This window comes from Brachybacterium sp. GCM10030267 (assembly GCF_042666875.1).
Lineage (GTDB): Bacteria > Actinomycetota > Actinomycetes > Actinomycetales > Dermabacteraceae > Brachybacterium.
This window is the reverse complement of sequence record NZ_JBHTCX010000011.1, coordinates 168,831-225,789: the sequence shown is the minus strand read 5'-3', so window position 1 is coordinate 225,789 and position 56,959 is coordinate 168,831. Positions and strand designations below refer to the sequence as shown.

The following is a 56,959-nucleotide window of genomic DNA, read 5'->3' as shown; positions in this document are numbered from 1 at the left end:
TCCCCGCCGCCGCGTCCTGACCGGCGCTCTGCTCGCCGCACCGCTGGCCGGCCTGGCCACCACCGCCGCCTGGGCCGAGGATCCCTCCCCGGATCCGGCGGGCTCCTTCTCCCCGGGCGAGCCGTGGCAGGACACCGATGGCGAGATCATCCAGGCTCACGGTGGCCAGGTGCTGGTCACCGCGGACGCCGAGGGACCCTTGTACTACTGGTACGGCGAGGACCGCTCGAACGGGTACCACGACAGTCCCGGCATCCACGTGTACTCCTCTCGCGACCTGTACTCCTGGGAGGACGAAGGGCTGGCGCTGCGCGCCCTCGACCACGCCGACCAGCTCGAGAGCGACCCGTACTTCACCGCGCTGTACGGGGACTACACCGACGACGAGAAGGCCGCGGTGATCCGCGACCTGGTCACGGTCAACGATCCCGACACCGAGGCGAACCCCGCGATCCTCGAGCGACCCAAGGTCCTGCGCAACGAGGTTCGGGGGACGTGGGTGATGTGGGTTCACGCCGACGGGCCGTCCGAGACGTCCAACGCGCAGTACGCCAAGGCGCGGGCGGGTGTGGCCGTGGCCGACTCCCCCACCGGGCCGTTCCGGTGGATCGACAGCTACCGTCTGCACGTCGCTCCCGAGGGCGAGGAGAACTACCAGCCGGACAACCCGGGGATGGCGCGGGACATGAACCTGTTCCTCGACGACGACGGCACGGCGTACATCATCTACTCCAGCGAGGAGAACTACTCGCTGTTCATCTCCCGGCTCGACGAGGAGTTCACGTACCTGGCCACCGGCCCGGAGGACGCGGTCAAGGGCGTGGACTTCACCCGGCCCTACATCGGCGCCCACCGCGAGGCGCCCGCCCTGTTCAAGCGCGCGGGCACGTACTACCTGATCACGTCGGGCGCGACGGGCTGGGACCCGAACCCGGCCCAGTACGCCACGGCCACGGAGATCCTCGGCGAGTGGACCGATCACGGCAGCCCCATCAGCGGTGAGGGAGCGTCGGACACGTACGGCTCGCAGAGCACCTGCGTCATCCCTGTCGACCCCGAGCGCGGCGTCTATATCTACATGGGCGACCGCTGGACGCCCTCCGACCTCGCCGGCTCCCCCTACGTGTGGCTGCCCATGCGCTTCGGCGAGGGCACCGAGACCTCGATCCTCTGGGAGGAGAGCTGGAGCTGGGAGGATCAGCCTGCCCAGCCCGTCTACACCGTCGAGGCGCGAATGCCGGCCTCCGTCCGCTTCGGCCAGACCGAGCGCCTGCCGCGCACCGCACGACTGCACATTGACGGGAGCGCTGCGGAGACGCGCCACGTGAGCTGGCAGGCCGAGCTCGACCGCCCCGGGCAGGTCGAAGTCACCGGCACCCTGGCGGGGCCCGAGGGCCTGACGCTGCGCCGGCTGGTGCTGGTTGCTCCCCACCACATCGCCTACCTGGTCAACGCCGGCGGGGCGGAGACCAGCGACTACCTCGCACTGCGCCAGGAGGCGTCGGGCCGACCGCTGCGGAACTCGGCGGCGGATCAGCCCTTCGGCACGGATCCCGGCACCGGCGCCCGGTGGGGCTATGAGGGTCGCTCGCAGTCCTCGGGCAGCGCGACGGACTCGATGGACCGCTCACTGCGCTACGGGACCGATCACGATGACCTCACCTACCGGTTCGGAAACCTCGACGAGGCGAGCTATGCGGTCCACGTCGGCTACTACGACCCCTGGCCGTGGGCGAACCGAGCCGCCGAGGTGCGCGTCAACGGCGAGGTCACCGAGACGCAGCGGTTGTTCACCGGCACCGCGGAGGCGGCGGCGTACACCGGGATCCGGCCCGACGCCTCCGGAGCGATCACGCTGACCCTGCATCCGACACGGTCACCGGACATCCAGGTCAGCTGGGTGGCTGTGATCCGGGAGTGAGAGCGAGCGGCCCCGCCGCACTCAGAGTTCGCCAAGCAGCTTCGCCATCGTGTCCATCGAGGCGAAGGCCTGCGGCAGGCCCACCTTGTTCAGATGCCCGTGGGAGACGCCGCGACAGACGACGTACTCGACGTCGACCCCGGCCTCGCGCAGCTGCTCGGCATAGCGGCGGGCGCTGAGGCGCAGGTCGTCGAACTCGTCGGCCTCGAGGTAAGTGCGGGGCAGCACGGCCAGCTGCTCGCGGCTCGCCAGTCCTGGGAACTCGTACGGGCTCGCCTCCGGCAGCGGCCCGCCGAGATAGTTCTCGGACATCTCCCGCATCCGCTCGGGCGGGAACCTGAGCATCTCCGGCGTGGCGGCGAGCGCCTCGGCCTCCTCGGGGGTCGCCTCCGGCATCAGCGGATGCGCCACCGGGTACATCAGCAGGGACGCCGCCGGTGGTGCGCCCTCCTCGGCCAGCCGAAGCGACCCGGCCGCGGCCAGGGCACCGCCCGCGCTGGCACCGCCGATCGCGATCCGGGCCGGGTCGATGCCGAGGCTCTCCGCGTTCTTCCGCACCCACGCCATGGCCGCGCACGCATCGTCCAGGGGGATCGGGGCATGGACGTGGCCGGGACCGTCGGGGAACCCTCGCGCGGGCGTGCCGTCGGGCTGATCGCACAGGCGGTAGTCGACGGAGACCACGACCGCGTCGGCCCGGCCCGCGACGCCGCGCGCCACGTGGTCGCCCTCGGGCATGTCGAGGTCACCGTGGACGAAGGCACCGCCGTGCAGCCACACCAGGCAGGGGCGTGGGCCGGTGGCCGGGGCCTGCGGGGTGTACAGCCGCACCGGCACCCGACCGTGCGGCCCGGGCAGCAGGCGGTCCTCCACGGTGAGCGGCCACTGCTCGGCGGGCCCGTACGGGGCCTCCCAGGCGCGCTGGGCGTCCTGCCCGGCCTCGTCCCAGGTGGCGTGGCCGCGCAGCGTGCTGAGTCGCGCGACCATGGCCGTCTCCGCGGTAGCGGTCTCCGCGGTGGCGGCCTCCGAGGTGGCGGCCTCCGAGGTGGCGGTCTCCGCGGCGGGAGCCGATTCCTCGGACCTCGCGCGGCGCCGTGGCGTGCTGCGCAGGGCGATCTCGCAGTCGTAGTCCTGTGAGGAGCGCATGTCGCCGCGGAACCACAGCAGACGCGTGGTCTCCGGGTCGCCGGGGGCGATGATCGGGCGCAGGTTGTCGACCTCGGAGTCCTGGGTGAGCGGGGTCCATCGCCAGCTGCGGCCCTCGTCCTCGGTGCGTCCCTCGAACAGCTCGCGCCGGGCGAGGCGGGCGTCATCGCGCGGGTCGATGGGCGTGGAGATGACGACGGTATCGACGTCGTAGGGATCGATCGCGGCCAGGCCGGTGTAGTCCTGCTCGTGAGGCAGCAGTCCGGGGCCTGCCTTGGCCAGCGGCGAGGTGCCCCAGGTCCCGTCGGCCCCGAGGCGGGCGTAGACGAACCGCAGGTCGGGGACCTCGACGTTGCGGCCGAGATCCGAGCCGTCGGGCGCTGCCACGTGGTCGGCGCGGGCCGTCATCACGGCCGCGAGCGTCCCGTCGGCCTCGCGGAGGTCTGTGGTCCACGCGTGGCCGAGGCGTGCGCCGCCGAGCTCGGTGCCGGCCTCCAGGACCGTGGTCAGCAGCGCCTGATCCGGTGCGGGCTCGCTCAGCAGCGGGGACTCCAGCGCGCGGCCCCGGCTGTCGTGGAGCCGGCCGCCGGAGAGATAGCCGTGGTAGATCGAGTTGTCGTGGTCGCGCGGGTGGTGGTCGGTGACCAGGAGGTGCAGGCCGCGCTGGCCGTCCGCGTAGCGGGCGTAGCCGTTGACGTAGCCGATCTTGGGGCGGCCGACGAGCCGGCCCGCGTACTGCCAGCTCTCTCCGTGGTCGGTGGAGACCAGGGCGCAGGGATCGTCGTTCACGGCCCGGGCGAAGCAGTACAGGCGGCCGTCGACCTCGCGCAAGTTGGAGTACGTGACGCCGCCGCCCGCGGTGTGCTCGCTCCAGTCGAAGGTCCGCTCCTCACCCCACGTGGTGGGGTCGCCCGGGGCGCTCACCCGCCAGCGGGTGAAGGGGTCGCTCTTGTGCCGGGTGTAGACGGCGAGCCAGCGACCGTCGGGCCGGTGGAACAGCGCGGGGGCGTTGTGGTCATCGGCCTCCAGGCCGGGGTGCAGAGTGACGACGTCGGCCCGCCCGGAGGCCAGGTCCACGACTGTCAGATCCACGTCTCCCTTGCGCCGGTGGCCGTGCTCGCCGCCGCCGGAGGCGACCGAGCCGACGACCAGGACCCCCTTCTCGGCATCGACCAGGGCGCGTTCGTCCTGGAACCAGCACCAGGCTCCGTTGCGGTTGATGACCTGCGTCGACGTGGTGTTCACAGTCGCTGTCTCCTCTCGGCGGGACGCTGCGCGGCCCGCGCCTCACTGGGCATTCTCATGGCTGGACCCGCGCTCCGTAGCGTTCTTCCTCGATCTGCTCGAGGCTCTTGCCGCGCGTGTCCGGCGCCCCGATCACCCCGATCAGCAGCGAGCCGACCAGCAGCACGATCATGATCGTGCCGACGAATGCCACGCCCTGCAGCGCCAGCAGCGTCGGGAAGAAGTAGCTCAGCAGTCCCACGGCGATGCGGGCGATGAAGAACAGCACGCCCTGGGCGCTGGCGCGGTAGGGCGTCGCGAACATCTCGGCCGTCCACAGGGCATAGAACGCCTGGGCGCCGATGCCGGCGGAGACGCCCCAGATCACGGCGAACATGATCAGCAAAGGCATCGTGACGTGGGTGAAGACCAGCAGAACCCAGGCGATGATCCCCAGCGCGGCGCCGATGCCGTACAGCAGGCGCCGGTCGATCCTGTCCCCCAGCAGCATGAACCCGAAGTAGGTGGCCACGACCGTCATGGTCCACAGCAGCACCTGCAGCAGGTTCTGGTTCGCGGGGTTCTCGACGCCGGCCGACTGATACACCCGGGGCATGAAGATGCCCATCTGGCCGGCCACGGTGTTCCACAGGGTGTAGACGCCGATGAGGAACAGCAGCGCCTTGACGTTGCGGGGGTGGGAGAGGAGCTCGCGCAGCCCCCGGTGCCGCACGGTCTCGCCCCGCGAGGTGGCCGCGTCGCGATCGTCCTTCTGCGCCGTCCAGATCGTCGATTCCGCCAGGCCGCGCCGCACCCACCAGGTGACCAGGGCGATCACGAAGAGGTGGGCGAAGACGATCCGGGTTCCGAGCACACCGAGGGGGACCAGCGCGGTGGCGATCGCGAACACCACCGCAGGGCCCAGCGACCAGGCGAGCTGGGCGGTGCCCACGTGCCGTGCGCGCCGCAGCCGGGGCGCCTGCTCGGCGATGTAGGTCCAGGCGACGGGGACCCCGGCGCCGACGGCGATGCCGGTCAGGACCACGCCCACCACGAGCATCCATGCCTGGGTGGCGAACACGACCAGCAGGGTGCCGACCATGTAGAGCACCAGGTCATAGGTGTAGATGAACTTCCGGCCGTAGCGGTCACCGAGCGGACCACCGATCGCGGCACCGATCGCGGCGCCGAACGCGTTGGCCGACAGCGCGGCGACCAGGCCGACGGTCCAGTCGGAGAAGCCGAAGAACTCCTGCCACAGGGTGAGGCTGGTGGCCAGGGCGATGATGGAACCGGCTTCGATGTAGTTCGACATCGCCACGGCGATCGTCGCCTTCCAGCCGTGGACGGTTCCGGGCCGGGGCCCGGCGACGTCCGTCGCGGCTCGGTCGTCATCCGGCATGTCTCTCCTTCGAGTGCTCGGGGCGGGAGCCCGGGTCTTCGGGCCGGGATCCCAGGGGGTCGCGGGTGGTCGCCGCGGCGCCTGCGACAGGCGTCAGGGCAGGTAGAAGTACTGCGGGAGGACCTGCTTGTCGCCGCCGCCGGGGGCGAAGTACTCCCTCATCGTCTCCTCCCAGCGGGCGGCCACGTCGGTGCGGGCGATGGCGTCCTGGGCGGCGTCGACGTCGTCGGCCTCGAAGTATCCGACGACCATGCCGTCCTCCGGCCGCAGGAACAGGGAGTAGTTGCGCCACCCGGCCGCGGTGAGAGCCTCGCGCATCTCCTCCCACACCCGCTGGTGGACCTCGACGTACTCGGCCAGCCGCTCGGGGCGCACGTGGAGCAGGAAGCAGCAGCGGGAGGGGCTGCGGGCGTCCGTGGTGGTCAGCAGGGTGTCGAGGTCGGGTCGGACCGGTTCCGCAGCAGCGGGCATCAAGACTCCTTCGTCGCAGGCCCATGAATTCTGAATCGTTCCATGCGGAGTGTCAACCGCTTTCCTCTGACGTATGGTCCAGGCATGCAGCCGAGCAACCCGTCGTCCACCGGCCCTGCCCGGCCGATCGACCGTCGCGCCGTCGTCGGCCGCCACGACGTCGTGCTCACCGAGCTCGACCCCGCCGCACCGCTGACCGTCGGGAACGGCGACTTCGCCGTCACGGTCGATGTGACCGGGCTGCAGTCCCTCCCCGGGGCGTACCCCGTGGCGCCGCGCGAATCGTCGGGCCCACCGGGGACGTTGCTGGGCACGCAGTCGACCTGGGGGTGGCACAGCATGCCCGAGGCCGCGAGGTACTCGTGGCGCGATGCTCTGACCGCCTATGACGCCCCGCACGGATCCGTGCCGTACGTGGACCTGCAGGGCGGGCACCACGACGGGGAGAGCGACCGGGACCGGTTGCTGCGCGGGAATCCGCATCGGCTCGATCTGGGCAGGATCGGGTTCCTGCTGGACGGCAAGCCTCTCCACGACGCTGACGTCCGCACGGTCCGTCAGCAGCTATCCCTGCTGACCGGGAGCATCCACAGTCTGGTGGAGATCGCCGGTATCCCCGTGGAGGTGGAGACACTCTGCGATCCTCACTGCGACCTGCTGGCGCTGCGGATCCGGTCCGCGGGCCTCGGGAACCGCCTCGCCGTCGGCCTCGCCTTCAGCTACGGGAGCCAGGACTGGCACAACGCCCAGGACTGGACCGCCCCGGAGCGGCACCGCACCACCTGCACCCCGGTGGGCCAGGGTGACTGGGTGCTGGCTCGTGAGCTCGACGCGACCACGTATCAGGCCAGGCTCCGGGCCGACGAGCCTCACGACGAACGCGGCCAGGACGGGCGCCCCGAGGACACCGGAGGGGAGCACGCCCGTCCCGAGTCCGGCGCCCGTCTCGACGCTGCCGGTGACCACGAATTCCGCCTCACGGCGCAGGGCCCGGTCGCCGAGATCGTCGTGGAGTTCTCCCCCGGCGCCTCCGCGCCGACCCAGCCGCTGCCGGATGTCGAGACCGTCCGCCGCCGCAGCACCGCGCACTGGCGCACGTTCTGGGATTCGGGAGCAGCGCTCGACCTGGGAGATGTCGATGACCCTCGCGCCCACGAGCTCGAACGGCGAGTGGTGCTGTCCCAGTACCTGACCGCGGTCAACTGCTCCGGGCGGATGCCGCCGCAGGAGACCGGTCTGGTGTGCAACTCGTGGCGCGGGAAGTCGCACCTGGAGATGCACTGGTGGCACGCCGCGCACTTCCCGATGTGGGGCAGGCCGGAGCTGCTGCACCGGAGCATGGGGTGGTACCGCTCGATCCTGCCTCGAGCCCGCGAGATGGCCGCCCTGCAGGGATACGACGGGGCACGATGGCCGAAGCAGGTCGGCCCGGAGGGGGAGGAGACGCCCAGCGGGATCGGCCCCTTCCTGATCTGGCAGCAGCCCCACCCGATCTACCTGGCCGAGCTCCTGCGCCGGGCCGGCGGAGTGCCGGACGTGCTCACCGAGCTCCACGAGATCGTCACGGAGACGGCCGACTTCATGGCCTCCTATCCGGAGCGCACCGAGCGCGGCTACGAGCTCCCCTCCCCGCTCATCCCCGCGCAGGAGAGCTACGCCGATGTGCGCCGCGCCGTGCGCAACCCGGCGTTCGAGCTCGTCTACTGGCACTGGGCGCTCGACGTCGCCTGCGCCTGGAACGCCCGGCTCGGCGTGGAGGTGCCGCGGGCCTGGATCGAGGTCCGAGACGGCATCATCGCGCCGGTGGTCCGCGACGGACTGTATCCGGCGATCGAGGGCGACCCGTGGACGATCTACGAGGACCACCCCTCGATGCTCTGCGCGCTCGGCGTGCTGCCGGAGACGTCGCGAGTGGATCCGCACGTCATGCGGGCGACGCTCCAGGATGTGCTGGCGCGATGGGATCTGGGCAGCACCTGGGGCTGGGACTACCCCGTGCTCGCCATGACCGCGGCCCGCCTGGGAATGCCCGACGATGCCGTGGACTTCCTCCTCACCCGGACCACGAAGAACCAGGTGCTGGTCAACGGGCACAACCGGCAGTCGGACTCGCTGCCGCTGTACCTGCCCGGCAACGGTGGCCTGCTCGCTGCCGTCGCCCTCATGGCCGGGGGCTGGGACGACGGCCCGCAGCGCCCGCATCCCGGGTTTCCGCCGCATTGGGCGGTGCGTGCGGAGGGTTTCGTTCCTGCCCCGTAGGGTCCCGGTCCGCTCCTGCGGACGCACGACGCCTCCGGGTGCGACACTGACGCCCATGGACCTCCTCAGCGCGCCGCGGCCATGCCGAATGCTCTCCGGCGCTGGAATCTCCGGCCCCCGCCATCTCGCGAGCGGTGATCGCGCATGAGCACCACACCCCGAGCCACCGTGGTCATCGCCTGCTACGAGGCGGGGTCCCAGCTGCAGCCCACGCTGGAGTCCGTCCTCGCCCAGACCGTGGAGGAGATCGAGATCCTCCTGATCGACGACGGGTCGCGTCGGGATCCGGTGCCCGACGCCTCCGAGCTTCCCGATGACCCACGAATCGTCGTGGACCGCCGGCCGGCCAACGGAGGCTACGCCCGGGTCACCAATCACGCTCTCGACCGTGCCCGGGGCGAGTGGATCACCTTCGTCGACGCCGACGACATCGTGGAGCCGAGCTACCTCGAGGCGCTCCTGGCCGAGGGCGAGGACGCGGAGGCCGACGTGGTGATGCTTCCGCTGATGGCGGTGCGCGGCGGCAAGGAGCTGGGGCCGCTGCCCTTCGACCCGCCGGCGGGACTCTCGACGGGGACCGAGGCGCTGGCCGCCCTCATCCACAACCGGATCGTGGGCAGTCAGCACATGCTGTGGCGCACCGCCCTCGGCCGGACCGAGCGCGACGGGACCCGGCCGGGCCACGGCGACCCGGAACCCCTCCGGGCCCCGGACGGCGAGACCTACTCGGATTTCGTGCTCGTCGCCCGGCTGTTCGCCCGCGCCCGCACCGTGGCCTACCTGTCCGAGCCGCTGTACCGGTACACGATCAGCCCGGACTCCACCTCGGGGGGACTGAGCGAGTCGGTGTGGGACCTGGTCGGAGTACCGGCCATCGTCCGCCCCACGCTGCAGCAGACCTTCCCCGCGGCGGAGGCCGAGGAGCTGTACCAGGAGCTCGAGCGCCACAACGTCACCCACATCCTGCACAAGGCGGCCCGGCAGCAGCAGGATTCCGCGCTGCGGCGCGAGGTGACGGACTGGGCGCGCAGCCGCATCACGCTCGGCGGTCTTCTCGCACTCCTGCGGGGCGGCCACCGCGCCGAGGCCGGGTCCTGGGCGCTGGTGAAGCTCTCACCGGCGGCACACCGGCGCGCGCTTCACTGGCGCGATGCCCGGAAGGGCTGAGCATCGCCGTCGATCTCGCGAGGCGGGGTCGTCTCCTCGATCAGCACCGGTGGCGGCATGGGCCTCTGGGGCGGCAGCAGTTCCCGGGCGTGAGCGGCGAGGTCGACGACCGTGCGGGCCAGCCGGCGGTGGCCACCGGAGCGTCCTGCCCGCAGCAGGTTCCACGGCAGGGAGAGGGCCTCGCGCAGCACGGCTCCGCGTCCCAGCCGCCCAGGGAAGACCTCCGGATGCCGACGCCACACGTCGACGTCCGACCGGCCGCTGGCGTAGATCTTGCGGGTGAACTTCCACTGATCCTCGACGAGGCGGTAGTAGTTCAGCATGTCGGGGTCACGGCCGAATCGGGCACCCTGGGCGCGCAATCGCACTCCGAACTCGTAGTCCTCGCGTCCGTAGCGGCGCCAGGCCTCCTCGAAGCCCCCGGCCGCCAGGTAGATGTCGCGCCGGATCGCGATGTTGCTGCCCACCATCTCCCCGTCGGAGACGGAGTCGAAGCCCAGCAGTTCGGAGTCCGGGTCGAAGGGTTCGGTGAGTCGTCGGATCGGTCCGCCGACCACGTCGTGCTCCTGCAGCCCGCGGTGGGCCCCGGCCAGCCAGTTGGGCCCGACCACGTCATCGGCATCGCAGAACGCGACCGCTGCGCCACGGGCGGCGAGCACGCCGGCGTTGCGCGGATGGGCGACCCCCTTCCGCGCCCCGGCGTCGAGAACCCGCAGCGGCGCCGGGAACCTCGCGCGCCGCGCGAGCACCACTTCCCGCGTCCGGTCGCGGGACCCGTTGTCGGCGATCAGCAATTCCCAGGGCAGGTCGAAGGGCTGGGCGGCGAGCGCGTCGAGCTGCGCATCTATCGTCGCCTCCCCGTTGAACACCGGGATGATCACGCTGATCACCGGCACAGCAGTGCGATCTGACATGGCCCCGCCGCCTCTCCCCGTGCACCGATCGCGAGCGTCGGGCTCACGAGCCGTCGGTGCGCTGTGAGGCCGAGAGTACACGCGGATTCGCCGCCCTTCGAGGGTCCTCCGCCTCCCACCGGATCGCCGCCCTGACGGGTGAGGGGACTTCTCCCCATGGCCGAGAACTCCTCAGCACCACAGAATGACTGGATGAGCGATGACGAGCAGAATGCGCGTGAGGACACCGCTGCGGCGGCATCCGAGATCGATGCCGCCACGTCGCCCCGCTCGTCGCGGCCGGTCCGCCTCGCCGGCGGCCTGACCCTCGCCGTGCTGCTCGTGGTCGCCGGCGTGTGGACCGGGGTGGCGCGCCCCTGGGACACCGCTCCGCGCAGCGAGCCGGGCGAGATCATCGCCCGCGGCCTCTCGCTGGACGAGGAACTCGGCGACCCCATCGACGTCGTCTACCCCACCGGCGGGCTCACGGTGCGGTTCGGCGAACCGACCCGCGAGACGCCGGTCCTGACCATGGACGAGGCCCCCTTCCCCAAGGCCCCGCGCGGCGGCCATTACCTGCCGGTCGAACTGGAGACCGTCGTGCCCGACGGACTCCGTGCGATGCGCCTGCCGGACTCGCAGATGCCCCCGCCGCAGGTCACCGTGGCCGTCGGTGACCAGGCCTATGATCTCGGGCCGTACATCGCCGATCTGTTCTGGGACGACGGACGGATGCAACTGACCAGGGTCGGATTCCTCCTGGCCGTGGACCGCGGGCCGGTGGAACCGGTGATGACCGTCAGCTTCGATGGAGAGGATCAGGTCATCACACCGGACGGTGTCACCGACGCCGGCACGTTCGCCGCCCTCCCCACCTCCGGGTCCACTCCGTCCGGGGAGTGCGACGCGGAGGTCCTGCCGTCGGGGTGGGCCTCCCACGGCGATCCGACGTCGTGCACCCTCGCCGGCCCCGACGAACTGCCCTGGGTGGGTGGCCTCGGGTGGGCGCCGGAGGGACAGGTCTGGCAGGTCAGCACACTGGACCTCGAGATCCCCGCGGTCATCGAGTTCACGACGCCGGCAGAGGAGCAGCAGAGAGCGAGCGTGCAGAACTCCGCGGAGCTGACTCCCGTGGTCTCCGCGGACGACGCTGAGCCCGCCGCCATGTTTCCCACGACGGAGGCGACCAACGCGCTGACGCTGTCACCGCCGGGGACGTGGACGGTGATCTCCGGACCGGTTCCCCCAGGCACCACGACGGAGCTGGGGATCACGGTGCAGGTGCTGGTCGAACCCGTGAGCGATGAGGAGCCCGGCCCCGAGGAGAGCGAACTGGAGCTGCAGTTCTCGGCCCACGCCGCGTGATCTCGGCAGCGTCCGCGCTCTGGCGCATTCCGAGACCCCCGTGCTACGGTTGTTGAGTCGTTTCAACCTGCGCCGGGCGCTGGATACCGTGCAGTCACCCTGCTCGGCACGACGTCTCCGGACGCACAGGATCCGGCCCGTCAGCGTCGACGACCCACGAAGCCCGACCACGAAGGAGCTCCTCATGGCCCCCGCTCCCCTGCCCGCCTTACCCGAGAACGTCGCGCGCGACCTGCGCCAATTCACCATCGAGGTGCCCAGCTGGGGCTACGGCAACTCCGGAACGCGTTTCAAGGTGTTCGGCACTCCGGGCACTCCCCGGGACCCGTTCGAGAAGATCGCCGACGCCGCCCAGACCCATGCGTACACCGGTGCCGCACCGCGGGTCTCCCTGCACTACCCCTGGGACAAGGTGGAGGACTTCGCAGCGCTGCGTTCCTTCGCCGAGGAGCAGGGCGTGCGGATCGGGATGATCAACTCCAACACCTTCCAGGACGACGAGTACAAGTTCGGCTCGCTCACCCACACCGATGCCGCCGTGCGGCGCCGCGCGATCGATCATCATCTCGAATGCCTCGAGGTCATGCGCGCCACCGGCTCGCACGAGCTGAAGATCTGGCTGGCCGACGGCACCAACTACGCCGGTCAGGACTCGATCCGCCGCCGCCAGGACCACCTCGCCGAGTCGCTGAGGGAGATCTACGCGGCTCTCCACGACGGCGAGCGCATGGTGCTCGAGTACAAGTTCTTCGAGCCGGCGTTCTACCACACGGACGTTCCCGACTGGGGCACCAGCCTGCTGCACTGCCTCGCCCTCGGCGAGCAGGCCATGGTGGTGCTCGATACCGGCCACCACGCCCCCGGCACCAACATCGAGTTCATCGTCGCCCAGCTGCTGCGCCAGAACCGACTCGGTGCGTTCGACTTCAACTCCCGCAACTACGCCGACGACGACCTCATCGTCGGCTCCGCGGACCCGTTCCAGCTGTTCCGCATCCTGTTCGAGATCGTCCAGCAGGATGCCCACCGGCCCGCATCGGGCGTGAACTTCATGCTGGACCAGTGCCACAACCTGGAGTCGAAGATCCAGGGCCAGATCCGATCCGTGCTGAACGTGCAGGAGACCCTGGCCAAGGCGCTGCTGGTGGATCGCGAGGCGCTCGATGACGCGCAGCAGCGCCACGACGTGCTCGAGGCGCACGGGATCCTGATGGACGCGTTCTGGACCGATGTGCGCCCGGCGCTGGCGGCGCTGCGCGAGGAGCAGGGACTGCCGACGGACCCGTTCACCGCGTTCCGCTCCAGCGGCTACGAGGAGAAGGTCGCCGCCGAGCGCGTCGGCGGGAACCAGATGGGATGGGGAGCCTGAGTATGAACGAGCACAGCACCACTGCCGGCGCCGCGGGCGGCACGGGCCGTACCGCCGGTGGCACGGCCACCGAGACCGTCGGCGCCCTGATCGCCCGCTCGAACGAGCTGGGCGCGGATCCGCGCAACACCAACTACGCCGGCGGCAACACCTCGGCCAAGGGCACCGACGTCGACCCCGTCACCGCTGAGGAGATCGAGCTGCTGTGGGTCAAGGGCTCCGGCGGCGATCTCGGCACCCTGACCGAGAAGGGCCTGGCGGTGCTGCGACTGGACCGCGTGCGGGCCCTGCAGGACGTGTACCCGGGCGTGGAGCGCGAGGACGAGATGGTCGCGGCCTTCGACTACTGCCTGCACGGCAAGGGCGGTGCCGCCCCGTCGATCGACACCGCGATGCACGCCCTGGTCGACGCGCCCCATGTCGATCACCTCCACCCCGATGCCGGGATCGCCCTGGCGACGGCGGCCGACGGGGAGAGACTGACCCACGAGTGCTTCGGCGAGGCCGTGGTGTGGGTGCCCTGGCGCCGCCCCGGCTTCCAGCTGGGCCTGGACATCGCCGCGATCAAGAGGCAGAACCCGCAGGCGATCGGCTGCATCCTGGGAGGTCACGGCATCACCGCCTGGGGCGAGACGTCCGAGCAGGCTCAGCAGAACTCGCTGCGGATCATCCGCGAGGCCACCGAGTTCATCGAGGCCACCGGCGCCGCAGAGCCGTTCGGCGCCCACGACCCCGCCCGGGCGGCTCTGCCCGAGGCCGAGCGTCGGGCGAAGGCCTCGGCTCTGTTCCCCGTCGTCCGCGGGCTGGCCTCGACGGACGCTCCCATGGTCGGGCACTGGACGGACACCGACGCCGTCCACGAGTTCCTGGCAAGCGAGAAACTGGCGTCGCTGGCGGAGCTGGGCACCTCCTGCCCCGACCACTTCCTGCGCACCAAGGTCAAGCCCCTGGTCCTGGACCTCCCGGCCGATGCCCCGATCGAGGACGCCGTCGCCCGGCTGCGGGAGCTGCACGAGGCCTACCGCGCCGACTACACCTCCTACTACGAGCGCCACGCCGACGCGGACTCCCCCGCCATGCGCGGCGCGGACCCGGCGATCGTGCTGGTCCCCGGGGTGGGCATGTTCTCCTTCGGCAAGGACAAGCAGACCGCCCGCGTGGCCGGCGAGTTCTACGTCAATGCGATCAATGTGATGCGTGGGGCGGAAGCGATCTCGACCTACTCCCCCATCGACGAGTCCGAGAAGTTCCGCATCGAGTACTGGGCTCTCGAGGAGGCGAAGCTGCAGCGCCGTCCGACGCCCAAGCCCCTGGCCACCCGCGTCGCCCTGGTCACCGGCGGCGGCTCCGGCATCGGCAAGGCCACCGCCACCCGGCTGGTTGCCGAGGGCGCGTGCGTCGTGATCGCCGATCTGAACCTCGAGAACGCCGAAGCGGTCGCCGAGGAGCTCGGCGGGCCGGATGTGGCGGTGGCTCTGAAGGCGGACGTCTCCGATGAGCAGGCCGTGGTCGAGATGGTCCGCGAGGCCGTGCTGCCCTTCGGCGGGCTCGACCTGATCGTCAACAACGCCGGGCTCTCGCTGTCCAAGCCGCTGCTGGAGACCACCGCGAAGGACTGGGACCTCCAGCACGACGTGATGGCCCGCGGCTCCTTCCTGGTCTCCCGCGAGACGGCCAGGGTGATGATCGACCAAGCCATGGGCGGGGACATCATCTACATCTCCTCGAAGAACTCCGTGTTCGCCGGGCCCAACAACATCGCCTACTCCGCCACCAAGGCCGATCAGGCGCACCAGGTGCGACTGCTCGCAGCGGAGCTGGGCGGGGACCAGATCCGCGTCAACGGCATCAACCCCGACGGCGTGGTGCGCGGCTCCGGCATCTTCGCCGGCGGCTGGGGCGCCTCGCGGGCGAAGGTCTACGGCGTCGAGGAGGAGAAGCTCGGCGAGTTCTATGCCCAGCGCACCCTGCTGAAGCGCGAGGTGCTGCCGGAGAACGTCGCGAACGCCGTGTACGCGCTGACGGCCGGGGACCTCTCGCACACCACGGGCCTGCACATCCCGGTCGACGCCGGCGTCGCCGCCGCGTTCCTGCGCTGAGGGGACGGGACGGCATGGCGCACGACGAGGTGCAGGGCTCCGCGCAGGCCGCGGCGGTGCCACCCGTGGCGATCGCCGCGGTCGATCTCGGCGCGACGTCCGGCCGGGTGATGCTCGGCGTGGTCTCCGCCGCGGGCATCGAGCTGACCGAGGCACGGCGCTTCGCCCACGAGCTGCGTGACCGGGACGGTCACCTCACCTGGGACATCGACGAGCTATGGGCCCAGATCCAGGAGGGCCTGCGCGAGGCGGCCGCTCTCGCGCGCGAGCGCGGGCTGGAGCTGGCCTCGATCGGCATCGACTCGTGGGCGGTGGACTACGTGCTCGTCGGGCCCGACGGGTCCCGGATCGGGAACGCGATCTCCTATCGCGACTCCCGCACCGACGGGGTGGCCGACGAGGTCGCCGAACGCGCCAGCCGCGAGCGGCAGTTCGAGATCACCGGCATCGCCCAGCAGCCGTTCAACACGATCTACCAGTTCGCCGCCGACGAGCGCCTGCGGGACCTGCCCGAGGGCTCCCACGCCCTGATGCTGCCGGACTACCTCGCCTTCCTGCTGACGGGGCAGCGGCGCACGGAGGTCACCAACGCCTCCACCACGGGACTGTTCGATGTGCGCGGGCGCGCCTTCTCTCCCGAACTGTTGGCAGCGGTCGGGGTGGAGCTTGCGATCTTCGCCCCACTGATCGAGCCGGGTGAGCGCATCGGGGAGGTGCGGGAGGAAATCGCCGTAGAACTGGGCCTGCACCGGGTGGCGGTGACCGCCGTCGGCTCGCACGACACCGCCTCGGCGGTGCTTGCGGTTCCGTCCGCAACGAGCGTCGAGTCCACGACCGACGGCCCCATCGCCTACATCTCCTCGGGCACCTGGTCTCTGGTGGGGCTGGAGCTGCGCGAACCGATCCCCACCGAGGCCGCCCGACGGGCCGGGTTCACCAACGAGGGCGGCGTCGGCGGCACGACCCGCTTCCTGCAGAACGTCATGGGCCTGTGGCTGGTCTCGGAGTGCATGCGCCAGTGGTCCGAGGAGGGCCGCGAGACCGAGCTCGAGGAGCTTCTGGAGGCGGCCGCCGCCGAGCCCGGCGGACGATTCGTCATCGACGCCACCGACTCCCAGTTCCTGCCGCCCGGGGCGATGGCCGACCGGGTGGCCCGGGCCGCACGCCCGGGACCGGCAGCACACGGCGAGCACGACGTCCCGCGGACGAGTGCCGAGATCGTGCGCTGCCTTCTCGACTCCCTGGCCATCGCCTACCGCGACGCCGTGACCACGGCCTGTGAGCTGGCCGGGACGGGGACGCCGGCGAGAGTCCACGTCGTCGGTGGCGGCAGTCAGGGCGCCCTGCTGAATCAGCTGACGGCCGACGCCCTGGGCGTCGAGGTGGTGGCCGGCCCCGTGGAGGCCACCGCCCTGGGGAACGTTGCCGTCCAAGCGGCGGCTGTCGGCGCGATCGAGGACAGCGCGGAGGCGATGCGCGCGCGCATCCGCGCCGGGGCCGAGCTGAGCAGATTCGCACCGTCCTGAGCGGTGTCGGTTCCGTACCGGGTGCGACGCTGACCGGACAGTTTTGCGAACCCGTACGGTGAACCGCCTCGAAACTGCACGGTGAGTGCCTGCGGATCTGTACGGTGGAGCGTTGCGAAATTGTACGGCAGAAGCCTGCGAATCTGTACGGAAGTGCGCTGCACCCGGGAGATCCTCGCGTCCGGCTTTCCCGGGATGCGACTGGCCGCGGAGAGCGCGCGGAACGACCTGCTGGACTCCTACCTCTCCTTCGCGGTCGAGCGGGAGATGCCCGCTCTCGGCACGGTCGTCCGGCGCCCCCAGGCACTCACGGCCTGGCTCCGCGCCTACGCAGCCGCCTCCTCGACCACCGCCAGCTTCGAAGCGATAGCGGACGCCGTCTCACGAGACGCCCGCCCGCGCCGAGCGACGATCGCCGACCATCGGGAAGCTCTCGGCCAGCTCTACCTGCTGGACGAGGTGCCGGCCTGGGCCCCGTTCGGCAAGGAGCTCAGCCGCCTGGGCGGTGCCCCGAAGCACCAGCTCGCCGATCCCGCTCTGGCGGCGCGCCTCCTGCGCGTCGGACCGGATGCCCTGATATCCGCGTCCGGGATCGCCGACACCTCGCCGTCGTTCCGCGCACTGCGGCGCGGTCCGCTCCTGGGGTCGCTCTTCGAATCGTTGGCGACTCTCTGCGTGCGGGTGTATGCACAGCCCCACCGCGCGAACGTCGTCCACCTGCGCACTCACGGTGGGGACCACGAGATCGACATGATCCTCGAGCGGGAGGACGGGCGGATTCTCGCCATCGAGGTGAAACTGTCGTCCTCCATCGATGACGAGGATGTGCGTCATCTGCACTGGCTGGAGGACAAGCTGGGCGAGGACGTCGTCGACCGCATCGTCCTGACGACCGGCCGCACGGCCTACCGACGGGCCGACGGCACGGCGGTCGTCCCACTCGCGCTGCTCGGCCCGTGAGCGCCCACCTCAGCCCGTCGTCGACTCCCGCTCGACCAGCTCCGGCCGGAAGCTGACGTGGCGGTGCGGGGCATCGCGATCCGCGATCTCCTCCTCCAGCAGGGCGAGTGCGGTGCGGCCCATGAGGTCGGAGGGCTGGGAGACGGAGGTCAGCGGCACCACGGTGCTGCTGGCGAAGGCGATGTCGTCGTAGCCGACCAGGGCGATCTCCTCCGGCACCGCGACCTGGTGACGGAATGCGAAGGCCTGCAGCACCCCGACCGCGAGCAGGTCGTTGACGCAGAAGACGGCGTCCGGGCGCTCGGCGCGGGACCGCTCCACGACCTTCTCGCCGACGTGGCGCCCGGCGAGCACCGTGAGGTCCTCGGCCTCGAGCACCTCGATCTCGATCCCGGCATCGGCCGCGGCCCGCCGGGCTCCGCGCAGGCGGTCGGCGACCTGGCGGAGGTCCTGGCGGGCTGCGACCACGCCGATCCGGCGCCGGCCGAGGGAGGCCAGGTGGCGCACCGCGATCTCGCCGCCGGCGATGTCGTCGACGCTGACAGAGGAGCCGTCCGCTGCATTGCGCTCGCTCTCGACCAGCACCACCGGGGTGCCGCGGCGGCGGATCGAGTCGATCAGCTCGGCGGTTCCGCCCGTGGAGGCCAGCAGGATGCCGCGCACCCGCTGCTCCTCGAACAGGGAAAGGTACAGGCGCTCGCGCTGCTCACGGTTGTTGGTGCCGCCGGCGATCACGGCGAGGCCGGACGCCTCGGCGGCCGCCTCGATCCCGCCCACCAGCTGGGTGTAGAAGGGATTGCCGGAGTCCAGGACGATGGCGCCGACGGTGCGGGAGTGGCCGACCTTCAGCTGCCTCGCGGCGTCGTTGCGCACGTACCCGAGCTCGCGGATCGCCTGCTCGACGCGTTCACGCCGGTCGGCCGAGACGATGTCGCGACGGTTCAGGACGTTCGAGACGGTGCCCACCGAGACGCCGGCGTGCCGGGCGACGTCCTTCATGCTCACCGGGCGGCTGGCGGCCACTGCGCACGCTCCTCTCGCAGACGGGTGATCCCGGGCCCATCAGCCCGGGATCACGATGCCGCGACTTTACCGTGCCCGCCTCATTCCAGCAGAGCAGGCGCCTCCTCGACCACGGACGCCGCGGCCGCGGCCGGATCCGCACGCTCGAAGAGCACGTCCTCCATGTAGCGAGAGATCAGGTCGCCGACGGAGCTGCCTCCCGGCGGGGTGATCGGGGGCGGGTCACCGAGCTCCTCGGCGATCGCCTCGATGAAGTCGATGGTCTTGAGGTCGGAGTCGGCCAGCTGCGGGGTGATGGCCTCGCGCACGTCGAGATTGGCGGGCACTCCGCGCTCGGCGAGCAGGGTCCTGCCGGCGTCGAGATCGTTGACGAGCCAGTCGACGAAGGCGACCGCCTCCTCCTGCTTCGCGGTGCCGGCCGCCACGGAGAAGTACATCGAAGCCTTGTACCAGAGCTGCGCATCGGCCGCTGCGCCGGTCCTGGAGGGCATCCGCAGGATCTTCACTGCGCCGTCCAGTGCGCTGTCGAGGGTGACGACCTGGTTCGACCACTGGGACTGCAGACCGCATCTCCCCTTGGCGAACAGCGCCTGGTCCACCGTCTGGCCGACCTCCTCGACCGCCACCGAGGCAGACGGGGCAGCGGCCGAGGCCTGCAGCTGGAGTGCGAAGTCCATCCAGTCCTGGAGCTGTTCGGCGGTGAAGCCGATTCCGTCGTCGCTGAACCGTTCGGCGCCCAGCTGGCGGAGGTAGACCGACAGCGTCGGGTCACCGGCCGCACCGAACTGCTGCGTGCCGTAGGTGCCCTCGGGTGTGTTCTCGGTGATCGCGGTGGCGATCTCGACCAGGTCGTCCCAGGTCCACGTGGTGTCGTCGGGCATCTCTACCCCGGCGGCTTCGAACACGGCGGGGTTGGCCATCAGCACGGGCGCGTTGACGCCGGCGTTGACGGCATACAGCCCATCGTCCACCCGTCCGGCATCGAGCGCGGCCTGGTCGAACGCGGAGGTGTCGAGATCGGTGGAGGCGAGATCCAGGAGGATGTCGCGACTGGCGTACTCCGCGAGATACCCCTCGTCCATCTGCAGGATGTCGGGCGTATCGCCCCCGGCGACCTGGGTGGCGAGCTTGTCCCAGTACCCGTTCCAGTCGACCGGCTCGGGAGAGATGGACAGATCCGGCTCGATCTCCGAGTAGGCCTGTATCGCTGCCTTGGTGTACTCGTCACGCTTGGCGTTGCCCCACCAGGCGAAGCGCAGACCGCCGCCCTCGGAGGATCCGGATCCGCCGCCCGAGGCGTTGGGTCCGCAGGCCGCGAAGCCGGTGAGCGATGTCAGGGCGAGGGGAAGAGCCAGTGCGGTGCGACGAGTGGGCATGGGCGATCTCCTTCGATCGAGGGGAGGCCGAGTCTAGACACGTCGATTGAAACGTGTAAACAGGGGTCCGGGACCTCGCTCGCCGACACCGGCCGGCGGCCCTGCTCCCGAAGCACCGCGCGTCCCGCCCGTCAGCTAGGGTCGAGCGTGAGTCGTTTCACTGCGCCTCCGCCGACGTTCTCGGCCCGTGCCGCCCGGCGGCGCGTCCGCGGAACGCTCGCCCTCAGCCCGACGATGTGATCTCGAGGAACCCGCCCATGCCCGCTCCCGTCCGTGACCGCCCATCGGCGCCCTCCAGCGCCGCCCAGGCACTGACCGATGCACTCGCCATCACGGCTCCGCAGGACACCGGCCGGCTTCCGGTGCTGATCCGTCGCCTCGCGCTCGAGGCCGACCCTGCTCGCGTCGCCCGCGCCGAGCTGGTGGCCACGGCTCACGGTGTCTATGACGCGCGCATCGGCGGCCATCCGGTGACCGCTTCCGTGCTGAACCCGGGTTGGACGGTGTACGAGCGACGGCTGCAGGTGCAGCGATTCGACGTCACGGAGCAGGTTCGCGACGCGGCCGGAGGCGCCAGCGAGCGAACCCTCGATCTCGCCGTCACTCTTGCCGGAGGCTGGTGGCGCGGCGACTTCGGCTTCGACGGCGGCGTCAACTACGGTCCGGACCTCGCCTTCCTCGCCGCGGTGGAGATCACCTTCGACGACGGCTCCACGCAGCGTGTCGTCACGGACGAGTCCTGGAGCTCGCACCTGAGCCCGATCGACCTGGCGAGCCTGTACCACGGCCAGCGCGAAGATCGTCGGCTCGCACCGACGCCCGCGGAACCGGTCCGGGTCGTGGAGATCGACCGCGAGACCCTCGTCGAGCAGGCCTCACCGCTGATCATCCGGCACGAGACCCGCCGCCCCGAGAGGATCTGGACGTCCCCATCCGGCAGGACCCTGCTCGACCTCGGGCAGAACCTGGTGGGCCATCTGCGCTTCACCGTCACGGGCGAGGCCGGCGCCGAGATCACGCTGCGTCACGCCGAGGTCCTCGAGCACGGCGAACTGGGCACGCGGCCGCTGCGCGCCGCCGAGGCGACCGATCGGATCGTCCTCGTCGGCGATCCCGCCGGCGAGACGTTCGATCCGAGCTTCACGTTCCACGGCTTCCGCTACGCGGAGATCACCGGCTGGCCCGGCGACCTGCGCCCCGAGGACGTCGAAGCCGTCGTGGTCCACTCCGATATACCCCGCACCGGGTGGTTCGAGTGCTCGCACGCCGGCGTGAACCAGCTGGTGCAGAACTCCGTCTGGAGCCAGCGCGGAAACTTCCTGGCGGTTCCCACCGACTGCCCGCAGCGCGATGAGCGTCTGGGCTGGACCGGTGACATCTCCGCGTTCGCTGCGACCGCCGCCTATCAGTTCGATGTCTCCGGGTTCCTGCACAACTGGCTCATCGACCTGGCCGCGGAGGTGCGGATGAACCCGCGGTCGGTGGTGCCCTTCGTCGTGCCCGATCTGATCAAGCTCGGCGACGCGGACGGCCCCGCCTCCGGCACGAGCGAAGGCTGGGGCACGCCGACGGCCATCTGGGGCGATGCCGCCGTCTGGGTCCCGCAGGCGCTGTGGAACGCCTACGGAGATCTCGACCGGCTGCGCGAGCACTACCCCGGCATGGTGCTGCATCTCGAGTCCGTCGAGCGCGCCCTCTCCCCCAGCGGCCTGTGGGACACCGGCTTCCAGTTCGGTGACTGGCTCGATCCCGATGCCCCGCCGGACGCGCCGGCCGATGCGAAGGCCGACAAGGGCGTGGTCGCCACCGCCTGCCTCGTGCGCTCGGCCCGTTTCGCGGCGGAGACCGCACGGCTGCTCGGCGAGGACGATGATGCCCGGCGCTGGCAGGACCTCGCAGAGAGCACGCTCTCCGCGTTCACCGACGCCTACGTCGAGGCCGACGGTCGCATCCGCTCCGACTGCGCGACCGTGTATTCGCTGGCCATCGTCTTCGACCTGCTCGACGAACCCACCCGAGCCGCAGCCGGTCAGCGGCTCGCCGAGCTGGTGCGCGAGGCCGGCTACAAGGTCTCCACCGGCTTCGCCGGCACCCCGTTCGTGACGTGGGCACTGTCCGAGACCGGGCATGTCGAGGACGCGTACCGGCTGCTGCTCGAGGAGGAGAACCCTTCCTGGCTGTATCCGGTCTCGATGGGCGCCACCACGATCTGGGAGCGCTGGGATTCGATGCTGCCGGACGGCTCCATCAATCCCGGCGAGATGACCAGCTTCAACCACTATGCCCTGGGCGCGGTCGCCGACTGGATCTATCAGGTCGTCCTCGGTATCCGGCCGGCCGAGCCCGGATACCGCACGATCCTGCTGAAGCCCACACCGGGGCCCGGCATCGATTGGGCGAAGGGTGCCTATGACTCCGCCGTCGGCCGGATCGAGGTCGAATGGTCCACGGCGGAGGGCGGCTTCACCTGCACGGCGACCGTGCCCGCCGGCATCGACGCGCAGGTCGAGCTGCCCGACGGCACCGCCCGGCAGATCACCGGCACCGGGGAGCCCCGCACCCTGGCGTGACGCGCGCGCGTCGCAGCAACACTCGGAAAGCGTTTGATCCGCGTGGGGCGATCAGGAAGCATCATGCGTTCTCGGCAGGACAGGCCCCGCGGGGCCCGTGGGCGAAGCTGCTCACGTCGTCTCCTGCCGGGTCACTCCGACCCATCGATGTGCAGGAGAACGACATGCTCACCCGACGCCACACCCTGGCCCTGCTGGCTGCTGCCGGCGCGGCGCCCGCCCTCGCCGCCTGCGGCCCCAACGCCGGGTCCTCCGCGAGCGGGATGCGGATCTACTGGTGGGGTGGCGACCTTCGCAACGACCTCACCCGCGAGGTGCTGGACATGTACACCGCCGAGAACACGGAGGTGGAGGTCTCGCCGGAGTACAGCGAGTGGTCGAGCTACTGGGACAAACTGGCCACCCAGACCGCCGGCGGCACGATGCCCGACGTGGTGCAGATGGACGAGGCCTACATCGACTCCTACGGCACCGAGGGTTCGTTGCTCGATCTCGAGACCGTCTCGGACTCCCTGGATCTCTCCGCGATGGACGACGCCATCCTGGAGACGGGCCGCCTAGCCGATGGCACTCTGGTGGGCGCACCGAACGGCTTCAACCTCTTCGCCACCGGCATGAACCCGACCGTGCTCGAGCAGGCCGGCATCGACGCCCCGGACGACACCACGTGGACCTGGGACGACTTCCTCGAGCTGTGCCAGCAGATCTCGAAGTGGGGGAAGTCCACCGGCGAGGACGTGTTCGGCACCAGCTCCTTCGGGCTCGGCTCCGCCGACCTCGCCGCCTGGGCCCGCCAGACCGACAACCAGCAGCTGTTCCCACGCGAGGACGAGGAGCTGGTCACCAAGGACACGATCGTCGACCTGCTCGAGTTCAGCCGCAGTCTGGCTACCACCGGCGCCGCGCCGGGCGCCTCAGCGCAGATGGAGGACGACTCCGCAAGCCTCGAGCAGGGACGCTTCGCGACCAACCGCTGCGCCTTCATGCAGGTTCCGAGCTCGCAGATCCTCACGTTCCAGGAGTCCTCCGGCTCCCCGCTGCAGCTGCTGCGCATGCCGGCCCGCACCAGCGGAGAATCCCGCATGGTCAACAAAGCCTCGATGTACTGGTCCATCGGCAAGTCCACCGCGGACACCGCGCAGGCGGCCGACCTCACCAGCTTCCTGCTCGCCGATGACGCGGCGGCCGAGATCCTGAAGATCGAGCGCGGGATCCCGGCCTTCCCGGAGCTGCAGGAGACGGTGCGGCCCCTGCTGAGCGAGAACGAGCTGGTCTCTCTCGACTTCGCCCAGAAGATGCAGGAAGAGGTGGTCAAGCCTCCTGCGGTGACTCCCGCAACCGGTGTGGGCTTCGGCGACGAGTACGCCAATCTCGCCGAGGAATCCCTGTTCGGCAAGCGCTCGACCTCGGAGATCGCCGACGACATCCTCAGCACGCTCGAGAGCATGCAGCCACAGCGCTGACCTCCGTCACGCGCCCTTCCTCGGCGCCCTGCGTCGGCGCCGCCCGTCGCGCGCCGACCTTCGCGCGCCGACCTCCGCGCGCCCTGCGCCGGCGCCCGCGTCATGCGCCGAGATCCGCGACCTGGTGGAAATGAGCGAGACATTTCAACCAGGTCACGGATCTTGCGCGTGCCCTACCGCTCAGGGGCGCCCGGAGCGGACCATCCACGGCGCGATCACGCTCGTTCAGTCACCCTCGCGCGATCACGCTCGTTCGGTCACCCTCGCGCGATCACCTCGTGCGGTCACCCTCGTCCGGTCACTCCGCGACCGGCTCGATCGTGCCGCGGAACATCTCCAGCACCACGAAGTTGTCCGCATACGGGGCGTTGGCCAGGATCGGATCGTCCGTCGCCGGGAAGCCCTGGACGCGCACGCCCTCCAGGGCCGGGTTGTTCCCGTACCGCTCGAAGATCGGGATGATCGGCAGCAACTCGTTGAACGCGAGCGCCACGGTGGAGACGTTCTGCTTCTGTTCCTCCACGTCCAGGCCCTCGCCCGAGGTGGTCACCAGGGCCTCCAGGTCGACGGTGCCCGCGGACGTCTCGACGTCCTGCAGCGGGAACGCGTACCCCTTGCCTCCCTGGTTCTTGGCGATCGGGATGTTGTGCAGGAACAGGTCCGTCACGTACGAGAAGTAGGGATGGGGGTGCGTGGAGGAGCCCCAGGCCTGGATGGCCATCTGGAAGTCGCCCTTGTCGATGTCGATGGGCGCCTGCTTGTCGTCCAGCCCGCGAGCGGTCACCTGGATGCCGAACTCCGTGAGCTGCTCGGCGATGTTGGTTCCCGAGGCGGACCAGTCCGCGTACGTCTGGGGGAACTGGATCTCGTACTGGGCAGGGTTGCCCTCGGGCGTCATCCATGCATCGCCCTCCTTGGTCCAGCCGGCCTCCTCGAGCAGCGCGGTGGCCTTGTCCAGGTCCTGCTCGTACGTATCGAGCTTGCCCTTGACGTCTTCGGTCAGCCACTGCTCCACGAAGTTGTCGGAGAAACCGACCATGTTGACCACGGCCTTGCCGGAATCGGCCAGGGCGACCTGACCGTTGACCTCCCGGTCGATGAGATAGGCGAAGGCGCGGCGGGTGCGCACGTCGGCGAACTCCGGGAACTGATCCTGGTTGAGGTACAGGGCCGGGCCGGAATACACCGGGGGCCGCAGGATCGTGTACCCGGCGGCTTCGAAGGGCTCCTCCGAGGCAGGGGCGAACCCGTGAGTGGCGTAATCGATGTCCCCGGACTGGACCAGCGAGGTGATCTCGGTGGTCTCCCCGTTGTAGATCACGATGTTGTCGAAGGTGACCTTGTCCGCGCCGTACCCGGAGTCGTTGCGCACCAGGGTGAGCTGGGTGTTGGTGATGGTGTCGTAGTCGAAGTCGTACGGGCCCGAGACGATCACGTTCTCGGGCTTGAAGCTCTGGAACTCGGTGCCCAGGGCCTCGCCGTCGCCCTCGTCCATCGTGCCGCCGGCATCGACGATCGCCTTGGCGCGATCGGCCCACTCGCCGTACTGCGCGGTCGAGAGGATGTTGCTCTTGAGGATGTAGCGCTCGAGCACCGCCGGCGGGTTCTCGAAGTTGACCACGAACGTGGTGTCGTCCGGCGCTTCCATGCCCTTGATGAAGTCCCAGGCCGGGGAGCGCTGGATGAACTGGACGTAGAACGTGGTGAGGTAGTCCTGGGAGGTCAACGGCTCGCCGTCGCTCCAGGTCAGTCCGTCCTTGAGCGTCACGGTCAGGGTTCCGGCATCGGTGTCGAGGGTGTGGGAGTCCGCGATCAGGTATTCCCACTTCTCCTCGTCCCACAGCCACAGCGCGGGCGGCGGGACCAGCAGGTCCCGGTAGAGCCCGTCCCCGAGGATGGAGGTGGGCACGGCCGCGTACGGGATGCCGGCGAAGTTGAAGTGCCCCTCGGGAGGCTGCTTGTACGGCCACGCGCCGTGGAACGCCCCGCCGCCGCTGCCGCCCTCACCACCGCCCTCGGGCTCGGCCGGCGCGCACGCGGCGACCCCGGCTCCGGCGACCGAGGTCAGGCCGACCGCCTTCAGGACATCACGCCTGCTCCAGGTAGTGCTCATGTCTCCTCCTTGTGTGTGACGACGGAGTCGTCGGTGGGGTCGGACATCGCGTCCTCGCGATGTCGTCGTCGGGTGCTGATGCGCTGCGCCGCCACCGAGGCGATGACGATGCCGATGCCGAGCAGGAGCGCGATGATGCTGACGATCCGTTCGGCGGTCCCGGCGCTGGTACCGGGGATCATGAGGGCCGAGCCGACGGCCACGAAGCAGCCCAGGGACAGCAGGGCTCGGGCCGCGGTGTCGATCATGGCGAGGCACCTCCCCCGCCGGTGGGTGCCGGGGCGCGGGGCCCCGGCGTCGGACCAGCCGGATCAGCTGCCCCGGCCGGGTCGGTGAGCACGGTGCAGGCGACGTCCTGCGCAGGGGCCTGCGGCGAGGGCAGCAGCACCGGTCGGATCTCCCGGCAGCGGTCCTCGGCCAGCGGGCAGCGAGGGTGGAAGGTGCACCCGCTGGGCAGGTCGGACAGGCTCGGGAGGTCGGCGCTGAGCAGCCCTCCCCCGGCCTTCTTCTGCTTGCTCAGCTCCGGGTCCGGCTCGGGGACGGCCTCGAGCAGCGCCCGGGTGTAGGGATGCTGAGGATTGTTGATCACCTGCGGGGTCGGGCCGGCCTCGACGATCTTGCCGAGGTACATCACCGCGGTGCGCCCCTCCCAGGCGAAGTACTTCGCCAGGGCCAGGTCGTGGGTGATGTAGATGAAGCCGACGCCCTCCTCCTTCCGCAGGCGGGTGAGCATGTTCAGCAGGCTCACCCGGATGGAGACGTCGAGCATCGAGGTGGACTCGTCGGCGATCAGCAGTCGCGGCGAGAGGGTGAGTCCGCGAGCGACGGAGACGCGCTGGCGCTGCCCGCCGGACATCTGGTGGGGGAACTTCGCGCGGTAGCTCTCCGGTGGGGTGAGGTCGACCCGCGTGAGCAGCTCGTCCACCTGCTGGTCGACCTCGGCGGCGCTGCGGGCCAGGCCGTGGCGCCGCAGCGGGACCGCAAGGGTGCTGCGGATGGAACGGATCGGGTTCAGCGAGGCGTAGGGATCCTGGTGGATGTACTGGACCGCACGCCGGTACTCACGGCGTTCGGCGCGGGTCATCTCGGCCAGGTCCTTGCCCTCGAAGCGCACCGAGCCGGAGGTCGGAGAGGCGAGGCCCGCGGCCAGGCGGGCAGTGGTCGTCTTGCCGCTGCCGGATTCGCCCACCAGGCACAGCACCTCGCCGGGGCCGACGCTGAGGGAGACGTCCGAGACGGCGGGCAGATCCTTGCCTTTGACGTGGAAGACCTGGGAGGCGTGGTCCAGCTCGATCAGCGGTGTGGAGGGCGACGGCGCATCGTGGCTCGTCGCCGGGTCGTGGGCGGCCTCAAGCACGGGCGATCACCTTCCGTTCGTGGTTGACCTGGTCGTGGTGGATGCAGGCCGCCGCGTGGGTCATGTCGCGGGGACGCTGGGTCAGGGTGATCAGCTCGGGCTCTACCGGCAGGCACTCGTCGGTGGCCAGTTCGCACCGGGGCGCGAAGGCGCAGCCGGGTGGCAGTGTGGCCAGGGACGGCGGAGCGCCGGGAATGGAGGCCAGCTCCGGCAGGTCGCCGACGACGGGCGGGACCGCGTTGATGAGCTTCGAGGTGTACGGGTGCTTGGGCGCCGAGAAGATGTCCCGGGTGGAGCCGGTCTCGATGACCTTGCCGGCGTACATCGTGATCACCCGATCCGCGAGCTCCGCGGCGAGTGCGAGATCGTGGGAGATGAAGATCATCGCGAACTTGAACTCCTCGCGCAGCTCCGCGAGCAGGTCGATCACGGTGCGCTGGGTGAGGATGTCCAGTGCCGTGGTCGGTTCGTCCAGCACCAGCAGCCGCGGGCGCAGCAGCAGACCGGTCGCGATCAGCGCACGCTGCTTCATCCCGCCCGACATCTCGTGCGGATAGCTGCCGAGGACCCGTTTCGGCTCCAGCCGCACCGAGCGCAGCGCCTCGCTGGAGCGTTCGATGATCTCGCGCCGCGAGATGCGACCGTGGGCATGGTCGATGAGGGTGTCGGCCATCTGCTGTCCGATGGTCAGCACGGGGTTGAAGGCGTTCTGCGCGCCCTGGAACACCATGGCCGCCTCCGACCACCGCCAGCGGCGCAGCTGGGAGGTCGACATGGCGGTGACGTCCTGCCGGACGCCGTCATCCCCGGTGTAGGTCACGGTGCCGCCGGTGATCTCGCCGAGGGTGGGCAGCAGGCGCAGCAGAGCCAGCCCCAGGGTGGTCTTGCCGCAGCCGGATTCGCCGACCAGCGCCAGCGAGGATTCCGGGTAGAGGTCGAAGCTCACCCCGCGCAGGGCGCGCACGGCGGTGTCCTTGCCGGTGCGGTAGGCGACCTGGAGATCGCGCGCGGACAGCACGGGAGCGTCCTCGGTGGAGGCGGGCCGGCTGGTCTCGGACGTCGTGGAGGCAGTCATCAGCGGTCCCTCAGTCGTGGGTTCAGGATCTCTTCCAAGGTGCGGGTCAGCAGGATCAGCCCGAGCTGGAGGAGGACGATCATCGTCACCGGCGCGACGATGTACGGCATCGCATCGGGGTTGAACATCGCGCCCTTGGTCCACGCGTCGTTGATCATGATTCCCCAGTTGGTCCCGCGCTGCGGGGCCAGGCCCAGCAGGTACAGGCCGACCATCGCGTAGATCGCGTTGGTCACGGCGATGATGAAGTTGATGAGGATGTAGCTGGCCATGTTGGGCACGATCTCGCCGAACACGATGCGCAGCCATCCCACGTCCAGCAGCTGCGCGGCCTCGACGAACTCGCGCTCCTTGAGGGAGAGCACCTGGGCGCGGATCGACCGCATCAGCACCGGCCAGGTCAGCACGCCGATGATGACTCCCAGCAGCAGGGGCGAGTCGAGCTTGTAGAACGCTCCGACCACCGCGAGCAGCACGATCTGGGGAATCGTCATGACGATGTCGGTCAGCTGCAGCATGGCGGCGTCGAAGCGGCCACCGAAGTAGCCGGCCAGGGAGCCGATGGCCACGGCGATCACGGTGGTGATGGCGGCGGCCAGGAAGCCGACCATCAGCACGGTGCGTCCGCCGATGATCACGAGGTGGACGGTGTCCTTGCCGTTGCCCTCCAGGCCCAGCCAGTGCTGGGCGCTGGGGCCTTCCCAGGCGCGGGCCGCGTCGCCCGGCACGGAGGTGCCCATGACGAGAGGACCGATCAGGGAGATCGCGAGGATCATCAGCACCAGGCACAGTCCGACGAAGCCGGAGGTGCTGCGGGTGAGTTCGCTGAACAGACGGCGCAGCGGATTGGTGCCCTTCGCCGCGGTCGTGCCCTCGGTGGGGGCCGGGACGGCGGGCCCGGGAGCCGTCGGCGGTGCCTCGGCGCTCATGCCGCACCTCCTTCGCCCAGTCGGATCCGCGGGTCGAGGGCGGCGTTGATCAGGTCGGCCGCCAGGTTCGCGAGCACGACGGTGATGGTCACCACCAGCAGAACTCCTTGGATGGTCGGGTAGTCGCGGGTGTTGATCGACTCGAACAGCAGCAGGCCGACGCCCTCGTAGGAGAACGTCTGCTCCACGAAGATGGCGCCGCCGACGACGAAGCCGGCCTGGGTGGCGATCTGGGCGATCAGCGGCAGCAGGGCGTTGCGGCCGACGTAGTTGCCCTGGATGCGGGACTCCCGCAGACCGCGCGCCTTGGCGACGGTCACGTAGTCCTCGCCCAGGACCTGGGTGGTGGAGGACTTCATGATCAGCGCCCAGGTGCCCACCGTGGTGAGGATGTAGGTGATCATCGGGAGCGTGGCGTGGTATCCGATGTCCGAGAGGAACCGCAGCGAGAACTCGGGGTCGACGCCGGGCGAGACGTTCCCGCGCATCCGGGTGTAGTCGATGACGCCGAGCTGGACGGCGCCGACCACCACGATGAGGATCGCCAGCAGGTAGTTGGGGATGGCGTGCAGGCCGCTGCCGATGACGGAGACGGCGTGGTCGATGACGCCGCCGCGGCGGTAGGCCATGATCATGCCGAGCAGGAGCCCGATGGTGATCGAGATGAGCAGGGCCATTCCCACGCTGTACAGGGTCCACGGGAGGTAGGTCGCGATCTTCTCGGTGACCGTGACGCCGGGGGTCGCGATCGACGTGCCGAGGTCGCCGCGGAGCACGCCCGCCATGTAGTCGATGTACTGGCGCCACAGCGGCGTGGACGGATCGAACCGGAAGAAGGTGGCGGCCTCGGAGGCAGCCTGGTCGTACGACTTCCCGTACAGCGCGATCTGCTGATTGATGTAGACGTCCACCGGGTTGCCCGGCAGCAGGCGGACCATCAGGAACACCCCGGAGGCCACCACCCAGATCACGAACAGCGACCGCAGCAGGCGGCGCAGGATGAATGAGTGGTAGATGCGGTGCCCGAGAGACGGTCGGGGCGCGGCATCCTGCGGTGGGGCTACCGATGTCGATACGTCGGTGCTCATGCTCCTCCTCGGGCAAGCGACAGTGCTCGTAGCGAACACTAGCCACGAAGCCACCGTGTGAACGTCATACATTGCGTAACAGTTTGAGCACTTTTGCTCATTTGATCCCTCGAGCGGTCACGCTCACCCATCAAGGCCCGTCACGACGATGATCACGCGCCGCGCCGAGGCGGTCGCTACCGAAGGGGCGTCGTTGCGCATTCGTGACCCTCGGGCACGCTCCTCGGCCCGGCACGCCCAGGTGGCTGGTCACGGGCCTCACCGCCTGGCGCACTCAGCACCCGTTGCCGGAACCTCCCACCTCACGCCCCGGTCCGCTCAACGCCTCGTCTCAAGCCACCCGGCCCCACAGTCACCTCGTCGTCGCCGGGTCCCACGGCTCGCGCACTCGCCTCGTCGTCGCCGGGTCCCACGGCTCGCACTCGCCGGGATGCTCCGACCCCGCCGTCGTCGCCGACTACTGGCGAAATAGCGGGTGCCGATCGTTATATGGCATCGGCACCCGCTGAGCCGCCAGTAGTCGACGGGATCGTGTGCGCGGCCGGGTCGTCCAGCGATCCCGGGCCTGGGTGACCACCGCGAGCGGGCGCCCCGGGCCTGGGCTGCCCCGGCGAGCAGGAGCCCCGGGCTGGGCTGCCCCGGGCCCCCGGGCTCAGCCCGACGGGGTCCGGCGCACCCGCAGCAGTACCGGGACGGCCTGCAGTCCCGAGGAGACCTGGTCCATCGCCAGGTCGAGGTCCTGCTGCTGGAAACGGGCACCGTAGGCCCGGTGGCTCTCGTCGACGATCCGCGCGGCGTGCTCGTCCACGGCGACGGCTCCGGCGGCGGTGTTGTACACGGCCAGCTCCAGGGTGTTCGCGCCGGCGCGCAGGAGCTCGGTGAGGTCGATCCGGTGCGGGGCGTCCCAGAGCACCCCGGCCTCGACACCGTTGACGGAGACCACGGCGACCTCCCGCACCGGCGGCGCGACGAGCGCGCGGTAGCTCTTCACCTCGCGGGAGGTGTTCTCGATGACCCGGCTCGGGCCGAGGTCGAGCACCAGGCGGCTGTCCGGCTCGAGCCACGAGGGATCGATGTCGAGCGTGGCCCGATAGAGGCCGGAGCCCGCGAACCGCGGATTCTCCTCGTCCCAGCGGTGCGGGAGGGACACCTCTCTGAGCGTCCCCGCCTCGGAGAGTGACTCCGGGCCGCCGCTGACGGTGGGAGCACCGAGGGCGAAGTGCCACGGCCCCTCGAGCCGCAGGGACTCCGTGCTGTCCGCAGTGCCTGCGGTGCCTGCGGTGCCCGCGGTGCCCGCGGTGCCTGCGGGACGAGGCGGTATCGACGTCTCTCCGTCCTCAGGCTGGTCGGGAAGCTCGACGGACGGCTGGTCGGTGAACTGGTCGGTCGGCTCATCGGGAAGCTCGTCGGCAGGCCGATCACCGGGCGCGTCGCCAGGTCCGCGGAGCTCTCCGGTGGCGACGAGAACGGTGGCCTCGTACGGATGCAGAGTCACCACCACGGCCTCACCGCTGCGCTCGGCCGCCGTCACCGGTGCGCCGCGCGGGTCCCACACCTCGTAGCCGGTCCGCCGGGTGCGCGGCGTGAGGTACGCGGTGCGCACTTCGGGCCCGGTGTTGGCCACGAAGTACAGGTCGCCGTCGGCCAGCCGCCGGTGGACGACGCCGACCTCCCCGCCGTCCCCCTCCAGCGCGACGTCGGGAGCCAGGGCGGCGCGCAGGGCGTCGGGGAAGCTCTCGGCGCTGGTCGCCATGGCCTCGGGGTAGGCCGGGGAGTCGATCGCGATGACCATGCCGCCGGCCTCGCGGACGGTGTCGAGCCAGGCCCGGGTGCGCACCGGCAGGGTCGTCACACGCGGCAGCACCACCACGGGCGCCGCGTCGGCATCCAGCACGTCCAGGGCGTCGTCGTCGATCAGATCGAGGTCGTAGCCGGCGCGTCGGATCGTCGCCGGGATCTCCGGGCCGATGTGGTCGCGGCAGGCCTTCCACAGATCGAAGCCCTCGCCGTGGCCGGAGTAGACATCGGCGCAGGGCACGTAGAGCTTCACGTCGGCGACCGGTTCCCCCTGGCGCAGCACGCTGCACAGCCGGGTGAGGTATGCGGTCAGCTCGGGCATGGCCGGCCACCACGGATTGCGGTCATCCAGCGCGCCGGCGGCGTAGAAGTACCAGCCCACCCCGGGGATCTCTGGCGGCGAGTACGGCCAGCCGTGCCCGACGAAGTGGGTGATGCCCAGCAGCAGGTGCTCGTGCGCCTCGCCCTTGAGATCCAGCGGGGTGGCCCGGAACGACGGGGAGTGCACCCAGGTCCAGGTCTCGCTGGAGATCACCTCCCGGCCGTACAGGTGCCCGGCGGAGGTCGCCCACTTCGACTGCGGCAGCCCGTCCCAGCCCCAGCCCTCGCCCTCGATGTGGTCGGTGAAACGGTTCGAGCTGACCGTGACCGGAGGCTCGCCGTAGGCCTGGATCCGCAGCGGGACGTCGTGCTCGCGCGCCCAGTCCCGGCAGGTGGCCACGAAGTTCTCCTCGACCAGCTCGGTCAGGGTGCGGCCGACGTCGATGCGCAGCTCGGCCGAGCCCGGCTCATCGACGACCAGGCGGTGCAGCACGGGCAGCGGGTCGTAGCCGCGGCGCCTGGCGAACTCCTCGGGGAAACGCGGGGTCCAGTTCGCGCCGTACACCTCGAGGCTGTCGCAGAACACGGACCCGAGCAGCTCGCCGGGGACGGCCTCGAGCAGCGCCTCGCCGACCACGTCCAGATGGTGCCGGGTCGCCTCGGCCGAGAGGTGATCGAGGACCGGGCCCTCGGCGCCGGCGGAGGAGCGCTTGACGTGCTGACCGGTCACCCGCGACCAGGCCAGCAGCACGGTGCGCGGGCCGTTGCCGGCCGGGATGCGGAGGGACTCGCCGTCCAGGGTCAGCGGCTGCCAGTCCGTGGCCGGGATGCCGTGGCCGACGAAGGCGGCGACGAGCTGGTCGCCGGGCCAGGGGGTGGTCACGGGCACCTCGAGCGGGGCGACGGAGATCTCGCGTCGCTCCCAGTGCAGGCGGCGGGAGGCGTGCTCGGGGCCGATGTGCCCGCCGCCGTAGGACCAGCCGCTGGAGAGGGTCACGTCCAGCCGCAGCCCGAGCTCGCGGGCGGTCTCGGCGGCATGGCGCAGATGGGTGAGCATGGTGGTGGAGAGGAACTCGTCGGAGCCAGCGCGCAGGGGGTAGACGAAGGCGACCTCGGCGCCGCCGAGACCGGCCTCGGCCATGGCGCGGAGCTCGCGGTCGAGCTCGGCGTCCTCGACGTCGGGCCCGAACCACCACCAGCGCATCATGGGTCGCGCGGCGGGGTCGGGCCGCTCGAAGCTCTCACGGGCCTGGGTGACCGTCGCCGGGCCGCTCAGCGACCGGGTGACCGTCGCGGGGCCGCTCCCCGTCCGGGTGCTCGTGGTCGCTCCGCTCGTGGCCTGATCGATCGTGGCCTGATCGATCGTGGCTCGGTCGCTCGTCGCCGGGGTGATGGTCGTGCCGGTCATATCGCTCCTCGTCCGGGGTGCCGGGCGCGTCCCTGCGGGCCGCGCCGCGACCGGGGTCAGCCTCGACGGATCCCGGGGGCGGGAGGCGTCCAGGTGCGGACCGCGTCGGGCCGGGCCCAGGGGACGCCGAGCTCGCTGAAGGCCTGCCCGGCGTCGAGGGCGGCGAGCAGAGTCTGCTCGATGTCGCGCACGACCGGGACAGCGGCCTCGCCCTCGCCCTGGATGTCCACGGCGTCGCCGTCGATGGGCAGCGGGTCGGGCGCGCTCTGGATCGCTTCGAGCACGGTGCTGAAGGCGCCGGTGGTCTCGAGCGGGGAGATCAGGGGGACGCTGCGGTCCCGAACGTGAGCGGCGAGGTTCTCCATGAGATCCGTGCGCTCGTGCCGGAGCTGCTGTGTGCCGCCGTCGGGCCCGGTGCGCACAGAGACGTCGTCGGTGTAGTAGAGCCGATGGCTCCCCCGGGGGCCGACGGCTTCGACCCAGGCGGTTCTCTGCTCCGGTGCGGTGGTGGTCAGGGCACAGACGACGGCGGGGCCGTCCCCGGCCGGGTCGATCCGCAGGAAGGTCGTGTCGTCGGCCTCGATGTCGTGGGCGCGGCGCAGCTCGGTGGTCACCGAGGCGATGTCGCGGGCCTCGTCGATGCCGGCGATGACGAGGCCGGCGTGGACGGCGTGGGCGAGGGGGTTGGTGGCGACCCCGTCCGCCACCCTCCGCCCGTCCAGCTGCCGTTTCCCGGCCCAGGCAGAGCGACGGTAGTAGGCGCGGTCCCGGCGCCACGCCCCATGGACCCGCACCGTGTCGACCGGGCCGAGCGCACCGGTGGCGACCTCGTCGCGCAGCACGTCCACGCCCGCGCCGCCGCGGGCCTGGAACCCCACCTGGACGGAGCGCCCGGCGGCCTCGGCCGCGGCCAGCAGCTCCCAGTGGTCCTCGAGGGCGGGCACGGGCGGCTTCTCGAGGTAGACGTCGACGCCGGCGTCCAGAGCCTGCCTCGCCAGCGGCAGATGGGTGCCGATCGGGGTGGCGATCGCGACGATCTCGGGACGGTCCGCGGCGGGCACAGCCGCCAGCAGGTCGGGCAGCGAGCGATGGTGGATCCCGGCCACCTCCTCCGGCGGCTCGGCCACGTCGACCACTCCGACCAGCCGGGAGATCCCGGCGGATCCGAGGCGGGCGAGGTTCTTCAGGTGGATCCGGCCGAAGCCGTGCGTGCCGATCAGGGCGACGCGGACGGGACCTGCCGGCCGACTGCTGGAGGCCGAGGCCGGCCCGGGGGCCACCGCCGGCCCGGGGGACGTGGCCGCGCCAGGGGCGGCGGCCGGCCCCGCGCCGGCGATGGCCGTCGTCCCCGGGCCGGAAGCGCCCGTCATCTCCGGCTCGGTCATCGGGCCGCCCCGGCTGCCGCGGCGGCGAGGGGCCCGGATGGCGCGGGACGGGTGAGGTCCACGCCCATGTGCTCGGCGACGTCGACGGCCTGCCCCGTCTCCAGCGAGGCGTTGCCGCAGACGCCGACGGCGATGGCGCGCAGGCCGTCCCGGTGATCGGAGGCCCGCCCCAGCGGGTCGTCGGAGACGCCCTGGAAGATGTCGCGCAGCATGAGGGCGTCGCCGCCGCCGTGGCTGCCCTCACCGGTGGGGATCTCGATCTCGCGGGCGGGTTCGAAGTGCTTCTGGACCACGAGCCGGTCTCCGCGGGTCCGCGCCCCGTCGTCGGCCGCCGTGACCGCGCTCGCGCTGGGATCGACCACGGTCTCGTCTCCCTTGGCGACGACCTCCGCGCGCTCGACCACCTCGAGCTCGGCGCGGCCGGCGGTGCCGTTGACAGCGACCCGGTAGCCCTCCCACGGGCAGTGCGCGTTCAGCGCGTAGGTCAGCACGACGTCTCCGCTGTAGTCGACGATGGCGGTGAGGTTGTCCTCGGTGGTGATGCCGGGGCCGAACACGGACTGGTCACGGTGGTACCCGTCGTGCTGCTCCGTCTCGAGGTACAGGCTCCTCAGTCGCTCGTCCTCGCGCAGGTCCAGTTCGAAGGGGTCGTGGTCGCCGTCGTGGGTGCCGCGCTCCGGCAGCGGGTCACGGCCCTGGCGGGCGGCGTTGTCCTGCCCGTAGAAGCGCAGCCCGCCGCGGGCGTAGACCCGCTGGGGCACCGCCGCGGTCCACCAGTTGACCAGGTCGAAGTGGTGGGAGGCCTTGTGCACGAACAGTCCGCCGCTGTTGATCTTGTCGCGGTGCCAGCGGCGGAAGTAGTCGGCGCCGTGGGAGGTGTCCAGCACCCATTCGAAGTTCACCGAGACCACGTCGCCGATCTCCCCGGAGGCGATGATCTCCTTCAGTGCGGTGTTGCGGGGGCTGTAGCGGTAGTTGAAGGTCACCAGCACCTTGCGGCCGGTGCGGGAGATGGCGTCCTCGATGCGGCGGGCGCTGGGCGCATCGATCGTCAGGGGCTTCTCGACGATGACGTCGGCCCCGGCCTCCAGCGCGCGCACCACGTAGTCGGCGTGGTAGCGGTCCGGGGTGGTGACGATGACTCGGTCGACCCCGTTGCCGATGATCTGGTCGAGCTCGTCCGGTCCCGCGAGGGTGACGTCGGCGAATGCCTCGTACCGGTCGCGGTGGAACTGGCGGCGGCCGGGATTGGAGTCGAGCAGCGCCACCAGCTCGGCGTCGGCGGCGTGGTCTCCGGCGATCGCGTCGAGATACATCTGGGCGCGGTGGCCGGTGCCGATCAGTGCATAGCGGGTGGGCATGTCTCTCCTGGGTCGGATCGTACGTGCGGTCGGGTGCGGGAAGCGGGAGCAGCGAGCGGGTGGACACGTGCCGCGAGGGCCGGCGGGACCGTGGCCCCGCCGGCCGCCGCGGTCGGGTTACTTGATGCCGGTGGTGGCGAATCCCTTGACCAGGAATCTCTGGCCGAACAGGAACACCAGGAAAAGCGGGACGAGGGACAGGATGGACATCGCGAACATGGCGCCCCAGTTCGAGGTGCCCTGCGTATCGAGGAAGGACTGCAGGGCCAGCGGCACGGTGAAGTTCTCCGGGGTGGTGAGGTAGATCAGGGACCCGAAGAAGTCGTTCCACATCCACATGAACGTGAAGATGGTCGTGGTCGCCAGTGCCGGCAGCATCAGGGGCAGGATCACCTGGATGAAGATCCGGAAGTGGCCGCAGCCGTCGATGCGCGCGGCCTCGTCGAGCTCGCGCGGGATGCCGCGGATGAACTGGACCATGAGGAACACGAAGAACGCGTCGGTGGCCAGGAACTTCGGCAGTATCAGCGGCAGCAGGGTGTTCACCCATCCGGTCTGGGAGAACATGATGTACTGCGGCACGATCACCACGTGGATCGGCAGCATCAGCGTCATCAGCATAATCGCGAACGCGATGTTGCGGCCCCAGAATCGCAGCCGCGCGAACGCGTACGCGGTCAGGGAGCACGCGATCAGATTGCCGATCACGCAGCCCAGCACCAGCAGCGTCGAGTTCATCAGGTAGTGGGAGAACGGCTGCGCGAGCGCGTTCCACCCCTCGACATAGTTCTCCGTGTTGAAGCTGATCGGGAGCAGGCCCGGGTTGCGGAAGATCTCGTCGTTGGGCCGCAGGGAGGAGACGATCATCCACAGCAGCGGGTAGATCATCGCGACGCTGGCCGCGATCATCACCAGGTGCTTGAGGGTGCGGCGGACCAGGCGCCGGGGACGGGGCTTCGGGACGATCGGCGCGGACGCCGTGTCATCGCGGGAGGCGGCTGCCGGGCTCGGCCGGCTCTGCAGATCAGTCATCGTAGAACACCCAGAACTTGGAGACGAAGAAGTTGATCGCGGTGAAGATCGCGACGATGATCAGCAGCAGCCACGCCATCGCCGACGCATAGCCCATGTCGAACTGGGCGAAGCCCTTCTGATACAGGTACAGCGTGTAGAACATCGTCGAATCCGAGGGCCCACCGGTGCCGCCCGAGACGACGAACGCCTGGGTGAACGACTGGAAGGCATTGATCACCTGCAGCACCACATTGAAGAAGATGATCGGGGTCAGCAGCGGGATCGTGATCCGGAAGAACTGCGCCACCTTCGAGGCGCCGTCGACCGAGGCCGCCTCGTAATACATCTGCGGGATCTGGCGCAGCCCGGCGAGGAAGATGATCATCGGCGAGCCGAACGTCCACACGTGCAGCAGGATGATCGTGCCCAGCGCCGTATCGGGATTGGACACCCAACCGGGCAGGTTCTCGAATCCCAGCATCTCCCCGATCTGATTGACCAGACCGCTGGCGCCGAACATCTGGCGCCACAGGATCGCGATCGCGACCGAGCCGCCCAGCAGGGACGGCAGATAGAACACCGAGCGGTAGAACGCCAGGGCCTTCATGCCCTGGTTCAGCACCACCGCCAGCAGCAGCGCCGCCAGCAGCTGCAGCGGCGTACCGACGAACACGTAGATGAACGTGACCACCAGCGAGTTGTGCAGCCGCGAATCACCGATCATCTCCTTGATGTTCGCCAGTCCCACGAACTCCGGCGGAGCCAGCAGGCTGTAATCGGTGAATGCAAGGGCGAACGAGGCGATCATCGGGATCAGCGTGATCCCGAGAAACCCCAGCAACCACGGCAGCATGAACAGCATCGCCGGCTTGTTGTCGGGGTGCTTCTCCTTGACACCACCCTTCTGGCGGCGCCGCGACGCCAGTTGCGTCAGCTCTCCCACAGCGCTCATGAACTACTTCCCTTCTCGGATTCTGCGATGCCGCCGGCCCGGTGAGGAGTTCTCCCCACCGGGGCCGGCGACGTGCGGCTGAGCTCAGGTCGGACCACGATGAGCCGGATCAGCCGATGGCCGCGTCGAGCTCGTCGAGCAGTCGCTGCCCGCCCTCCTCGGCGGTGATCGTGCCGAACAGAACGTCCTCCCCGACCCGCTTGAGGATCGCCTCGAACTCGCCGCCGCCCTGCGGGGTGAGCTCGGGGGACGGCCCGAGCTCGCTCTCGATGGACTCGAGGAAGTCCACGGCCTTGAGGTTCGCCTCGTCGAGGTCGGGGACGATGGCCTCGCGCACCGTGAGGTTGCCGGGGACCCCGCGCTCGACGGAGAGGATCTTGCCCGCTTCGGGTGAGTTCACGAGGAAGTCCACGAAGGCGACGGCCGCCTCGGGGTTCTGGGAGGCCTGGGAGACCGCCCAGTACATCGAGGCCTTGTACCACAGCTGCGCATCGGCGGCGGAGCCCGTCACCGACGGCGGCCGCAGCACCTGGACGCCGCCGGGGATGACGGCGTCGTGCGCGACGACCTGGTTGGACCAGGCCACGGTCATGGCGACGCGCCCGGTCGAGAACAGGGTCTGGTCCAGGGTCTGGTTGGCGTCCTCGACCGACGTGCTCGCGTCGGGCCCGGCCCCGGAGTCCTGGATCCGCAGCGCGTACTCGAGCAAGGAGGTCGCCACCGAGGCGTCGAAGCCCGGACCCCCGTCCTTGTACTGGTCCTGGCCCTGCTGGCGCGCCCAGACCTGGAACATGCCCTGGACGGGGCCCAGCTGGGAGACGCCCCAGGTGCCCTCCGGCGTGGCCTCGGAGATCTGGACGGCCGTGTCGATGAGGTCGTCCCAGGTCCAGGTGGTGTCGTCGGGGATCTCGACGCCGGCCTCCTCGAACATGGCGGGGCTGATGAGGAAGGTGAAGGAGTTCAGTCCGGCGTTGATCGCGACCAGGCCCTTGCCCTCGACCTCGCCGACCTCCACCGAGCCCTCGGCGAACTCGTCGGTGGCCAGGCCCGCCTCGGCGAGGTCCAGCAGCTGGTCACGGCCGCCGTATTCGCTGAGGTACTTCTCGTCCATCTGGACGATGTCGGGGAAGTCGCCACCGGCGGCCTGGGTGGCCAGCTTGTCCCAGTAGCCGCCCCACTCCCCCGGCTCCGGCGTGATCGTCACGGAGTCGTCGACCTCCTTGTAGGCCTCGACCACGTTGGCTGTGTTCTCGTCGCGAGTGGGGTTGCCCCACCAGGCCAGGCGGAGGCTGGCGTCCCCGTCGGAGCCGCCGGAGCCGGATCCGCCGGAGGCGTTGGGGCCGCAGGCCGCTAGCCCGGCCAGACCGGGAGCGGCGAGACCGAGCGCGAGGGCTGAGCGTCGGGTGTACATGAGATCTCCTTTGATCGTCGAGAGCGCCGCCGGGGCGGCTGGGTACGGAATTCTGGAGCCGCCCCGAGCGAGAGGCGGCGGGTCGGGACGACCGCCGTGGTCGCCGTCGACCGGAACGGCCTCCGGGTCCCGGGTTCTGACTCCCGGTGCTGGGTCCTGACTCCTGTGTCGTGGGTCCTGGTTCCCGGGTGCTGGGCGCTGCGTGGCTCGCGGCGCCGGGACCCCGGTGATGGGGCTCTTTCCTGATGAGACGTGGCGTGAACGGTGCCGGCTCCGTGGCCGGTGCCTGCACCGGATCGTGTGGTGGCCGTCACGGAAAACGACCACCTAAGGAAAGCGCTTGACCGTCAGCTTGTCAACCCGGCTCCCGAGGGGCCCCGACGCAGGATTTCCCACCGTTGCCCAACCGTTGCCTGGCGCGACTCGGCGGGCTCTTGTGTGTCCCGCGCCACATGATTAGTCTGAGCCCACAACTAACCCTGAAACGACTCAGTCCGTCTCCCGCCCATTATGCCCTGCCTCCCGCAGGCGGGCCGGGATCGCCCGCTCCTCAGCCCCGTCGGCCCCGTGCTGACGGGTCCGCCCCTTGTCGAAGGATCAATGATGATCTCCCGCCGAAGCACGCTCGGACTGCTCGCCGCAGCCGGCACCTTTCCTGCTCTGTCCACGCTCGCCGCCTGCGGCCCGAACGCCGCCGACGAGGGCGACGAGAACTCCGTGCGGATCTACTGGTGGGGCGGTGAGCTCCGGGACGGCATGACCCGGGAGGCCCTCGACCTCTTCTCCGAGTCCCACCCGGACATCAGCGTCTCCCCCGAGTACAGCGAATGGACTGGCTATTGGGACAAGCTCGCCACGCAGACCGCCGGCGGCGACTCGCCCGACGTCATGCAGATGGACGAGGCCTACATCGACTCCTACGGCACCCGCGGGTCCCTCCTCGACCTCGAGAGCGTCTCGGACGTGCTGGATCTCAGCGCCATGGACGAGGACATGCTCGAGACCGGGCGCCTGGCCGACGGCACCCTCGTCGGCGCACCGCTGGGCATCGGGATCTTCGCCGTCGGGGTGAACCCCACGATCCTCGAGCAGGCCGGGGTCGAGATGCCGGACGACACCACCTGGACCTGGGACGAGTTCGCGCAGATCGCCACGTCGGTCACCGACTGGGCGCAGGGCGCCGGCGAGGACGTCGTCGGCTTCGACTTCTTCGGGACCTCCGCCGCGGAGCTCGCCGCCTGGGCCCGCCAGAGCGGTGAGCAGCTGTTCCCGCGCGAGGACGAGACATTGATCAGCAAGGACACGATCGTCGCCTACCTCGAGTACGCGCTGGGCCTGGTCGAGAGCGGCGCCGTCCTCGCCCCCGGCGAGCAGCTGGAGGATTTCAACGCCGGCGTGGAGCAGGGCCGGTTCGGCAACAACCGTTCGGCCTTCCACCTCCAGTTCCATACCCAGGTCCAGACGTTCCAGGCCTCCTCGGGCTCCCCGCTGCAGCTGCTGCGGCTGCCCGCCCGCAGCAGCGGTGACCACCAGATGGTCAACAAGGCCTCGATGTACTGGTCGATCTCCGCCGACACCGCCAACCCGGACGGCTCGGCGACGCTCGTGGACTTCCTGCTGCGCGATCCCGAGGCGGCCAAGATCCTCAAGATCGAACGCGGGGTGACGGCCTTCCCCGACCTGCAGGAGGAGATCGAGCCCGCCCTCGACGAGAACGAGATGGTCTCGCTCGACTTCGCCCGCGACATGCAGGCCGAGGTAGTACGGCCACCACTGGTCACACCCGCCTCGGGAGTCGGCTTCGGCGACGAGTTCAGCCGGCTCAGCGAGGAGTCGCTGTTCGGCAGCCGCCCGCCGGAGGACGTCGCCGACGAGATCCTCACCCAGCTCGAGAGCATGCAGCCCGAGACCTGAGGCAGCCCGGGCTCTGAGGCAGCCCGTTCTCTGGGGCAGCCCGCTCTCGGGGCAGCCCGTTCTCCGCTGCCACCACCGCCCCACGGTGTCGCCAGCTCATCATCCGCATGCAGGAGGAACCATGACGTTGACCAGACGCACCGCGATGACCACGGTGCCCCTCGGCGCCCTCGCCCTGAGCGGTCTGGCCGCCTGCGGCCCCAACAGCGGCGGTGGAGGCTCGGGCGAGGACGGCGGCGACTCGCTGCGCTTCTCCTGGTGGGGGAATCCGGAGCGCGCCGAGACCACCCAAGCCGTGATCGACCTGTTCATCGAGCGCAACCCCGACGTCACCATCAGCGGTGAGCCCGCGGACCTCGCCGGCTACTTCGACCGGCTCGCGACGTCGGTCGCCGCCGGGGACGAGCCCGACGTGATCACGATGGGCGGTGCCTATCCCGCCGAGTACGTCGCTCGCGACGTCCTGCTGGACCTCAGCACCGTCGAAGGCACCCTCGACCTCTCCGAGATGGACGACGTGGCTCTGACCAACGGTCAGGTCGACGGCATCCAGTACGCCGTGACCACGGGCATCAACGCCCCCGGGATGATCGTCAATCCTGCCGTGCTGGAGGCCGCCGGCGTCGAGATGCCCGATACGGAGACCTGGACCTGGGAGGACTACCGCGAGATCGCCACGGCCGTGAGCGAGGGCAGCTCCGAGGGCACCTTCGGGTCCGGCACGGTGTTCACGCACGACTCGGTGGACCTATGGGCGCGTCAGCACGGGGAGATCCTCTACACCGAGGACGGGCAGATCGGTGTGAGTGCCGAGACCGTGGAGGCGTTCTTCGAGTACTCGACATCGTTGATCGATTCCGGGGCGAGCCCGAGCGCCGAGCAGATCGTGGAGCTCACCGATGTCGGGCCCGAGCAGACCCTCATGGGCCGCGGGCTCGCCGGCTTCGCCCTCGACTGGTCCAGCTCTCTGACCGCCCTGGCCACGGCCTCCGGCGCCGCCCTGGAGATCGTCAAGATCCCCGGCGAGTCGCAGGAGCCGGGCGCCTGGCTGCAGTCCTCCCAGTTCTACACGATCTCCGCTCGCACGGCGTCCCCTGACCTCGCCGCGAAGTTCGTCAGTTTCCTGGTCAGCGACCCGGACGCCGCGAAGCTCATCCTCACCGACCGCGGGGTCCCGGCCATCGAATCGGTGCGCCAGGCGATCCTCGAGGAGCTCTCCGAGACCGCACAGCGCGAGGTCGAGTACATCTCCGCACTCGGCGAGATGGACCTGAAACAGACCTGGATCGGTCCCGCGGGGTCCACCGCGGTCGAGGAGATCACCCCGCGCCACCAGAACGCCGTGCTGTTCGGTGATGCGACTCCCGCCGACGCCGCGGAAGCGTGGCACGAGGAGGCCGTGGCGGCCGTAGAGGGATGACCCCGTCCGCTGCCGGCACCCCGCCCGCTGCCGGCACCCTGCCCGCCGCGAGCCCCCGCCCGCTGCCGGCAGCCCGCCCGCTGCGAGCCCCCGCCCGCTGCTGGCACCGGACCCGCTGCGAGCGCCCCCTCCCGGAGGCCGTTATGGGGAGGTCGAAGCGGCCCTGCAGAGGGGGTGCTCCTCCGACGCCCCGGGCCGCCACGGCGACGGCGCGCGCCCGGCCCCGGGTCGCCGCCGGCCACGCGCCGTTAAACTCCGCGACACACCGGAGCGCTAACGTGCCCTGACACGACAGGCCGGGCGGACGGAGACGGGCATGAACTTCACCGAGTGGTCCCTCCGCCTCATGGACTTCCTCGGCGGGCCGGGACTGGCCCTGGTCATCGCCGCCGAAGCACTGTTCCCCCCGGTCCCCGGCGAGATTCTGCTGCCGTTCTCCGGGGTCAGCGCCGCGGCGAACGGGCAGAGCTTCCTGGTGCCGCTGTTCTGGACCACGCTGGGATCGGTGGTCGGTGGGCTCGGGGTGTACACCGTCGGCCGGGCACTGGGCCTGGCCCGCACGCAGGCCCTCGTCCGCCGGATCCCGCTGATGGAGACCAAGGACGTCGACGTCGCGATGCGGTTCTTCGAGAGGTGGGGGTTCCCGGCGGTGGCGATCGCCCGCTTCGTGCCGATGGTGCGCACCTTCATCTCCATCCCGGCGGGGATCGAGAAGATGCCCGTCTCCCTGTTCGCCGTGGCCACCGGGCTCGGCTCGGGCATCTGGAACGCCGCGTTCGTGATCGCCGGGTACTTCTTCGGCCAGGCCGGCGGGGAGGCGCTCGAAGCGTTCGTGCGGATCTACTCCTCGATCCTCGCGGGCATCGGGATCCTGGCGCTGATCGGTTTCATCATCCAGCGGGTGCGGGGCTCGCGCGAACTCGCCGACGGCGAGAAGACGGCGCTCGACGAGGGCGAGGACGAGGACCGGGCCGAGGAGCCCGCCGACGACGAGGGCGAGGGCCGGCGCCGGACACAGAGCGAGAACCAGCCTGCCGCCGGGGCCGACGGCACGGGCGGCGCCGCGCCCTTCCCCGCCGCCGATCCCGGGAGCCGGGCCGATGCCGAGCGCGGCAGCGGCGCGGGGACCGGCGCCGACTGCGAGAACGAGGTGCGCGCCGACCCCGGGACCGGCCCCGATCCTGATGCCGGTCACCGCAGCGGTCCCGGTCCTGGGCGCGTGCGGCCTACATTGGAGAGATGAGCACCGCGCACGACCCCGTCGAGGACGGTCGCCCCGGAACCGGCGCCTCCGCCGGCCGGACCGGTTCCGCGGCGGGCGCCGGCCGGACCGGTTCCGCTACGGGCTCCGGCCGGGCACGGCACGCGGCCGATGCCGATCCTCGCGCGCATGCGGCGGACACGGGCCGGGCCGGCCCTGCGGGAGACGTCGGCCGCTGGTTCTCGACCGCCGCTCCCGTCGGCCACTCCCCCGCCCCAGCACGTTCCCCGCGTCACAGTCGCCGGGCCGCCTGGGGGCCGATGTCCAGCGCGCAGTACGGGCTCGAGAGCCCGATGGCGGATATCGAGGCGGGTCTCGATCTGCTGCGTGGGAAACCGGTGGCGGTGCTGACCGGTGCGGGGATGTCCACCGGTTCGGGACTGCCGGACTACCGCGGCCGCGACGCCGTGCCCCGTTCGCCGATGACCTATCAGGAATTCATGGGCCGCGACCTGGCCCGCCGCCGCTACTGGGCGCGGTCCTCCGTGGGCTGGGAGCAGTTCGCCCGGGCCCGCCCCGGCCCCGCGCACCACCTGCTGGCCGCCCTGGCCGGCCCCGCCGTCACCACCACCGGGGTGATCACCCAGAACGTCGACGGCCTCCACCAGGCGGCCGGTTCCCATCCGGTGATCGACCTGCACGGTCGCCTGGACCGGGTGCGCTGCCAGCAGTGCGGCACCCTCACCTCCCGCGCGACGCTGCACTCACGGATGCTGGTGATGAATCCGGAGCTGGCGGCGCGGCTGCCGGAGCTGGCGGCCGACGCCGCCCAGGCGCCCGACGGGGACGCCGAGGTGGACCGCACCAGCAGGTTCCGCTACCCGGGCTGCCCGTTGTGCGGCGGGATCCTCAAGCCCGACGTGGTGTTCTTCGGCGAGTCCGCGCGAGGCGAGGTGGTCGCGGCGGCGTTCGCAGCGCTCGAGGCGGCCGACGCGCTGCTGGTGCTCGGCTCGAGCCTCTCGGTGCAGTCGGGACTGCGTTTCGTGCGCGCCGCCGGCCGACAGGGAAAGCCGGTGGTCATCCTCAACGACGGCCCCACCCGAGCGGACCCCGACGCCACGGTGCGCCTGCACGGGCGGATCGAGGAGGTGCTCGCCGTGTGGGCGCGAGCGACCGGGGCCGGGTCCGGTTCCTGACAGGTCGGCCCGGGGTCAGCGGCCCTGCCCGGCGTCAGCCGCCCTGCGCAGGGTCAGCGGCCCTGCGGGCTCCAGGCCGAATAGCCGCCCTCGAGGTGGCGCAGGCGCCCTTTGCGCCCGTGCCAGGATCCGCGCAGCCGTTCCAGGGCCCGGGCTGAGCGTGACCCGGCCTGGCAGTACAGGACGGTCTCGGTACCCAGCGTGCCGTCGGGAAGCGCGTCCGCGCCATGCTCGAGGATCTCCCCGACCGGCACGTGCACTGCCCCCTCGATGGTGCCGGCGGCGACCTCCCAGTCCTCGCGCACATCGATCAGCGTGATCCCCGCGCTCCGCGCGAGCAGCTCCCGCAGCGCGGAGGCATCGAGGGTCTCCTCCGGCCCCGGACCGCCGCTGCGGCAAGCGGGGTCCGCGGCGGCCGGGACCTGCACCCGGGTGGCCGGGGCGCGATCCGGTTCCAGCTCCAGGCGCAGCGTGCGCGAGCTGCTGGTGGCCTCGTCCCACAGCAGCAGTCGCCCCACCAGCGGGTCGCCGGTGCCGGTGACCAGCTGGATCACCTGGGCGGCCATGATCGTCCCCAGCAGTCCGGGCAGGGAGCCCAGCACGCCCGCCTCGGCGCAGGAGGGTGCGTCCCCGGGGGCCGGGGGCTCGGGGAACAGGTCGCGGTAGTGGGCGCCGCGGCCGGGCCAGAACACGCTGGCCTGTCCCTGGCCGCGCAGCACGGCCGCCCACACCATCGGCACCCCGGTGATCTCGCTGGCATCGGCGACCATGTAGCGGGTGGCGAAGTTGTCCGAGCCGTCCACGACCACGTCGTAGCGCCCGACGAGGTCGACAGCACCCTCCGGGCTGAGCCGCTGGTGGTGCGCCTCGACCGCGACCTCGGGGTTCAGCCGATGGGCGGCGCGGGCGGCCGATGCGACCTTCGGGGTGCCGACGTCCTCAGTGCCGTGGATGACCTGGCGATGGAGGTTGGAGACGTCGACGTCGTCGTCATCGATGATGCCGATCGTGCCGATCCCGGCTCCGGCGAGATAGCTCAGCGCCGGGCTGCCCAGGCCGCCGGCCCCGATCAGCAGCACCCGCGCCGCGCGCAGGCGGCGCTGGCCCAGGGTGCCGATCTGGTCGAGGGTGATCTGGCGCCGGTAGCGCTCGATCTGCTCCGCCGTCAGCTCGGGGCCGGGTTCGGCGAGCGGTGGGAGCCTCTGGCCGTGGGAGACGGCGGCCGACGGGCTGCGGCCGGGGACTGCGCTCACCATGACTCGGCCATCCGTCCGGTCGCGGCGGGCGCCCCGGCCGCGCCGACCGCCTCGGTGTCCCCGGCATCGTCGGCGTCGACGGCGTCGCTCTCGATGAGTCCCTCGAAGCTGGAGGAGGCCAGCGCCAGGCGGCGCTGCGGGATCCGTCCCGCCCCGGCGGCGGCGCGTCCCGCGCGCACGGCCCAGTCCATCGCCCGGGCCATGGCCTCGGGGTCCTGGGCGCGGGTGACGGCGCTGGCCACGAGCACGGCGTCGCATCCCAGCTCCATGGCCAGCGCCGCGTCCGAGGCGGTGCCGATCCCGGCGTCGAGCACGATCGGGACGCTGGCCTGGGCGGTGATCAGCTCGATGTTGTGCGGGTTCAGGATGCCCAGGCCCGTCCCGATCGGTGAGCCGAGCGGCATCACCGCGGCGGCGCCGGCGTCGGCGAGGTGACGGGCCAGGACGGGATCGTCGGTGGTGTAGGGCAGCACGGTGAAGCCGCGCCGGACCAGCTCGGCGGTCGCCTCGACCAGTTCGATGCCGTCGGGCAGGAGGGTGTCCTCGTCGGCGATGACCTCGAGCTTGATCCAGTCCGTCTCCAGCGCTTCACGGGCGAGCTCCGCGGTGAGGATGGCGTCGCGGGCGCTGAAGCAGCCGGCGGTGTTGGGCAGCACCTTGATCCCGAGCCGCTCGAGCAGCGTGAACACCGAGTTGCCGGTGGCCGCGGAGAAGCGGCGCATCGCGACGGTGGTCAGCGCGGTGCCGGAGGCGACCAGGGCGCGTTCGAGCGCGGCGAGGTCGGTGGCCCCGCCGGTGCCCATGATCAGGCGCGATGTCAGGGGCGTGCCGGCGATGGTGAACGAGTCGTCGGCGAGGTCGGGACGTGCGGAGGGACGGGTCATGGGTCAGCCTCCCTGCACGGCGGTGACGAACTCGCAGCGCGCGCCATCGGGCACGGGCGTCGTGGCCCAGCGGGTGCGGGGCACGACGGTGTCGTCCAGGGCGACGGCGACGCCGAGCGGACTGCCGTCGCTCGCGCGGCCGTCCTCGCCGATCTCCTGGCCGAGGCGGGAGCTGACCAGGTCGCGGACGGTGCTTCCCGGCGGGAGTGCGACCTCGTCGCCGTTGACGGTCAGGGACAGATTCATGGGTTCTCCTGGGCGGATGAGGCGGTGGCGCTGGGTACGGGGGATGGCGGGAGGGACGCCGTCGGCGGTGGGATGGTGAAGCGTTCGGGCCGGACCGCGTCGAGCAGCTGCGAGCGGGGCGCGGCGGGGTCCTCGAGCAGCTCGGCGGTGCGCTGGGCGGCCCAAGCGGACAGCAGGATCCCGTGGCGGTGGTAGCCGGTCGAGACGATCACGCGGTCATCGCCGGGCACGGGGCCCAGCAGCGGGAGGTCGTCGGGGGTGCCGGGGCGTGCCCGGGTGGTGACCTCGACCAGTTCGGTCTCCCGCACGGACGGGGCGATCTCGATCGCGTCCTGGAGCAGCTGGTGGACGCCGCCGGTGGAGGTGCCGGCGAGGTCGTCCTCGCGGCTGGTGGCACCGATGACCAGGTGGCGATCGGCGCGCGGGACCAGGTAGACGGATCGTCCCCGCACGGTGGCGCGCACGGTGCGGGCCACCAGGTTGTCCTCGCCCGGGGCCAGCAGCGAGGTCGGCACGCGCACGCGCAGGATGTCGCCGTGGACGGGGCGCAGGGCGAGGCCGAGGCGGCGGTGCGGGCCCGCGATCTCTCCCGCACCCAGCCCTGCGGCCAGCACGATCCGCTCGGCGTCGATCTCCTCGAGCGAGGTGAGGCGGCGACGGTGGATGGCAACGGCGGGGCCGTCCCCGGGTCCGCCCGCTCCGGCCAGGATGTCTTGGACGGCGGCGGCCAGGCGCCGCGGGTCGACCTGGTGGTCGTGCTCGATCAGCTGCGCGCCGGCGATGCCGCGGGCCAGGGCGGGCTCGAGACGGCGCAGCTCCCGGGGTGTGAGCTCGCGGACGGCCGCTCCGGTGGAGCGCTGGATCTCGGCCAGGTCGCGCAGCGCGGCGGCGTCGGCGTGGTCCCGTCCGATCATCACGGTCGAATCGTCCCGGTAGCCGGGGTCCACGCTGGTGCGCGCGGCGAGGCGGCTCGCGAGATCGCGGTGCGCCTGGGAGGCCTCGCGCATGATGGCCCACAGCGGGCCCTGCCCGACCTGGATCTCCGCGGCGGGGGCGAGCATCCCGGCGGCCGCGAACGTGGCCCCGTCGGCGACCCCCTCGGCGTGGATCTCCACGCGGTGACCACGCGCTCGCAGCTCGGCGGCGGTGAGCAGGCCGACGATGCCCGCGCCGATGACGGCGACATGCATGGCACGCATCCTGAGATTCCTCCTGACGGCGGCATGATCCGCATCCAGTGCTGGTGGTCGGCGCGCTGCGCCCTCTCAGCCCGGCGTCTCGGGCTCCCACGGAACCCCTCGAGTCTACGCGCCGGCGCAGACGCCGACGAGCCGGCGGGCCAGTGCCTGCGGCACGGTGCCGGCGGCACGGCGCCGGCAGGCCGGAGGTTCCGGGTCCCGGTCACGCTCTGTGCCAGGCTGTGCCCATGAACGCTCACTCGTCGGCGACCAGCGAGGCCGGTGCCCGGCGCCGCGAAGCCCTGCGCGCCTCCCGCCTGTACGTCTGCGTCGACCTCTCGCGCGGGCTCGAGGGCCTGCTGGCTTTCGCCGAGGCCGCCTTCCGCGGCGGAGTGGACATCCTGCAGGTGCGGGACAAGGCGGCCGAGGCCCGCGCCGAGGTCGAGGCCCTGCGGGCGCTGCGGCCGATCGCCGACGCGCACGGCACGCTGCTGGCGGCCAATGACCGGGCCGACGTCGCCGCGCTGGCCGGCGCGGACATCCTCCACCTCGGCCAGGGCGACCTGAGCACGCTGGATGCCCGTGCGCTGCTGGGCCGCGACGTCCTGATCGGCCGCTCGACCCGCACCATCGAGCAGATGGAGGCGGCCGACGCCGATGCGGGTCCGGACTACTTCTGCACCGGTCCGGTGTGGGCGACGCCGACGAAGCCGGACCGCGCCCCCGTCGGCCTCGACCTGCCGCGCGCCGCCGCCCAGCGGACGGGGGACGCGAAGCCGTTCTTCGCCATCGGCGGAGTCGACGCGGAACGTGTCCCCGAGCTGCTCGGCGCCGGTGTCGAGCGGATCGTGGTGGTCCGCGCCGTGACCGAGGCCGACGATCCCGAGGCAGCGGCCCGGACGCTGCGGGACGCCCTCACGAGCTGACCGACGCTGAGACGTCCTCACGAGCTGAGGGGCCCCGCGGAAGCCTCTGACCAGCGCGATGGGCCGCGCGCGGGCCGGCGAATCCTGCGGGAGGCGCTCAGGAGACGACGGCCGCGGCGAGTGCGACCAGGTCGCCCGCGTCGACGGGCCGGAACTCCAGCGGCGGGTCCTCGGCGGCCGGGTCCAGCGCCTCCATCGTGAGCACCTCGCTGCCGGTGACATACACGCTGACCTGCTGCACGCTGTCGTCGTCGGCGTGCACTGTGGTCAGCACGCTCTGGGCACGGGTGTCGGCGAGCCGGGCGGCGAGCGGGTGTCCTGAGGCGAGCTCGGTGCGGCGCACGGTGACCGGGGCGCCGCCCTGGCCGGCGACGGAGTTCGGGTCGATCAGCGTGGCGATCCGGGCGGGGACCTGCTCGACCCGCAACGGTGTGAAGTGGTGGATGCCCGACGGGGTCACTTCCTCCTCGAGCACACCGGTCTCATGGACGTAGTAGTACGCGCGGCTGACCAGCGGGCCGCTCTCGGACTGCACCGTGCGCTCCGCGGTGGCGAATCGCGCGGCGGTGCGGCGCAGCAGCTGGCAGCCGCGGAGCTCGGTGCCGGCCACCCATCGCAGCCGCCCGGTCGCCCCGTCCCGGGCAGCGCTGACCCGCCCGTCGGCGATCAGCGAGCGCAGTCCGACCTCGGCCGCGACGGCGGCCTGGTCGGGGCGCTGGTCGAGCCAGGGCATGGCGGTGAACTGGGGCTGCTGGTGCCCGTCGAGACCGGCCAGCTGCTCATCGCTCAGCGACAGCAGCCGGCGGGGCTCGCCGCCGTCGGCCTGGTCCAGGACGTGGTGCGCGGCGGAGCTGTCCGGCGCCGAGGAGCCCGCGCGCGGCGACGGATCGGTCTGGTCGGTCGGGCGCTCGCTCATGGCCGCGACACTACCGCCCGTCACCCCTGGCCGCGCCGGCGCCGTGCGCGGACAATGAGCGGTGACCCCGTCGTCGTGGCGGGCAGAGCGAAGGAGAGCAGCCGCATGAGCGCCGACCATCCCGTGTGCGACCTCAACGCCGATCTGGGTGAGGGCTTCGGCGCGTGGTCGATGGGTGATGACGCGGCCATGCTCGAGGTGGTGACCACGGCGAACATCGCCTGCGGAGGGCACGCCGGGGATCCGGGGACGATGCGCGCCGCCTGCCGGGCCGCCGCCGAGCACGGGGTCGCGATCACCGCGCACGTCGCCTACCCGGACCTGGCCGGTTTCGGCCGGAGATTCCTGGACATCGCCCCGGCCGACCTCACCGATCTGCTGATCGTCCAGGTCGGCGCGCTGGAGGCGATGGCCCGCGCCGAGGGCACCGCGGTGCGGGGCGTGAAGCCCCACGGCGCCCTGTACAACACCCTGGCTCGCCACGAGGCCCAGGCCGGCGCCGTGATCCAGGCGCTGCGCGACCTCGGGGACCTCCCGCTGGTCGCCGCGCCGGGCGCCGTGGTCGTGGAGAGGGCACGGGAGGCCGGGATCGAGGTGGTGCTCGAGGGCTTCGCCGACCGCGCCTACCTGGGCGATGGCACCCTGATGCCGCGCAGTCGTCCGGGCGCTGTGCTCACCGACCCGGAGGCGGTCGCCGAGCAGGCACTGTCGATCGCCTCCGAGGGACGGGTGCGCACGGCCGACGGCAGCGGGCTCGACCTGCCGTGCCGCTCCCTGTGCCTGCACGGGGACACTCCCGGGGCGGTCGCGCTGGCCCGCACCGTCCGGGACCGGCTCGAGGCGGCGGGCGTGCACCTGGAGGCGGCGCTGTGACCGGCGCCGCCGCGCCCGAGGCGGGATGGCTGCTGGCCCCGCCGCTGCGCGTGCACCGGGCCGGGGAGACCGCGATCCTGGCCGAGTACCCCGACACCCGTGCCGTGCTGGCCGCCGCGGCCGCGGTGCGCGGGCTGGCTCCCCCTGCCCTGATCGAGCTGGTCCCGGCGGAGCGGACCCTGCTGCTTCGAGGCTCCGTCGCGCGGGACCTGCGGGAGCTGACGGAGCTGCTTCAGCACCTGCGCGCGGCTCCGGGCGAATCGGCCGGGGACACGGAGCACCGGATCGGCGTCGTCTACGACGGGGAGGATCTCGTCGAGACCGCCGAACTGCTGGGCATGAGCACCGAGACGCTGATCCATTCCCACACCGCGACCACCTGGACCGCGGCCTTCGGCGGCTTCGCCCCCGGTTTCGCCTATCTCGTGGCCGACGAGGCGGGGGATCCCGACGGAGCAGGACGCACTGCCGGGGCAGGACGCACCGCCGGGCCTCCGTGGGAGGTGCCGCGCCGCACCGAACCGCGGGCCACCGTGCCGGCCGGCGCCGTCGGCCTCGCCTCCCGCTACTGCGGGATCTACCCGCGCCCCTCCCCCGGCGGCTGGCAGCTCATCGGCCGCACCGACGTCGACCTCTTCGATCCCAGCCGTGAGCCGCCCGCCCTGCTGACGCCCGGCACCCGGGTGCGGTTCACCGCGCAGCGGCCGACGGCGCGGACCGCCCGGCCGGCCACGACCCTCGCGCGCGCCGGGCGCGAGGCCGCGGCCGCACCCGCCCGACTCACCCGACGGCGAGGCGCGACAGGGACGCCGATCACCGAGGGCACCCCGGCGCTGGAGGTCCTCTCCCCCGGTCCGCTCACCCTCCTCCAGGACGACGGCCGGCCCGGTCGCGGCGCGATCGGCGTGAGCCCGTCGGGAGCGTTCGACCGCGGCGCCCTGGTCCAGGCGAACCTCGCGGTGGGCAACCCCGCCCACGCCACCGTGCTCGAGACGCTGGTGGGACCGCTGCGGCTGCGGGCGTCGGCCGCCACGGTGATCGCGGTGGCCGGGGCCCCGGCCCGGCTCACGGTGCGGCGGGACGACCCCGAGGCCGCCCCGCTCGACCTCACCGCCGGAGAGGGACGCGGCGCCCCGATCGCCCTGGACCGCGGCGACGAGGTCGAGCTCGGGCCGGCGGCGGCCGGACTGCGCCTGGTCATGGCCGTCCGGGGCGGGATCCGCGCGGTGCGACGGTCCGAGCGCTCCGGCGAGACCGGCGCCTCGGCGGAGCAGCCCGACGGGACCGTCGGCCGGGCCGGCGGCGCGAGCAGGGCCGCGGCGGCGCCCCCGACCGGCGGGGCGGTGCTCGGGTCGCGCTCGCGCGACACCCTCTCCGGTCTCGGCCCCGACCCGCTGGCCGCCGGGGACCACCTGCTGACCGGTCCCGTGCGCGGGCTCGATGCGGTCCCCGGCCAGATCGCGCTGCTGGTGATCGATGCTCCCGCCGGCGGGGACTCCCTGCCCGCCCCGTCACCGCTCGAGATCCCGATCCATCCCGGCCCGCGCGATGACCTGCTCGGCCCGTCGGCCCTGGAGGCGCTGCTCGCCACGGAGTGGACGGTGCGCCCGGACTCGGATCGCATCGGCGTGCGCCTGGACGGCACTCCCCTGCCCGTGCCCGAGGGCGCGGCGAGCCTTCCCAGCGAGGCGATGGTCCCCGGGGCGATCCAGGTGCCGCCCTCGGGGCTACCGGTCGTGTTCGGCCCGGATCACCCCACCACCGGCGGCTACCCCGTGATCGCGGTGGCCACCCGCACCGGGCTCGATCTCCTGGCGCAGGCCGCGCCCGGCGTGACCGTGCGCTTCGAACGCGCAGAGTGACGCCGACAGTGACACGCCGACAGTGACACGATGGGGACATGCCGCGTCTGCTGCCCGATCCCGCCTACTTCGCCTCCCTGCCCAAGGTCATCAGTTCGGGGGCGGTGATCCTGCGTGACGAGGACGACCGGTTCGTGGTCGAGAAGCCCAACTATCGCGATCACTGGCTGCTGCCCGGCGGCGGCGTGGACCCCGGGGAGGATGCCCGCAAGTGCGCGCAGCGGGAGGTGCTCGAGGAGCTCGGGCTCGACCTCGAGGTGGGCCGGCTGCTCGCGGCGAACTGGTCCCCGGCGAACCCGGCGCGCAGCGCCCCGATGGCGGTCCACTTCGTCTTCGACGCCGGGGTGGTCCCCCGCGCCGAGCTGGAGGCGAACATCGTGCCGCAGGCCTCCGAGCTCGACGACTGGGCACTGATCGACGAGGCCGACGCCGACATCCTCTCCCCCTGGGGAGGGGCCCGCGCGCGCCGCGCCCTGGCCGTCCTGCGCGGCGAGGCCCAGCCCGACCTGTTCTGACGGACCGGTCTGGTCCGAGGCGCTGACCTGATCCAGTGCCGAGCCGGACGCGCCGTGGCAGGCCTGACCGGCCTGACCGGCCTGCCCGGGCGCGCTCAGCTGCCGGTGACCGCCCGGCGGATCTCCGAGATCGGCATCTTCGGGGTGCGGTCCGCGTTCAGCAGCCCGTTGGTCTCCTGCATGGTGTCGGTCAGCTGCGTGTAGCAGGAGCCGGACAGGAAGCTGCTGGCCCGGATCCCGTCGTACAGCGCGGTGATCCGTTCGATCCAGTCCTCGCCGTCGGTGGCGCGGGTGTAGCCCCACCCGTCGGCCCGCCGGGTCCCGTCCTGATAGTTCACGCCGCCGAACTCGGTGAGCATGACCGGCTGCCCGTGGTCCTCGGCGCCGCCGACGAGCTGGAACCGGCCGGACGGCGCGATCCCCTCGACGGCGCGCGTGCGGGCGGCCTCGTCGGCATAGGTGCGGGCCAGGGCGGCGCCGTCGCCCTCGTAGTCGTGGATCGTGAGGATGTCGGTGTTCTGCTGCTGCCAGCCGTCGTTGCAGACCACGGGGCGGCTGGGGTCCAGAGCGCGCGTGAGATCGGTCAGCGCCCTGGCGTAGGCCTGCTGGGCCGGGTCGTCGGTGACGTGCTGGATGCCCCAGGACTCGTTCAGCGGCACCCAGGTCACGATCGAGGGATGGGAGACGTCCCGCTCGACGGCCGCCATCCACTCGGAGGTCAGCCGCTGGACGGCGAGGGCAGAGAACTCGTACGCCCCCGGCGCCTCGCCCCAGACCAGCAGACCGAGCCGGTCGGCCCAGTACAGGAAGCGCGGGTCCTCGATCTTCTGATGCATGCGGGCCGCGTTGAACCCGAGCGCCTTGATCAGCTCCACCTCGCGGCGGTGAGCCAGCGGCTCGGGCGCCGCCAGGTGGGACTCCGGCCAGAAGGCCTGGTCCAGCACGCTGCGGACGTCGTAGGGCTGGCCGTTCAGCAGGAACGCCCCACCGCCCACGGCGGTCGAGCGCATCCCGAAGTAGCTGGTGACCAGGTCCAGCGGGCGGGAGCGGGCATCCAGCAGGGTGACCTCGGCGTCGACCAGACGGGGCTTCTCGGGAGACCACGTCAGCTCGTCCTGGGCCTGGCCGTTGCGCTGGCGCGCGACGGGGACCGTGAGCTCGAGCGTGGGGCGCGCATTCGTGACCTCGACCTCGATCGTGCCGAGGTCCTCCTCACGCTCGAGGAAGCGCAGCGTCACCCGCAGGCGGGACCCGGCCGGCGGGGTGCCGCGGAACCGGACCGTCAGGGACTGGGTCGTGGGGGTCACCGGGCTCCAGCGCAGGTCGCGCACGGAGACGTCGGGGACGGCCTCGAGCCACACCGTCTGCCAGATGCCGGTGGTGCGGCGATACCAGATGGCGTGCGCCTCCTCGTGCCAGTCCTGCTTGCCGCGCGGCTGGGTCACATCCAGCGGATCGTCGGCGGCGCGGACGACCAGCAGGTGCTCGCCCTCCGGCGCGAGCAGCTCTGTGACGTCGAAGCTGAACGGCGTGTGGCCGCCTTCGTGCTCGCCGACGAACTGCCCGTCGATCCAGACCGAGGCGCGGTAGTCGACAGCGCCGAAGTGCAGCAGCAGACGGGGCGCGTCGTCACCGGAGCCGGCCTCGGCCAGCTGCGTGGCTCCGATGGTCCGTGAGTACCACACGACCGGATGGAAGCCGGGCTCGGCGATCCCCGAGGCCTCGGACTCCGGCGGGAAGGGGACCTGGATCTCGCGCGGCCGGTCGAAGCCGCGGCTCCAGCCCTCGGCGAGGCCGACGTCCGCGTCGTCATGGCGGAAGGACCAGGTCCCGGTGAGGTCGGCCCACTGTTCCCGCAGCAGCTGCGGCCTCGGGTAGGAGCCGTCCTGGCGGCTGGCCGGCGTCGGCGCGGGGCGGGCGGCTCCGTCGGCGGGGCCGGCAGTGGTTGCGGTACCCGCAGGGTCGACGGGGCCGGCGGGGTCTGCGGAGGCGTCAGCGGTGCTCATGCCCGCCGAATTTACAGCGCTGGAAACTCCCGGTCAATCGGGATCCGGGAACGTCGCGGTCCGGGTACCGTTGGACGGATGAGCCGGGTCACGCTGCAGGACGTCGCCGACCACGCGGGCG

Annotated in this window: 43 protein-coding genes and 1 riboswitch (2 of these 44 only partly in view); of the genes, 19 read left to right on the top strand and 24 right to left on the bottom strand. The window is 71.3% G+C overall.

Translation table 11 applies throughout. The annotated features are described in order from the left end of the window. Positions 1-1,921 carry the 3' portion of a glycoside hydrolase family 43 protein gene (locus ACFQS2_RS10215; RefSeq protein ID WP_377018460.1) on the top strand. 50 nt of this gene lie to the left of the window's left edge, so only the last 1,921 of its 1,971 coding nucleotides appear in the window; its start codon lies off the left edge, out of view; it ends in the stop codon at positions 1,919-1,921. 21 nt (positions 1,922-1,942) lie between these two features. Here ACFQS2_RS10215 and ACFQS2_RS10210 read toward each other — a convergent pair whose 3' ends face one another. From ACFQS2_RS10210 to ACFQS2_RS10200, 3 genes are all read right to left on the bottom strand, one after another. Then, a complete protein-coding gene (locus ACFQS2_RS10210) occupies positions 1,943-4,312 on the bottom strand; it encodes an alpha/beta hydrolase fold domain-containing protein (RefSeq protein ID WP_377018459.1) in 2,370 nt (789 codons plus the stop codon). Positions 4,313-4,367: 55 nt separating this feature from the next. Further along, positions 4,368-5,693, bottom strand: coding sequence for an MFS transporter (locus ACFQS2_RS10205; protein WP_377793642.1), 1,326 nt, complete (start codon positions 5,691-5,693; stop codon positions 4,368-4,370). Positions 5,694-5,786: 93 nt separating this feature from the next. Then, positions 5,787-6,164: an L-rhamnose mutarotase gene (locus tag ACFQS2_RS10200; protein ID WP_377018457.1), complete on the bottom strand. Its 378-nt coding sequence runs from the start codon at positions 6,162-6,164 to the stop codon at positions 5,787-5,789. Between the two features lie 84 nt (positions 6,165-6,248). Between ACFQS2_RS10200 and ACFQS2_RS10195 the strand changes: the two genes are divergently transcribed. Then, positions 6,249-8,423, top strand: a complete 2,175-nt coding sequence (locus ACFQS2_RS10195; protein WP_377793641.1) for a hypothetical protein — start codon at positions 6,249-6,251, stop codon at positions 8,421-8,423. A 144-nt stretch (positions 8,424-8,567) separates the two neighbouring features. Further along, entirely contained in the window at positions 8,568-9,590 is a 1,023-nt protein-coding gene (locus tag ACFQS2_RS10190) for a glycosyltransferase family 2 protein (RefSeq protein ID WP_377793639.1), read from the top strand. Here ACFQS2_RS10190 and ACFQS2_RS10185 read toward each other — a convergent pair. Continuing rightward, positions 9,563-10,504, bottom strand: coding sequence for a glycosyltransferase (locus ACFQS2_RS10185; protein WP_377793638.1), 942 nt, complete (start codon positions 10,502-10,504; stop codon positions 9,563-9,565). The two genes, ACFQS2_RS10190 and ACFQS2_RS10185, sit on opposite strands and share 28 nt — an antisense overlap. A gap of 192 nt (positions 10,505-10,696) precedes the next feature. Here ACFQS2_RS10185 and ACFQS2_RS10180 point away from each other — a divergent pair, with 192 nt between their 5' ends. The 5 genes from ACFQS2_RS10180 to ACFQS2_RS10160 all read left to right on the top strand — a co-directional run bounded on the left by ACFQS2_RS10180 (position 10,697) and on the right by ACFQS2_RS10160 (position 17,802). Then, positions 10,697-11,848, top strand: a complete 1,152-nt coding sequence (locus ACFQS2_RS10180; protein WP_377793637.1) for a hypothetical protein — start codon at positions 10,697-10,699, stop codon at positions 11,846-11,848. 184 nt (positions 11,849-12,032) lie between these two features. After that, positions 12,033-13,217 carry an L-rhamnose isomerase gene (gene rhaI, locus ACFQS2_RS10175; RefSeq protein WP_377793636.1) on the top strand — a complete coding sequence of 395 codons (1,185 nt, stop codon included), beginning with the start codon at positions 12,033-12,035 and terminating at the stop codon, positions 13,215-13,217. 2 nt (positions 13,218-13,219) lie between these two features. Beyond that, complete coding sequence (locus ACFQS2_RS10170) at positions 13,220-15,316, top strand: bifunctional aldolase/short-chain dehydrogenase (protein ID WP_377793635.1); 2,097 nt, start codon at positions 13,220-13,222, stop codon at positions 15,314-15,316. A 14-nt stretch (positions 15,317-15,330) separates the two neighbouring features. Beyond that, positions 15,331-16,842, top strand: a complete 1,512-nt coding sequence (locus ACFQS2_RS10165; protein ID WP_377793633.1) for a rhamnulokinase family protein — start codon at positions 15,331-15,333, stop codon at positions 16,840-16,842. Between the two features lie 195 nt (positions 16,843-17,037). Further along, on the top strand, positions 17,038-17,802 hold the full coding sequence (locus tag ACFQS2_RS10160; protein WP_377793632.1) for a DUF4143 domain-containing protein: 765 nt from the start codon (positions 17,038-17,040) through the stop codon (positions 17,800-17,802). 9 nt (positions 17,803-17,811) lie between these two features. Here ACFQS2_RS10160 and ACFQS2_RS10155 read toward each other — a convergent pair whose 3' ends face one another. Together ACFQS2_RS10155 and ACFQS2_RS10150 are read right to left on the bottom strand one after the other, a co-directional pair. Continuing rightward, positions 17,812-18,825, bottom strand: a complete 1,014-nt coding sequence (locus ACFQS2_RS10155) for a LacI family DNA-binding transcriptional regulator (protein ID WP_377793631.1) — start codon at positions 18,823-18,825, stop codon at positions 17,812-17,814. An 80-nt stretch (positions 18,826-18,905) separates the two neighbouring features. Further along, complete coding sequence (locus tag ACFQS2_RS10150; RefSeq protein WP_377793630.1) at positions 18,906-20,201, bottom strand: ABC transporter substrate-binding protein; 1,296 nt, start codon at positions 20,199-20,201, stop codon at positions 18,906-18,908. 257 nt (positions 20,202-20,458) lie between these two features. On the opposite strand from ACFQS2_RS10150, the gene ACFQS2_RS10145 reads away from it, so the two are divergent. Together ACFQS2_RS10145 and ACFQS2_RS10140 are read left to right on the top strand one after the other, a co-directional pair. Beyond that, positions 20,459-22,771, top strand: a complete 2,313-nt coding sequence (locus ACFQS2_RS10145) for a family 78 glycoside hydrolase catalytic domain (protein WP_377793629.1) — start codon at positions 20,459-20,461, stop codon at positions 22,769-22,771. 164 nt (positions 22,772-22,935) lie between these two features. Beyond that, positions 22,936-24,234, top strand: a complete 1,299-nt coding sequence (locus ACFQS2_RS10140; RefSeq protein ID WP_377793627.1) for an ABC transporter substrate-binding protein — start codon at positions 22,936-22,938, stop codon at positions 24,232-24,234. A 298-nt stretch (positions 24,235-24,532) separates the two neighbouring features. Here the strand turns inward: ACFQS2_RS10140 and ACFQS2_RS10135 are convergent, their stop codons facing one another. The 12 genes from ACFQS2_RS10135 to ACFQS2_RS10080 form a co-directional block, all read right to left on the bottom strand. After that, positions 24,533-26,347, bottom strand: coding sequence for an ABC transporter substrate-binding protein (locus ACFQS2_RS10135; protein WP_377018442.1), 1,815 nt, complete (start codon positions 26,345-26,347; stop codon positions 24,533-24,535). Then, complete coding sequence (locus ACFQS2_RS10130) at positions 26,344-26,595, bottom strand: hypothetical protein (protein ID WP_377018441.1); 252 nt, start codon at positions 26,593-26,595, stop codon at positions 26,344-26,346. Before ACFQS2_RS10130 ends, ACFQS2_RS10135 begins: the two co-directional genes overlap by 4 nt. Next, positions 26,592-27,704 carry an ABC transporter ATP-binding protein gene (locus tag ACFQS2_RS10125; RefSeq protein WP_377793626.1) on the bottom strand — a complete coding sequence of 371 codons (1,113 nt, stop codon included), beginning with the start codon at positions 27,702-27,704 and terminating at the stop codon, positions 26,592-26,594. Before ACFQS2_RS10125 ends, ACFQS2_RS10130 begins: the two co-directional genes overlap by 4 nt. Further along, positions 27,697-28,779, bottom strand: a complete 1,083-nt coding sequence (locus ACFQS2_RS10120; RefSeq protein ID WP_377018439.1) for an ABC transporter ATP-binding protein — start codon at positions 28,777-28,779, stop codon at positions 27,697-27,699. Before ACFQS2_RS10120 ends, ACFQS2_RS10125 begins: the two co-directional genes overlap by 8 nt. Beyond that, complete coding sequence (locus tag ACFQS2_RS10115) at positions 28,779-29,708, bottom strand: ABC transporter permease (protein ID WP_377793625.1); 930 nt, start codon at positions 29,706-29,708, stop codon at positions 28,779-28,781. The genes ACFQS2_RS10120 and ACFQS2_RS10115 overlap by 1 nt, the downstream gene beginning before the upstream one ends. After that, positions 29,705-30,796 (bottom strand): ABC transporter permease, encoded by a 1,092-nt coding sequence (locus ACFQS2_RS10110; RefSeq protein WP_377018437.1) that lies wholly within the window; start codon positions 30,794-30,796, stop codon positions 29,705-29,707. The genes ACFQS2_RS10115 and ACFQS2_RS10110 overlap by 4 nt, the downstream gene beginning before the upstream one ends. Before the next feature lie 652 nt (positions 30,797-31,448). Beyond that, complete coding sequence (locus ACFQS2_RS10105) at positions 31,449-34,322, bottom strand: glycosyl hydrolase (protein ID WP_377793623.1); 2,874 nt, start codon at positions 34,320-34,322, stop codon at positions 31,449-31,451. 56 nt (positions 34,323-34,378) lie between these two features. Continuing rightward, positions 34,379-35,692, bottom strand: coding sequence for a Gfo/Idh/MocA family protein (locus ACFQS2_RS10100; RefSeq protein ID WP_377793622.1), 1,314 nt, complete (start codon positions 35,690-35,692; stop codon positions 34,379-34,381). A gap of 11 nt (positions 35,693-35,703) precedes the next feature. Next, on the bottom strand, positions 35,704-37,068 hold the full coding sequence (locus ACFQS2_RS10095) for a Gfo/Idh/MocA family protein (protein WP_377793621.1): 1,365 nt from the start codon (positions 37,066-37,068) through the stop codon (positions 35,704-35,706). Positions 37,069-37,185: 117 nt separating this feature from the next. Then, the gene (locus ACFQS2_RS10090; protein WP_377793620.1) at positions 37,186-38,100 is read right to left on the bottom strand and encodes a carbohydrate ABC transporter permease; all 915 of its coding nucleotides are present in this window, start codon (positions 38,098-38,100) and stop codon (positions 37,186-37,188) included. Continuing rightward, positions 38,093-39,034: a carbohydrate ABC transporter permease gene (locus tag ACFQS2_RS10085; protein ID WP_377793619.1), complete on the bottom strand. Its 942-nt coding sequence runs from the start codon at positions 39,032-39,034 to the stop codon at positions 38,093-38,095. Before ACFQS2_RS10085 ends, ACFQS2_RS10090 begins: the two co-directional genes overlap by 8 nt. A 109-nt stretch (positions 39,035-39,143) precedes the next feature. Then, on the bottom strand, positions 39,144-40,445 hold the full coding sequence (locus ACFQS2_RS10080; protein WP_377793617.1) for an ABC transporter substrate-binding protein: 1,302 nt from the start codon (positions 40,443-40,445) through the stop codon (positions 39,144-39,146). A gap of 603 nt (positions 40,446-41,048) precedes the next feature. Between ACFQS2_RS10080 and ACFQS2_RS10075 the strand changes: the two genes are divergently transcribed. The 4 genes from ACFQS2_RS10075 (at position 41,049) to ACFQS2_RS10060 (ending at position 46,176) form a co-directional block, all read left to right on the top strand. Beyond that, a complete protein-coding gene (locus ACFQS2_RS10075; protein WP_377793616.1) occupies positions 41,049-42,359 on the top strand; it encodes an ABC transporter substrate-binding protein in 1,311 nt (436 codons plus the stop codon). Between the two features lie 121 nt (positions 42,360-42,480). Next, complete coding sequence (locus ACFQS2_RS10070; protein ID WP_377793614.1) at positions 42,481-43,779, top strand: ABC transporter substrate-binding protein; 1,299 nt, start codon at positions 42,481-42,483, stop codon at positions 43,777-43,779. 316 nt (positions 43,780-44,095) lie between these two features. Then, positions 44,096-45,022 carry a DedA family protein gene (locus tag ACFQS2_RS10065; RefSeq protein WP_377793613.1) on the top strand — a complete coding sequence of 309 codons (927 nt, stop codon included), beginning with the start codon at positions 44,096-44,098 and terminating at the stop codon, positions 45,020-45,022. Next, positions 45,019-46,176, top strand: a complete 1,158-nt coding sequence (locus ACFQS2_RS10060; RefSeq protein ID WP_377793611.1) for an NAD-dependent protein deacetylase — start codon at positions 45,019-45,021, stop codon at positions 46,174-46,176. Before ACFQS2_RS10065 ends, ACFQS2_RS10060 begins: the two co-directional genes overlap by 4 nt. A gap of 53 nt (positions 46,177-46,229) precedes the next feature. Here the strand turns inward: ACFQS2_RS10060 and ACFQS2_RS10055 are convergent, their stop codons facing one another. The 4 genes from ACFQS2_RS10055 to thiO all read right to left on the bottom strand — a co-directional run bounded on the left by ACFQS2_RS10055 (position 46,230) and on the right by thiO (position 49,761). Beyond that, positions 46,230-47,432 carry a ThiF family adenylyltransferase gene (locus tag ACFQS2_RS10055; RefSeq protein WP_377793610.1) on the bottom strand — a complete coding sequence of 401 codons (1,203 nt, stop codon included), beginning with the start codon at positions 47,430-47,432 and terminating at the stop codon, positions 46,230-46,232. Continuing rightward, complete coding sequence (locus ACFQS2_RS10050) at positions 47,426-48,316, bottom strand: thiazole synthase (RefSeq protein WP_377020242.1); 891 nt, start codon at positions 48,314-48,316, stop codon at positions 47,426-47,428. Before ACFQS2_RS10050 ends, ACFQS2_RS10055 begins: the two co-directional genes overlap by 7 nt. Before the next feature lie 3 nt (positions 48,317-48,319). Next, a complete protein-coding gene (gene thiS, locus ACFQS2_RS10045; protein WP_377020241.1) occupies positions 48,320-48,562 on the bottom strand; it encodes a sulfur carrier protein ThiS in 243 nt (80 codons plus the stop codon). After that, positions 48,559-49,761 (bottom strand): glycine oxidase ThiO, encoded by a 1,203-nt coding sequence (gene thiO / locus ACFQS2_RS10040; protein WP_377020240.1) that lies wholly within the window; start codon positions 49,759-49,761, stop codon positions 48,559-48,561. Before thiO ends, thiS begins: the two co-directional genes overlap by 4 nt. Next, positions 49,756-49,862: riboswitch (TPP riboswitch) on the bottom strand. Its footprint overlaps the gene before it by 6 nt. Before the next feature lie 126 nt (positions 49,863-49,988). Between thiO and thiE the strand changes: the two genes are divergently transcribed. Further along, entirely contained in the window at positions 49,989-50,666 is a 678-nt protein-coding gene (gene thiE / locus ACFQS2_RS10035) for a thiamine phosphate synthase (protein ID WP_377793609.1), read from the top strand. A gap of 97 nt (positions 50,667-50,763) precedes the next feature. Here the strand turns inward: thiE and ACFQS2_RS10030 are convergent, their stop codons facing one another. Continuing rightward, entirely contained in the window at positions 50,764-51,582 is an 819-nt protein-coding gene (locus ACFQS2_RS10030) for a hypothetical protein (RefSeq protein ID WP_377793608.1), read from the bottom strand. Positions 51,583-51,687: 105 nt separating this feature from the next. Here ACFQS2_RS10030 and ACFQS2_RS10025 point away from each other — a divergent pair, with 105 nt between their 5' ends. The 3 genes from ACFQS2_RS10025 to ACFQS2_RS10015 are packed head-to-tail and all read left to right on the top strand — an operon-like array spanning position 51,688 to position 54,832. Next, a complete protein-coding gene (locus ACFQS2_RS10025) occupies positions 51,688-52,455 on the top strand; it encodes a LamB/YcsF family protein (protein WP_377793607.1) in 768 nt (255 codons plus the stop codon). Continuing rightward, the gene (locus ACFQS2_RS10020) at positions 52,452-54,317 is read left to right on the top strand and encodes a carboxyltransferase domain-containing protein (protein ID WP_377793606.1); all 1,866 of its coding nucleotides are present in this window, start codon (positions 52,452-52,454) and stop codon (positions 54,315-54,317) included. The genes ACFQS2_RS10025 and ACFQS2_RS10020 overlap by 4 nt, the downstream gene beginning before the upstream one ends. Before the next feature lie 38 nt (positions 54,318-54,355). Continuing rightward, entirely contained in the window at positions 54,356-54,832 is a 477-nt protein-coding gene (locus ACFQS2_RS10015) for an NUDIX domain-containing protein (RefSeq protein WP_377793605.1), read from the top strand. Positions 54,833-54,927: 95 nt separating this feature from the next. On the opposite strand, the gene ACFQS2_RS10010 is transcribed toward ACFQS2_RS10015, so the two are convergent. Continuing rightward, a complete protein-coding gene (locus tag ACFQS2_RS10010) occupies positions 54,928-56,838 on the bottom strand; it encodes a glycoside hydrolase family 2 protein (protein WP_377793603.1) in 1,911 nt (636 codons plus the stop codon). A 78-nt stretch (positions 56,839-56,916) separates the two neighbouring features. On the opposite strand from ACFQS2_RS10010, the gene ACFQS2_RS10005 reads away from it, so the two are divergent. Continuing rightward, positions 56,917-56,959 carry the start of a LacI family DNA-binding transcriptional regulator gene (locus ACFQS2_RS10005; RefSeq protein ID WP_377793602.1) on the top strand. 1,001 nt of this gene lie beyond the right edge of the window, so the window shows 43 of its 1,044 coding nt (coding positions 1-43); its start codon is at positions 56,917-56,919; its stop codon lies beyond the right edge, outside the window.

What these genes read in the sequence shown, in the direction of transcription:
- ACFQS2_RS10205 (WP_377793642.1), bottom strand. Translation starts at nt 5,693, where the DNA reads ATGCCGGATGACGACCGAGCCGCGACGGACGTCGCCGGGCCCCGGCCC.
- ACFQS2_RS10200 (WP_377018457.1), bottom strand. Translation starts at nt 6,164, where the DNA reads ATGCCCGCTGCTGCGGAACCGGTCCGACCCGACCTCGACACCCTGCTG.
- ACFQS2_RS10195 (WP_377793641.1), top strand. Translation starts at nt 6,249, where the DNA reads ATGCAGCCGAGCAACCCGTCGTCCACCGGCCCTGCCCGGCCGATCGAC.
- ACFQS2_RS10190 (WP_377793639.1), top strand. Translation starts at nt 8,568, where the DNA reads ATGAGCACCACACCCCGAGCCACCGTGGTCATCGCCTGCTACGAGGCG.
- ACFQS2_RS10185 (WP_377793638.1), bottom strand. Translation starts at nt 10,504, where the DNA reads ATGTCAGATCGCACTGCTGTGCCGGTGATCAGCGTGATCATCCCGGTG.
- ACFQS2_RS10180 (WP_377793637.1), top strand. Translation starts at nt 10,697, where the DNA reads ATGAGCGATGACGAGCAGAATGCGCGTGAGGACACCGCTGCGGCGGCA.
- rhaI (WP_377793636.1), top strand. Translation starts at nt 12,033, where the DNA reads ATGGCCCCCGCTCCCCTGCCCGCCTTACCCGAGAACGTCGCGCGCGAC.
- ACFQS2_RS10170 (WP_377793635.1), top strand. Translation starts at nt 13,220, where the DNA reads ATGAACGAGCACAGCACCACTGCCGGCGCCGCGGGCGGCACGGGCCGT.
- ACFQS2_RS10165 (WP_377793633.1), top strand. Translation starts at nt 15,331, where the DNA reads ATGGCGCACGACGAGGTGCAGGGCTCCGCGCAGGCCGCGGCGGTGCCA.
- ACFQS2_RS10160 (WP_377793632.1), top strand. Translation starts at nt 17,038, where the DNA reads ATGCGACTGGCCGCGGAGAGCGCGCGGAACGACCTGCTGGACTCCTAC.
- ACFQS2_RS10150 (WP_377793630.1), bottom strand. Translation starts at nt 20,201, where the DNA reads ATGCCCACTCGTCGCACCGCACTGGCTCTTCCCCTCGCCCTGACATCG.
- ACFQS2_RS10145 (WP_377793629.1), top strand. Translation starts at nt 20,459, where the DNA reads ATGCCCGCTCCCGTCCGTGACCGCCCATCGGCGCCCTCCAGCGCCGCC.
- ACFQS2_RS10140 (WP_377793627.1), top strand. Translation starts at nt 22,936, where the DNA reads ATGCTCACCCGACGCCACACCCTGGCCCTGCTGGCTGCTGCCGGCGCG.
- ACFQS2_RS10135 (WP_377018442.1), bottom strand. Translation starts at nt 26,347, where the DNA reads ATGAGCACTACCTGGAGCAGGCGTGATGTCCTGAAGGCGGTCGGCCTG.
- ACFQS2_RS10130 (WP_377018441.1), bottom strand. Translation starts at nt 26,595, where the DNA reads ATGATCGACACCGCGGCCCGAGCCCTGCTGTCCCTGGGCTGCTTCGTG.
- ACFQS2_RS10120 (WP_377018439.1), bottom strand. Translation starts at nt 28,779, where the DNA reads ATGACTGCCTCCACGACGTCCGAGACCAGCCGGCCCGCCTCCACCGAG.
- ACFQS2_RS10115 (WP_377793625.1), bottom strand. Translation starts at nt 29,708, where the DNA reads ATGAGCGCCGAGGCACCGCCGACGGCTCCCGGGCCCGCCGTCCCGGCC.
- ACFQS2_RS10110 (WP_377018437.1), bottom strand. Translation starts at nt 30,796, where the DNA reads ATGAGCACCGACGTATCGACATCGGTAGCCCCACCGCAGGATGCCGCG.
- ACFQS2_RS10105 (WP_377793623.1), bottom strand. Translation starts at nt 34,322, where the DNA reads ATGACCGGCACGACCATCACCCCGGCGACGAGCGACCGAGCCACGATC.
- ACFQS2_RS10100 (WP_377793622.1), bottom strand. Translation starts at nt 35,692, where the DNA reads ATGACGGGCGCTTCCGGCCCGGGGACGACGGCCATCGCCGGCGCGGGG.
- ACFQS2_RS10095 (WP_377793621.1), bottom strand. Translation starts at nt 37,068, where the DNA reads ATGCCCACCCGCTATGCACTGATCGGCACCGGCCACCGCGCCCAGATG.
- ACFQS2_RS10090 (WP_377793620.1), bottom strand. Translation starts at nt 38,100, where the DNA reads ATGACTGATCTGCAGAGCCGGCCGAGCCCGGCAGCCGCCTCCCGCGAT.
- ACFQS2_RS10085 (WP_377793619.1), bottom strand. Translation starts at nt 39,034, where the DNA reads ATGAGCGCTGTGGGAGAGCTGACGCAACTGGCGTCGCGGCGCCGCCAG.
- ACFQS2_RS10080 (WP_377793617.1), bottom strand. Translation starts at nt 40,445, where the DNA reads ATGTACACCCGACGCTCAGCCCTCGCGCTCGGTCTCGCCGCTCCCGGT.
- ACFQS2_RS10075 (WP_377793616.1), top strand. Translation starts at nt 41,049, where the DNA reads ATGATCTCCCGCCGAAGCACGCTCGGACTGCTCGCCGCAGCCGGCACC.
- ACFQS2_RS10070 (WP_377793614.1), top strand. Translation starts at nt 42,481, where the DNA reads ATGACGTTGACCAGACGCACCGCGATGACCACGGTGCCCCTCGGCGCC.
- ACFQS2_RS10065 (WP_377793613.1), top strand. Translation starts at nt 44,096, where the DNA reads ATGAACTTCACCGAGTGGTCCCTCCGCCTCATGGACTTCCTCGGCGGG.
- ACFQS2_RS10060 (WP_377793611.1), top strand. Translation starts at nt 45,019, where the DNA reads ATGAGCACCGCGCACGACCCCGTCGAGGACGGTCGCCCCGGAACCGGC.
- ACFQS2_RS10055 (WP_377793610.1), bottom strand. Translation starts at nt 47,432, where the DNA reads ATGGTGAGCGCAGTCCCCGGCCGCAGCCCGTCGGCCGCCGTCTCCCAC.
- ACFQS2_RS10050 (WP_377020242.1), bottom strand. Translation starts at nt 48,316, where the DNA reads ATGACCCGTCCCTCCGCACGTCCCGACCTCGCCGACGACTCGTTCACC.
- thiS (WP_377020241.1), bottom strand. Translation starts at nt 48,562, where the DNA reads ATGAATCTGTCCCTGACCGTCAACGGCGACGAGGTCGCACTCCCGCCG.
- thiO (WP_377020240.1), bottom strand. Translation starts at nt 49,761, where the DNA reads ATGCGTGCCATGCATGTCGCCGTCATCGGCGCGGGCATCGTCGGCCTG.
- thiE (WP_377793609.1), top strand. Translation starts at nt 49,989, where the DNA reads ATGAACGCTCACTCGTCGGCGACCAGCGAGGCCGGTGCCCGGCGCCGC.
- ACFQS2_RS10030 (WP_377793608.1), bottom strand. Translation starts at nt 51,582, where the DNA reads ATGAGCGAGCGCCCGACCGACCAGACCGATCCGTCGCCGCGCGCGGGC.
- ACFQS2_RS10025 (WP_377793607.1), top strand. Translation starts at nt 51,688, where the DNA reads ATGAGCGCCGACCATCCCGTGTGCGACCTCAACGCCGATCTGGGTGAG.
- ACFQS2_RS10015 (WP_377793605.1), top strand. Translation starts at nt 54,356, where the DNA reads ATGCCGCGTCTGCTGCCCGATCCCGCCTACTTCGCCTCCCTGCCCAAG.
- ACFQS2_RS10010 (WP_377793603.1), bottom strand. Translation starts at nt 56,838, where the DNA reads ATGAGCACCGCTGACGCCTCCGCAGACCCCGCCGGCCCCGTCGACCCT.